This is a genomic window from Actinomycetospora lemnae, assembly GCF_028737315.1.
In the GTDB taxonomy this organism is placed as follows: Bacteria; Actinomycetota; Actinomycetes; order Mycobacteriales; family Pseudonocardiaceae; genus Actinomycetospora; species Actinomycetospora lemnae.
The window spans coordinates 1-55,491 of sequence record NZ_JAQZAO010000022.1 but is presented as its reverse complement, the minus strand read 5'-3'; the positions used below and the strand labels follow the sequence as shown (position 1 = coordinate 55,491).

Below are 55,491 nucleotides of genomic sequence, written 5' to 3'. Positions count from 1 at the left end.
CAGTGGATCGTCCGCTGCTGGCCGGGGAACTCCGGGCACACCTCGCGGGCCTTGTCGCACAGGGTGACGACCACGTCGAAGCGGCGGTCGGTGAGCGTGTCCAGGCCTCGGGGCCGCCGGCCGGACAGGTCGATGCCGAAGCCCCGCTGCAGGGCGCGGACGGCGTCGGGGTGCAGCTGGTCCTTGGGCCGGGTGCCGGCGCTGGTGGCCGACACCCCGGCGACGGCATGGCGGTCGAGCAGCGCCTCGGCGATGGGGGAGCGCGCGCTGTTGCCCGTGCAGACGAACAGCACCTCGATGCGCCGTGACGGCGCGGGTGACCCGCTGTCGTGTGGCCGTCGCAGTGCCGGGTGGAGGGCGACGCCGGCGTCGTCCAGGCCGTTAGCGCAGCGGTCCAGGTCGAGGTGGTAGTAGCTGTCGCGCCCGTCGAGGCTGCTGCGGGAGCTCGTCACCAACCCGCCGTCACGCAACTGCCGCAGGTGGTACGAGACCAGGTTCTGGGGTTCCCCGACCCGGGCGACCAGCTCGCGGACCCGCTGGTCGCTGACCGACAGCTCGGTCATCAGTCGCCACCGCAGGGGGTGTGCGGCCAGCCGCACGAAAGCCGGGAGCTCGACTTGACCCGCGGATGGCATGCCCGGGAGTATGCGCGCGCCGCCACCGATGCATCAAGTGCATTTGATGGATTGTGGCCGACGGGAGGCCGGGATGACGGATCACGCTGGACTCGCTCGCCGGCTCGGCCTCACCGACGCGGTGGTCATCGGGCTCGGCTCGATGATCGGGGCGGGCGTCTTCTCGGCGTTCGCGCCGGCCGCCGCGGCCGCCGGCGCCGGGCTGCTCCTCGGGCTGGCGATCGCCGCGGTCGTGGCCTACGCCAACGCCACCTCCTCGGCCCAGCTCGCCGCGCAGTACCCCACCTCGGGCGGGACCTACGTCTACGGCCGCGAGCGCCTCGGCGACTGGTGGGGGTTCCTCGCCGGCTGGGGCTTCGTCATCGGCAAGACGGCCAGCTGCGCGGCGATGGCCCTCACCGTCGCCGCCTACACCGTGCCGCCGGCCTGGCAGCGCCCGACGGCCGTCGCGGTGGTCGTGGTGCTGGCCGCCGTCAACTACCGCGGCATCACGCGCACCGCTCGCCTCACCCGGGTGATCGTGACCGTCGTGCTGCTCGCGCTGGCCGTGGCCGTCGCCGCCGCGCTCGCCGGGGGCGGGACGGACCCGGGTGACGCGCCGGTGTGGTCCCTCGGTGCGGCGGGGCCCTACGAGGTGCTGCAGTCCGCCGGCCTGCTGTTCTTCGCCTTCGCGGGCTACGCCCGCATCGCCACCCTCGGCGAGGAGGTCCGCGACCCCGGGCGCACCATCCCGCGCGCCATCGTGGTGGCCTTCGCGATCGCGGTCGCGGTCTACGCCGTCGTCGCGGTGACCGTCCTGCACGCCCTGGGCCCGGACCGGCTCGCCGCCTCGCGAGCGCCCCTCGCCGACGCGGTCGCCGCCGGGAACTGGGCCTGGGCGGAGCCCGTGGTGGTCGTGGGCGGGGCGGCCGCTGCTCTCGGGGCCCTGCTGGCGCTGATCGCCGGGGTCGGCCGGACGATGCTCGCCATGGCGCGGCAGGGCGACCTCCCACGCCGGCTCGCCGCCGTGCACCCCCGTCACCAGGTCCCGCACCGCGCCGAGATCGCCGTCGCCGTCGTCGTCTGCGTGCTCGTGCTCACCACCGACCTGCGCGGCGCGATCGGCTTCTCCTCGTTCGGCGTCCTGCTGTACTACCTGGTCGCGAACCTCTCCGCCTTCACCCAGGCCCCCGAGCAGCGGCGTTTCCCACGGTGGCTGCAGGTCCTCGGCGCCGCCGGCTGCCTCGTCCTCGTGGCGACCCTGCCGTGGCAGGCGGTGCTCGTCGGGTGCCTGGTCTACGCCCTCGGCATCGGCTACCGCATCGTCCGGCTGACGAAGGTGCAGACCTGAGGAGGAGGTCCAGGCCCCCGTGGTCGCGGTCCGCGATCAGGCGCTCCACGCTCATCGAGCCGACCGGGCGGCCTGCTCCCGCAGCTGGGGAAAGCGTCGGACCCATGCGCGTTGCCAGGGCGTCTGCACCGCGCGGTGGTGGAAGTGGTGCCGGGTCCAGCTCACGGCGTGGTCGGCCGGGAGGCCGTCGAGGATCGCCAGGCAGGCGATGACGGTGCCCGTGCGGCCCTTGCCCGCGCGGCACGCCGCCTCGACCCGTCGGCCCGCCCGGGCGTACCGGTACAGCCGCTCGATCGACCGGACCGCGTCGAGGGGGTCGGCCGGGACGCCGAAGTCCGGCCAGTCGAGCCACCCGTGCTGCCAGGCGGGGGCGTAGTCGACGCCCAGGTAGAGGCCGTACTCCGGAGCGCTCCCGCCCGGCAGCGTGTCCTGGACGCCCCGACCCCGCACGACGGTGGCACCGGGGAGGACGAGGGCCGCACGCCAGTCGTCGCGGGTCAGGTCCCGGGCCACCACGCCCTCACTCTGCCGCACGCGGGTCGTGGTGGACGAGCTCCGGGAAAATAGTTGCCGACCGCGGCGGGGTCGACCTGCCCGACGGACGGGACAGTGGGTGCGATGGGAGACGACGTCGTCGCACCACGCACCTCGTTCGGCGGAGCCGACCCCGCGAGTCTCGAGCACCTGGTGTGGCACCAGGACCTGATCTGCCCCGGGGAGCAGTGCCGAGGTCGGATCCGGAGCTTCCCGCCGGGTGAGCTGGTCGACGACGGCCACCACGAGCAGCGGCGGTGTCCGCAGTGCGGGACGACGACGACGGCGCCGGCGTTCTACATCGCCCGGCGCGCGGGGCGGCCCCGGAGCGGGCCGCTCCACGGCTAGCGCACGTGACGACGAGCGACTCCGGAGGACGAGGCAAATCCGTCGTGCACCACCTGATCGTGCACACTCGTACGGTGCCCCCGACCGAGGTCCGCGAGCGCGTGGCGACGTGAGCGCGCGCAGTGCACTGGTCGCGCTCATCGGCGAGGCCGACACCGCGCTGGCCGGACACCGGTGGCGGCTCGATCCGCGTGCGGCGGCGGGCCTGTCCGCGCACGTCACGGTGCTCGCGCCGTTCCTCCCCCCGACGGCCATCGACACCACGGTGATCAAGCGGCTGGACGCGGCTCTCGACGGTGCTCCCGCCTTCGGCTGCGTCTTCGACCAGACGCGGTGGTTCGACCTCGACTGCCTGTGGCTCGCGCCGGTGTCCGAGGCGCCGTTCCGGGCCATGACGGAGCGGGTGTGCGCGGAGTTCCCCGAGCTCCGGCCCTACGACGGGAGGCGCCCGGTCGTCCCGCACCTGACCGTGGGCTTCTCGCGGACGTCGTCGGTGGACGACCTGCGCATCGCCGCCGCCCGACTCGGCCGGGCCCTGCCGATCCGCGCGCAGGTGCGGCATCTCGACCTGCTCGTCCTCGAGGGCGCGAGGGCGCGCTGGCGCCCGCGGGCGCGGTTCGAGCTGGCCGAGCCCGAGGGACGGGCCCGTCGCTAGGTCTCCGCCTCGCGGACCAGGAGCGCGCGAGCAGGTCGTCCTCGACGGTGAACGGCTCGACGTGGACCACCCGGCCTCCCCCGTCCGCCGACGCCGCCCACTCTTCACCGTCGTCGGGAGATCGCAACCTCGTTCCGGTCCGGTGAGCACCGCGGCCCCGGACTACCCGCGCTCGCCCGATCGGCTCGACGACTCGCGGTCGTCCGTGTCGTGCCCGGAGCGGCCGCTGTCGGAGCTGTCGGAGCTGTCGGAGCTGTCGGAGCTGTCGGAGCCGTCGGACCGGTCGCGGTCGGAGTTGTCGGACCGGCCGCCGTCGGAGTGCCGGTCACGGTCTGCACGGTCGGAGCGGTCGCGCTCGGAGCCGTCCGACCGGTCGCTCTCCGACTCCGGGCTCTCCGACTCCGGGCTCTCCGACTCCGGGCTCTCCGACTCCGGGCTCTCCGACTCCGGGCTCTCCGACTCCGGGCTCTCCGACGAACCACGCTCGGCTCGGTCGTCCGCAGAGCGGTCGCGCGGCGATCCGTCGACATCCGCCGCGCGGCGGGGGTCCGCGCCCTCGTCGCGCTCGTGGCCCGAGCGCGTGCGGAGGGCTGACGTCGAGCTGCGGTCGGACGGCGTCCGGTCCTCCGACGCGGTGCGCGCCGACCCGTCGGTCGACGACCCGTCGTCGTCGGCCGTCCCCACACGTCGGGTCGAGTCGCGCGCGGACCCGTCGTGCCGTGAGGCCGACGTCGTCCGCGCCGCCGATGCGTCCGACGGCGCAGCGCGGTCGGCGCGCTCCGGTGGGTCCGTCGGCCGACGCTCCGGCGCGGGGGCCTGCGAGGCCTCGCCGCGGTCCGGGACCGGCGTGGCGCGGCCGTGCTCGAGCTGCCAGCTCCGGAACTGCACGGAGCTGGGCCGCGCGAGGAGTCGGTCCCGGTGCAGGCCGACCTTGAGGTAGCTCTGCTGGCCGGGGTAGAGGGTGCCGCCCCGCGGGTGGTCGTCGACGACGAGCCGGCCGTCCCGCCACACCTCGACACGGGCCTTGTCCGGGTTCGCAGAGAAGTCCACGCGCACGCGCAAGTCGGTCCACGCGCCGATGGGTGCCGGTCCGAGGGCGTGGCTGACGGTGCGCGGACCCGACGGATGACCCTCGCCGCCGTGCAGCACGAGCTCGCCGTCGCGCACCCGCAGATCGAGCGGCGCCGGCCCCGGACCGTCGTTCTCCCACCGGGCGATCACCTGCCGCGTCGCGGAGCCCGGGGCGAACTCGCCGTCCAGCCGCACCGAGAACGCCACGTCGTGGCGGTCGCCCTCCTGGGCGGCGGGCACGTCGGGCTCGACCTCGCTGCGCTGGCCGCGACCCGTCAGGAGCACGGTCACCTCGTCGTCGTCCACCCGGGGCGGCAGGGGACCCACGGTGTTCCACGGCGTCTGCCGGAACGCGGCCGGACCGTCGGCTCGCCACAGCGTCGGTGCCGGCGGCTCCGCCACGGGGGCCGGCGGCTCCGCCACGGGGGCCGGTGCGCCGGCCGGGACCGCGACCGTCCCGGGCGGCGACGGGGCGCGGGGCGGGGGGACCGGGGCCCCGGGTTCCCCGGCCGTCCCGGACGGGCCGTCGGGACGGGCCTGCGGCGGGTCCGGCGCGGCGTCGGGCGACCAGGGCCCCGCGGTGCTCGCGACCGCGATCCCGCCCGCGAGGGCGCCGACGGCCACGACGGCGGCGGCGCGGTCGCGGGTGACGCTCGCGGGTCGACGGTGTGAGCGGCTCCCGTCGGCGGGCAGCTCCGGGCGCGTGCCGGCGCCCGTGTCGCGATGGCGTCCCACCCTCATGGCGTTGCCGCACCACCGGGGCGAAAACGCCCTACCCGCGAGCTTGGTGCCGGCGATCCAACGGATTGCGACAGCCGCACCGCCGGTCCGGACCGGGATCGCACTGCCCCGACAGGCACTAGTCTCGGACGGATGCGGGTCGGGAGCTTCGCCGGGTTCGGCCCGCCCTCGGTGATGCGCGTCGAGCACCGCCGGGCCCCGGAGGACCCGCGCCGCGACGAGGTGCTGATCGAGGTCGAGGCCAGCAGCATCAACGGCACCGACCTGGGCCTGCGACGCGGCGACCTCCCGCCGGCGACGTGGGGCCGGATGCCCTTCGTCCCGGGCTTCGACGTCGCCGGTCGGGTCCTGTCGGTCGGGCCGACGGTCACCGCGTTCTCGCCCGGCGACCGCGTCGCCGCGCTCCTGCCGCACCGTGGTGGTGGGCTCGCCGAGCAGGTCGTGGTCGAGCAGCACCGGGCTGCGCGCGTCCCCGACGAGGTCTCCGGCACCGACGCCGCGGCCGTGACCCTGGCCGGGCTGACGGCGTTGCAGGCGCTGCACCACGTGGGGAGCCTGCGGGCACGTCGTGGTCCCGGGGGTGAGCCCCCACGGGTGCTCGTCAGCGGGGCGGCCGGGGGCATCGGGTCGTTCGCCGTGCAGCTCGCCGGCCTCGAGGGCGCGGAGGTCACCGGCACCGCCGGCGCCGCCAAGCTGGAGTGGGTGCGGGGGCTCGGCGCGCACCGCGTCCTCGACCGGCGCGCCCCGGGTCTCGCCGAGCGCCTCGCCGAGGCCGGTCCGTTCGCGCTGGTCCTCGACGCCGCCGGCCGGTCCCGTGCCCGCGGGCTGACGCCCCTCCTCGCCCCCGGCGGCATCGTGGTCTCGGTCCGTCCGCTGCACCCCGACGTCCTGCGGTCCCTGCGGCCGCGGCGCGACTTCGCCACCGTGCGGACCGCCCCGCGCAGCGCCGACCTCGCGCACCTCCTGCGGCTGATCGCGACGGGCCGGCTCCGGGCGCCCGTCGAGCACGTCGTCGCGCTCGACGACGTCGCGCACGCCCACCACCTCGCCGAGACCGAGGGACGGGGCAAGGTCGTGGTCGACCTGACCGCGGCGGCCCCGCCCGGTCGCTGACCGGTCACGGCGCCACGGAGGCCGTGCCGTCGGTGTCGCAGCACGCCGGAGCGGGCTCGGCCCTCCCGGAGAAATCCCCCGAAGATGCCGCGCGCGCCGTCGTCGATCGACTGCTCGGCGCGACGATCACCTCGCTGGCCGTCCACGACGAGGGGGAACCCACGGCCACACCGACCGACGCCGCCGCGCCTGCGACCGCCACGTCGCGGGAGGTGATCGACGCCGTCTACGAGGCCTTCGGGCGCGGTGCGGCGAGGACACCACCACCACGGCCTGACGGTCGGCGGGGGAGCGATCAGCGGTCCGCAGCTCCCGACGAGCGCGGGGCCACCCGGGCGCGCGCCCCGAGTCCGCTGAGCCAGCGGATCGGTGGGATCAGCAGGTGGTAGACCGGCCGGACCAGCCGGCCGGGGAGGCTGCCGTGGCGCTCCTCCTCCCAGACCCGCGCGCGGGGGTGCTCCTCGAGGAGCCGCTGGGCCGGTGACCGGGGGATGCCGCTCGGCGGTGCGGTGCGGACCTCGATGCGACTGAGGTGCTTGGTGCTGATGAAGCCGTACTGGCTGGGGCTGACGAGCCGGACCGGCGCGCCGTGGTCGCTGTCGAGGGGGCGGCCGTCGAGGTGCTCGGCGATCAGCACGTCGTCGTTCAGCGCGTCCTCGATCGTCGCGACCGAGCGGTGGCCGTCGAGCCCGCCGAACACGAGGTGGGTGACGACGGAGGCCGGGTCGAGCACCGGCTCGACGACCTCCCGGTAGAAGGTCGCGAAGGCCACCCCCTCCCACCGCAGGCCGACGGCCGACCAGCCGGCGACGCAGTGGAAGTCGGCGAGCTGCTCCCGGCGCGGGAGCCGCCCCAGCTCGGTCACCGGCAGCCGGACCACCCGGGTCACCGCCCCGCGGATCTCGATCGCGTGGTCGGCGGGGACCTCCGGGGCCGGGTGGTGGAGGTGGGTGCCGAAGCGCGGGAAACCGGCGACCGGCCGCTGCCCCGGAGGCAGCGCCAGCCCCGGGCGGCCCTCGTCGGTCGTGGTCCGGCCCTGCACGGTGCGGGTCATGGCGATCCCCCGTCTATACGGCGTCGTATACCGGAGTCCCGGAGGCTACCAGCATGTGTACGGTGCCGTACAGAAGTTGCCGGACGAAGGAGGGCGTGCATGGCGGTCGCCCGGACACCGCGCCACCGCTGGATCGGCGCGGGCCTGGACGCGCTGGCCACCGGCGGTCCCGACGCGGTGCAGATCGAGTCGCTCGCGCGGGCGCTGGGCGTCACCAAGGGTGGCTTCTACGGCTACTTCGCCGATCGGCGGGCGCTGCTGACCGAGGTGCTCGACACCTGGGAGGCCCGCAGCACGGGCGAGGTCGTCGCCCGGGTCGAGGACGAGGGTGGCGACGCCATGGCGAAGGCCCTGCGGGCGGCCGAGCTCACCTTCAGCGCGGAGCTGCGCCCGATCGACCTCGCCGTCCGCGAGTGGGCCCGCCGCGATGCCGGGGTCGCCGAACGCCTGCGTCGCGTCGACAACGCCCGGATGGCGTACCTGCGCGCGCTGCTCGGGCCGGTCAGCGCCGACGAGGAGGACCTCGAGGCCCGCTGCTTCGTGGCGTTCTCGGTGGCGGTGGCCGACCACCTCATCGCGGCCGACCACGGCGCCCTCGCGCGCGCCGACGTGCGCGCGGCGATCCGCCGGCAGCTGTTCACCCCGGTCGGCGGGGTCGCGGACCGTTCCGGGTCGGGCCCCGCGTCCGTACCGTCGGAGCGGTGACGCCGCTACGGACGGGGGCGCCGCCGCGCCACCGGCCGCTCGGTCAGCCGGCGTCGACCCGCCGCCGGTAGCGGATGTGCGTGGCGAGGGGGGAGTGGAGCACCTCGACGGGCTCGAAGTCGAAGGACGCGACGCCGTCGAACATGCGCTCGCCGTCGCCGAGCAGGGTGGGAGCGATGTCCAGCGTGAGCTCGTCGATCACGCCGGCGATCAGCGCCTGACGCACGGTGGAGGCCCCGCCGGCGATGTCGACGCCCTTGCCGTCGGCGGTCTCGACCGCCCGCGCGTAGGCCGCGTCGAAGCCCTCGGTGACGAAGTGGAAGGTCGTCCCGCCCTCCATCTCGATCGGCTCGTGGGCGTGGTGGGTCAGCACGAACACCGGCGCGTGGTACGGCGGCTCGAGGCCCCACCAGCCGCGCCAGTCCTCGTCCCAGGCCCCGCGGACCGGCCCGAACATGTTCCGGCCCATGACGTACGCCCCGCGCGGCCGCAGGAGCCAGCCGGCCGCGACCTCGTCGGCCTCGGTCGCCCGGGGGTCGCCGATGTGCCACCCGTGCACCTCGATGCCGCGCTTGCCGAGCGGGTCCTCGCGACTCTGGGCCGGGCCGGCGACGAAGCCGTCGATCGAGAGGGACATGTGGCAGGTGGTGTCCGACATCCGGCGCCCCCGGGGAGTTGCGAGTTGCAATCGGTCCGGCCACCGTAGCGCGCTCCCCCCGCGAGGCCCAGGAGAGGAGCCGGCTCCCCCCGGTGTCTCCCCGTCACGGGGGAGTCCGGACGGCGCGCCGGGACCTAGCGTCGAGGGGGCCAGTGGCGCCCGTCGGGAGGAGCGGCCGTGAAGATCGGAACGACCCACCTGTTCGTCCCCGGTCCCACCACCGTGCCGGAGGTGGTCCGGCGCGCGATGAACGTCGCGATGGAGGACCACCGGGCCCCCGACTTCCCGGACTTCGTCCTCGATCTCCTGGCCGACCTCAAGCGGGTGTTCCGGCTCCGGGAGGGTCGCGTCCTCCTCTTCCCCGGCTCCGCGACCGGGGCCTGGGAGGCCGCGATCAGCAACTGCCTCGACCGGGGCGACCGGGTCCTCATGGCCCGGCACGGCCACTTCTCCCACCTGTGGGTGGACATGGCGCGCCGGCTCGGTCTCGACGTCGTCTGCCACGACGTCGAGTGGGGCGAGGGCGTCCCGGTCGAGGCCTTCGAGCGGTCGCTGCGCGCCGACCCGACGATCAAGGCCGTCTTCGTGACCCACAACGAGACCGCCACCGGCGTGACCAGCGACGTCGCCACGGTGCGCCGGGCGATGGACGCGGCGGGCTCCGACGCCCTGCTCCTCGTCGACGGCGTCTCGTCGGTCGGGTCGCTGGACTTCCGGCAGGACGACTGGGGCGTCGACGTGGCGGTCGCCGGGAGCCAGAAGGGGTTCATGCTCCCCGCCGGCCTCGCCATGCTCGGGGTGAGCGAGAAGGCCCTGGCGGCGGCCGAGCGCTCGTCCACCGAGCGCTGCTACTTCGCGTTCCGCGACATGATCGCCGCGAACGACGTCGGCTACTTCCCCTACACCCCGCCCCTGCCGCTCCTGCACGGCCTGCGGGCGTCGCTCGACCGGATCCTCGACGAGGGGATGGACGACGTCGCCGCGCGCCACCACCGGCTGGGCGAGGGCGTCCGCCAGGGCGTCAAGGCCTGGGGCCTCGACCTGTGCGCGCTCTCGCCGCGCTGGTACTCCGACACCGTGACCGCCGTGCGGGTGCCGGCCGGGGTCGACGGGGCCGCGGTGTGCCGGACGGCGTACCACCGCTACCGGACGTCCTTCGGCGGCGGCCTCGGGAAGGTGGCCGGTCGGGTGTTCCGCATCGGGCACCTCGGCGACGTCAACGAGGTCTCGTGCCTGACCGCGCTCGCCGCGGCGGAGATGGCGCTGCTCGACGTGGGCGTCGACCTCGAGGCGGGCGCGGGCGTCGCGGCCGCGCAGGCGTACTACCGGCAGGCGCTCGCCGACGAGGAGGCCGCCGACGCACCGTGGCCGCCGGCGGGGACGCGGCTGACCGCGGTCCTCTGACGGGGCTCGGACGGGGCTCGCACCCCCGGGGCCGTGGCACCCGCTCGCGGCGTGGTGCAACGTGGAACGGGTGAGTCGCATGGTCCCCACCGTCCCCACCAGCGCCCGGTACGTCATCGTCGGCGCGGGCATCCACGGGCTGTCCACCGCCTGGCACCTCGCCACGGAACTGTGCGAGCGCGGGCTCGGCGACGGCAGCGAGGTGCTGGTGCTCGACAAGACGGCCGTCGGCGCGGGCGCCTCGGGGGTCGCGTGCGGGGTGATCCGCAACAACTACTTCCAGCCGGCGATGCGCAAGCTGATGGCGCACTCCGTGGCGGTGTGGGAGTCCGACCCGGAGGCGTTGTCGTACCACGGCGTGGGCTACGTCCAGGCCGCGCCCGAGGCGATGCACGAGGACGTCGTGCAGATCCACGCCGAGCAGCAGGCGATCGGCTACGAGTCGGTGCTCGTCGAGGGCGTGGACGCCTGCCACGCCTACATGCGGGAGATGTTCTCGGACTGGCAGGCGCCGGGCATCTCGGTGATCCTCCACGAGAAGCGCGGCGGGTACGCCAACAACGTCGCCTCGCTGCACGGGCTCGCGGAGAAGGTGCGGCAGGCGGGCGCGACCGTCCTGACCGGCGTCGCGGTCACCGGGCTGCAGTGCGCCGACGACCGCGTCAGCGCTGTCGAGACCGACGCCGGGACCATCGCGTGCGAGCACCTCGTCGCCGCCGTCGGCCCGTGGATCCGCGATCTGTGGCGCATGCTCGGGCAGCCCCCGACCATCACGGTCCGGACGCCCGAGGGCCGCGTCGTCCCGGACGCCCCGATGTGGACCTACTGGGCGCTCCAGGAGGGGACCCTCGGCATCGACCCGCACGAGTTCACCGACAACCGCGGCGAGCTCCCGCCGGTGATCCACGTCGACTCGGACGCCCCGCTGTACGACGACGTGGACGGCACGTTGATCACCGACGAGATCTGGGGCATCTACTACAAGCCCGACTTCCACTTCGGCGGCGTCCAGGGCGGGGCCTCGCCGGAGCCCGTCGGGCGGCCCGCGGACACGGTCGCCGTCGACCCCTACGGCACCGCGAGCCCGGAGTTCGTCGTCGGCGACGACTTCGTGCGGATGTGGACCTCGGCGCTCGCCGCGTGCCACAAGCGCTTCGAGGGCCGCCGCGACGTCTACCGCAAGGAGCCCTCGGGTGGCCTCGGCGCGTTCACCCCGGACAGCTTCCCGGTGTTCGACACGGTCCGGGGCAACGCCTACGTGATCGCCGACTCGAACCACGGCTACAAGATGATCGGGGTCGGCGCCCTCGTGGCCCGCGAGCTGCTCGGGGAGCCCCAGGAGCTGCTCGAGCCCTTCCGCCTCGCGCGCTACGGGCGCGGCGAGCTGCACCCGACCAGCAACTCGCCGTTCCCGTGGAGCTGACCGTGGCACCGAGAGGAGGGACGGACCCCGAGGTGACGTGGCACTGCCAGGACCGCGTGCTGCGCGACGGGAACACCACCGTCGTGTTCTAGCGCCGTCGGGCGCGCGTGGTCAGGGCCCCGCGCGGCGAATGACGAGGACGTGGTCGGTGACGGTGGCGGTCTCGCCGTGCGGCCCGGTGGCCTCGCGGCGGGGCGCGTCGGCGCGGACGACGGGCCAGCGCGCCGGGTCGAGGTCGAGCTCGGCGGCAGCCTCGGCCGGGGTGGGGAAACGGGTGTCGGGGTCCTGGTTCCAGGACCACGGCGCGATCGAGCCGTGGTCGACGACGAGTAGCAGGCCCCCGGACCGCAGGGCGCGGGCGGCGGTGCGCAGGACCTCGGCGCGGGTGAACGCGAACGGCGAGTGGAAGTACTGCGCCGAGACGAGGTCGTAGGCGCCGCCGGGGAAGGAGCGGGCCAGGTCGTGCTGCTCGGCGGTGACGCGGTCGGCGAGCCCGGTCTCCGCGGCGTGGCCGCGCACCCCGGCGACGGCCGCCGCCGCGATGTCGACGGCGGTGACGTGCCAGCCCCGGCGGGCGAGCCACGCCGTGTCGCCCCCGGCGCCGCAGCCCAGGTCCAGGGCGTCGCCGGGCGGGAGGGGCCCGGCGACCTCGACGAGCAGCGGGTTGACGCGCACGCCCCACGGGATCTCCGGCCGCCGGTAGTGGGTGTCCCAGAACCGCGCCGGGTCGGTGTCGTGCTCGGCGGACGTCATCGTTGCTCCCTGGTCTCGGTGAACAACCTCCACCGTGGACGTCGCGCGCCGGCTCGTCGCGCGTTCTTGCCGGAACGGCAACCGGGTACAGAACGCCCATGACCCGACCGGGTGCCGTCCGCGTCCGCCCGCCGTACCGCACGGCGCCGCGGTGACCCCGCGACGGAGCACGCGGGGCCGCCGCCCGCGCGCGGGCAACCCGGGCCAGATCATCGTCGCCGCTTTCGCCCTCGGCGTCGCCGCCGGCACGGGCCTGTTGCTGCTGCCGGTGTCGTCGGCCGACGGCGAGGGCGCGAGCCTGCTGGAGAGCGTGTTCACGGCGACGTCGGCGGTGTGCGTCACCGGACTGGTGACCGTCGACACGGCCACGGCCTGGTCGCCGGTCGGTCACGTCGTGATCCTCGCGCTGATGCAGGTCGGCGGGCTGGGCATCATGACCGTCGCCTCGCTGCTGGTCGTGCTGGTGTCGCGCCGTCTCGGCCTGCGGGCGCGTCTGGTGGCCCAGGCCCAGTCCGGCAGCCTCGACCTCAGCGACGTGCGCCGGGTGCTGCGCAACGTCGTGCTCTTCAGCGTCGTGGGGGAGGCCGTGACGGCGCTGGCCCTGGGGCTGCGGCTCGCCACCGCGTACGACGTCGACCCGGCCACCGCGGCCTGGGAGGGCGTCTTCCACGCGGTCTCGGCGTTCAACAACGCGGGCTTCGTGCTGTGGTCCGACAACATGATGGGGTTCGCGGGCGACCCGTGGATGCTGCTGCCGGTCGCGCTGGCGGTCGTCGTCGGGGGCCTGGGCTTCCCGGTGATCTTCGAACTGCTGCGGTCGTGGCGGCCGCGGACGTGGTCGGTGACGGTGCGGCTGACCGTCGTCACCTCCGCGGTGCTGCTGGTCGTCGGCACCGTGCTGCTGATCGTCCTGGAGTACGGCAACCCGGCGACGCTCGGGCCGATGAGTGTCGCCGGCAAGGTGCTGGCCGGCTTCTTCTCGGCGGTGATGCCGCGCAGCGGCGGGTTCAACGTCGTCGACATCGGGGCGATGACCCCGGAGAGCTGGCTGGCCACCGACGTCCTCATGTTCATCGGCGGCGGCAGCGCCAGCACCGCGGGCGGCATCAAGGTCACGACCTTCGGGCTCCTGGCCGCCGTGCTGTGGGCCGAGATGAGCGGGGAGCGCGACGTGGACGTCGGACGCCGCCGCATCCCCATCGCCAACCAGCGCCAGGCGCTGGCGGTGGCACTGCTCGGGGTCGGGCTGGCGATGGTGTCGACGTTCGTCCTGCTCGGGGTCAGCGACGAGGACCTCGACCGTGTGCTCTTCGAGGTGCTGTCCGCGCTGGGTACGGTCGGACTCTCGACGGGCATCACGGCGGAGCTGCCGGCCGCCGGACAGGTGGTGCTCGTCGTGCTGATGTTCGTGGGCCGGCTCGGCCCGTTGGCGCTGGCCTCGGCCCTGGCCCTGCGCGAGCGTCCTCGGCACTACCAGCGCCCCGAGGAGAGGACGATCATTGGCTGAGACGAGGCACGAGCCGGTGGTGGTCATCGGGCTGGGTCGGTTCGGGTCGGCGATCGCCCTCGAGCTCGAGCGCCAGGGCACCGAGGTGCTCGCGATCGACAACGTCGACCGTCGGGTGCAGGATCTGTCCTCGCAGCTCACGCACGCGGTCACGGCGGACTGCACCGACGTGGAGGCCCTGCAGCAGCTGGGGGTCGGCGAGTTCCACCGGGCCGTGGTCGCGATCGGCGACCACCTCGAGGACAGCATCCTCGTGACCTCGATGCTGGTGGACCTCGAGGTCGCCGACATCTGGGCCAAGGCCACGAGCGCCCACCACGGTCGGATCCTCGAGCGGGTCGGCGCGCACCACGTGGTGTTCCCCGAGCAGGACATGGGCCAGCGGGTCGCTCACCTCGTCTCGGGGAACGTCCTCGACTACCTCAAGATCGACGCCGACTTCGCCCTGGCGAAGCTCCGCCCACCGCGCGAGATCGTCGACGTCCCGCTCGCCGAGTCGACGATCCGCAGCGAGCACGGCATCACCGTCGTCGCGGTCAAGAAGGACGGCGGGTCGTTCACCTACGCCACCAACGAGACCGTCGTGTCCCGGGACGACATCGTCCTGGCCGTGGGCCACAACGACGACCTCGAGCGCCTCGTCGACGGGGGCTGACCGTGGCTGGCGTCGGCGTCGGAGGTGCGCCGTGGACGTCGTGATCTCGGGGGCGAGCGTGGCCGGCCCGGTGACGGCTTTCTGGCTGCGGCGGGCGGGCCACGCGGTCACGGTCGTGGAACGGTCGCCGCACCTGCGCCGGACCGGGGGTCACGCCGTCGACCTGTTCACCCCCGCGATGGAGGTCGTCGAGCGGATGGGCCTGCGGGACGCGGTCCGCGACCGCGCGACGGGTACCGAGCGGATGACCGTCCGGCGCGAGGGCTCGACCCGCGAGGTCACGATCGACATGACCCGTCTGATGGGCGCGCTGTCGGACCGCCACGTCGAGATCATGCGGGACGATCTCGGCGAGATCCTCCACGACGCCACCCGTCACGACGTGGAGTACGTGTTCGGCGACCGGATCACCGGGATCGCCGACGACGGTGTCGTCACCTTCGAGCAGGCACCGGCGCGCCGCTTCGACGCCGTGATCGGCGCCGACGGCCTGCACTCCGGGGTGCGCCGGCTCGTGTTCGGCCCGGAGGCCGGGTACTCGCGGTGGCTCGGCGGCTACATCGCCGTCGCGACGATCCCCGCCGATCGGCGACCCCCGGGTCTGATGACCACGGTGCTCGGCGTCGACCGGATGGTGGGGGTCTACGGCGCGCGCCACACCCCGGATGCCCGCGCGTTCTTCCTGTTCCGCCCGCCGACGGAGCTCGCCGTCGAGCACCACGACGTCGGGCGCCAGAAGCAGCTGCTGCGCGAGGCGTTCGGCGACCTCGGCGACCCGGTGCCGGACCTCCTCGACGAGGTCGACCGCAGCGCGGCGTTCTACTTCGACGCGATCACGCAGCTCGAGCTGGACACCTGGTCCCGCGGCCGCGTCGCGCTCGTCGGGGACGCCGGCTACTGCCCCGGACCCGCGGTCGGGGGCAGCACCAGCCTCGCCGTCGTCGGTGCCCACACCCTCGCCGGTGAGCTCGCCGAGGCGGGCGGCGACACCGCGGTCGCGTACCCCGCCTACGAGGCCGCGATGGCCGACTACGTCCGCCGGAGCCGGGAGTTCGCCACCACGATGGCCCGCCGGCTCGTCCCGGGTACGAAGGCCGGCGTGTGGGCCCTCACCACCGGCACCGCGCTCGTCACGCGCCTGCCGCGGGCGGTGGGCCGCCGGCTGGTCGCCCTCGGCGGGGACCTCGGGCTGCACGAGTCGATCGCGGTCGGTCGCTACCCGGCGCTGGGCGAGGCGTGAGCGGGGCGACCGCCGGGTGTCCACAGCCGAACGCCGGGGCCTCGTTCGCGCGACCGCCGTAATGGTTCCGTGATCTGTCGAAAATAGTCCCGGAATTCCTCGTCGGGCCTTCCCCGCGACGACGGGCGACGGGAGGGTGGCCCCCGCTGGGCGATCAGGGGAGGTCCGTCGAGGGCATGCCGAGTCACCAGGGTCGACACGAGATGCCGGGCTGGCGCGGCTACCTGCCCGACAGCATCGACCGGGCCGCCCGTCGACGGTCCCGTCCCCGGGAACATCCGCGCCCGGTGCCGAACCGCGTCGTGGCCGCCGGTGCCCTCGCCGTCGCGGCCCTGGCCGGTGGGGTCGTCGTGCAGACGCGATCGGCCGGGCCGCCGGAGGCCCTGCCCGGCTCGACGGGTGACGCCGACGCGGTGCACGCCCGGAGCTCGGCGTGGGCGCAGGAGGCCACGCCCGTCCTCACCGCGCTCGACACCGAGCTGCGCCGGGTGGACGACGTCCGACGCCGGTGGGACGCGTCCCCGCCGGCGCGGCGCGTCGGGTCGCCGCCCGACGCGGTCGTCGCTCTGCTCGAGCGCCGGACCGAGCTGCTGCGCCACCGCGACGCACTGCGCGCCACCATGACCGTGCTGCGCTCGACGCCCGACGCCGAGTCCGCGCTGGCGAACGCCTGGCCGCAGCTGCGGGCCGCGCAGGAGATGCTGCGGGCGCTGGACTCCGGGCGCGGCGTCCTCGGCGACCCGGTGGAGGCGAGGGTGCTGCGCCTCGCCCTCGAGCAGGGCACCGCCACACCGGACGACGGTCCGCGACGGGAGGACCTGGCTGCTCGGGGACCGGGCGAGGTCGAGACCCCGACCGTCGCCCTCGCGGCGTCGGTCTCGGAGGTGGCCGGCACGCGAGGCGCTGACGCCCCGTCGTCATCGCCCGCGGCGGCCGATGCAGCCGACACGGCCGACACGGCCGACACGGAGGTCGAGCCCGAGGCCGTGGCGGCGCCCGCCGTGGTCGCGGCTCCGTCCGCCGCTCCCACGGCCGAGGCGGCTGCTCCCGACACCGTCGACGTCGACCAGACGACCACGACCCCGGAGACCAGCGATCAGATGAGAGTCGACAGCCCGGTGGCCGAGGAACCGAACACGTCCGTCGCGGCTGCGGAGGCGGATCCCGACCCGACGATCCTCACCTTCGACCGTCCGGCACTCGATGACACGACCGCCGACCCGAGCACCGACCCGACCGCCGAGCCGGACGCGGAACCGGACGAGGGACTCGCGACCGCGCTCGCCGGCCCGGCCGAGGTCCCCGACGCCGAGGTCCCCGACGCCGAGACCCCCGACGCGCCGGAGGAGCCCGCCCCCTGAGCCTCGGGCGTCAGAGGTCGAGCACGAGCCGCCCGGAGCAGGCGCGCGACACGCAGATCATCATCGTGTCGTTCGCCGCGCGCTCCTCCGCGGTGAGCAGCGAGTCGCGGTGGTCGGGGACGCCGTCGAGCACCGTCGTCTCGCAGGTGCCGCAGGTGCCCTCCTGGCAGGACGACAGCACCGGCACCCCGGACTCCTCGACGACCTCGAGCACCGAGCGGTCGGCCGGCACCGTGAGCACGGTCCCGGACGCGGCGAGCTCCACCTCGAACGACGTGCGCGGCCCGTCGTCGGCGCCCTCCTTCGGGGCGAAGCGCTCGACGTGCAGAGCCCCCGCGGGCCACCGGAGGCACTCCTGCTCGACGGCCGCGAGCAGCGGCTCCGGCCCGCAGCAGTAGACCGCGACCTGCTCGGCGGTCTCCCCGGGCTCGCCGAGGGCCTCGGGCAGGTCGAGCAGCCCGACCTCGTCCATCGGCCGGATCGCGACGCGGTCGGGGTGGCGCTCCTCGAGGCGGTCGAGGAAGGCCATCGACCCGCGGGTGCGCCCGCCGTAGACGAGGCGCCAGTCGGCACCTCCGGCGGCGACCTGCTCGATCATGGGCAGGAGCGGGGTGATCCCGATGCCGCCGGCGACGAACACGTAGCGCTCCGCGGGCACGAGCGGGAAGTGGTTGCGCGGGCCCCGCGCGGCCACGACGTCGCCCTCGCGGAGGGTGTCGTGGACGTGCGCGGACCCGCCGCGCCCGTCCTGCTCGCGCAGCACCGCGACCTGCAGGACCGAGCGCTCCGCCGGGTCGCCGCACAGCGAGTACTGGCGGGTGAGCTCGTCGGTGAGGACGAGGTCGAGGTGTGCGCCCGGCTCCCACGGCGGGAGCTCGGCGCCGTCGGCGCTGCGCAGCGTCAGCGCGACGACGCCGTCGGCGAGCGTCTCCTTCTTGTCCAGCACCAGCGTGAGCTGCTGGTCGGTCGTCGTCATCGCGGTACCTCGGGCGTCATCGGGCCGACGCGACGGCCGGCTCGCGGGGGGTGCGGGGCAGGGGAGCGGTGGGTCCGGGCGGTCCGGGCGGGGGCCTGTGGTCGTCCGGGTGGCCGAGCAGCCACTCCCACAGCTCGATCGGGTCGTCGAAGAGCCGCTCGGCGCCGCAGTGGCAGACGGCGCGCAGCTGGTCGGTGCCCAGCACCCAGTGCACGCGCTGGACCCGCTCGCCGCGCAGCACCGGCGGCGCTTCCGGGATGCTCATCGGGCCGGTGCCGCGGGCGCGTTGCGCGGCGCCTCGCCGGCCATGCGCGCGAGCATCCGGCGCGCGGCGAGGCCGCCGGTGTCGATGTTGATCGACAGCTCCTGGTAGCCCGCGGGCTCGCTCGCGATGACCCGCTCGAGCACGTCGAGCGCCTCGACGTCCTGCAGCACGACGGTGCGGTTGTTCTCGGCGAGGAAGTCGGAGACCCGCTGGTCGTCGAGGGCGAAGTCGCGGGCGACCATCCAGAAGTCGTGCGTCGAGTGCTCGGTCTCCGGGGTGATCGCGTAGACGACCTCGACGTGGAACGCGTCCGGGTCGGAGCCGTCCGGGTCCGGCACCGAGCCGACGGGCGCGATCCGCGAGTGCAGCTTGTACAGGCACGGCGGGGTGTACTCGATGTCCTGCCAGCGTGCGATCCGCCCCTGCAGGCCCGTCGACTCCCGGTAGAAGGGCGGGCACTCGGCGTCGTCCATGTGCCGGGAGACGTAGACGACGCCGGCGTCGTCGTCGACCTCGGTCGTGATCGGCGTCGAGGCGACCTCGGGGGTGCCGATGTAGCCGCCGTGCAGGTAGGTCTCGTGGGACAGGTCGAGCAGGTTGTCGACGAGCAGGGAGAACCGCGCCGCCAGCGGCTCCATCCCGCGCACGGTGGTCCAGCCGGGTGCGTCGAGGTAGGACGCCCGCGGGATGCGGGTCTCGTCGGCCAGCGCCGGGTCGCCGATCCAGACCCAGATCAGCGAGTCGACCTCGACCACGGGGTACGGCGCGAGCCGGGCGGTGCGCGGGACCTTCGTCTGCCCGGGCACGGCGACGCAGCGCCCGTCCGGGCCGTAGGTGAAGCCGTGGTAGCCGCAGACGACCTTGTCGTCGACCAGCCGCGACGGCGCCTGCGAGAGCGGGAAGCGGCGGTGGACGCAGCGGTCGGAGTGGGCGACGACCGCGCCCTGCGCGGTCCGCCAGAACAGGATCGGCTCGTCGCAGATCGTGCGGGCGAACAGCTCGTTCCCGATCTCCGACCCGTACGCCGCGACGTACCACTGGTTGCGCGGGATGGTGGTGCTCACGAGGACGCTCCCTCGACTCGGACGGTGGTGGGCAGCTCCGCGGACGGGCGCGCGGGGTCGTGGCGGAGGCGGAGGACGAAGAGCATCGCGGCGGCGAGGACGAAGACCCCGCCGAAGAGGACGTACAGGTACTGCGGGGTCCAGCCGCCGTCGAGCAGGGTGCCGGCGAGCGTCGGCGCGAGGATGGCGCCCGCGCGGCCGATGGCCAGGCCGGTGCCGACGCCCGTGGTGCGCACCGCCGCCTCGTAGACGGTCGGCGTCAGGGCGTAGAGGCCGGCGACGCACCCGTTGACGAAGACGCCGATCACGGCGGCGACGACGAAGGCGAGCGTGAGGCTCGACGTCGCGCCGATGAAGACCGCCAGGAGGACGCCGGTGGCGACGAGGTAGGTCGCGAGGACGTTGCGCAGCGCGAAGCGGGCGGCCAGGAGCCCGAGCAGGGCGGCCCCGAAGATCCCGCCGACGTTCAGCAGCGTGCCGCCCGCGATGCCGGCGGTCGGGGAGAGCCCGGCCTCGGTGAGCAGGGCCGGCGTCCAGCTCGTCACGAAGTAGAAGCCGGCCATGATGCAGAAGAAGACGACCCAGAGCACGAGCGTCGTCCGGCGCAGGCGCGGCGTCAGCAGCTCGCGGTACCCGGCGCCGATGCCCTGCGGCGCGACGGAGCGCTCGGGCAGGGCGTCCAGGGCGGGGTGGCCCATCCGCCGCACCAGCGCGTTGATCCGCTCGAGCGCGCCGTCGGGGCGGCGGGTGACGAGGAAGTCGAGCGACTCGGGCAGCCGCCACCACACGAGCGGGAGGGCGGCGGCGGTGGCGAGGCCGCCGACGAGGAACACCGAGCGCCACCCGAACCCGCCGATGAGCAGCGTGGCGAGCAGGCCGCCGAGGGTCGCGCCGAGGGCGTAGCCGGTCGAGTTGAGGCTGACGGCCAGGCCGCGCCAGCGGTGCGAGGCGTACTCCGCGGCGATGACGTTGCTGGTGGCGAGGATGCCGCCGATCCCGAGGCCGGTGAGGGCGCGCAGCAGGCCGAGCTGCAGCGGGCCCTGGCTGACCGAGGAGAGGATCATCGCGGCGCTCGCCACCGCGAGGCACCCGAGCACCATCGGCCGGCGGCCGATCCGGTCGGCCCACGGCGCGACGAACATCGACCCGGCGGCCATGCCGACGAGGCCCGCCGAGAGCAGCAGGCCGAGCTGGGCGCCGGAGAGGCCCCACTCGGCGGACACCGACTTGCCGGTGAAGGCCATGACCAGCACGTCGAAGCCGTCGAGGACGTTGAGCAGGACGCAGATGGTGACCGCGCCCCACTGGAAGCGGGACATCGGGCGGTCGTCGATGAGGTCCTTGATCGGCGCACTCATCGGCGGCCGATCCGGTGCTCGGGGCGGGCGGGAACGCGCACGGCAGCACTCCGTTGTCTGCAGGGGTGGTCGGCGGCCCGGACGAGGTGGTGGTGGGCCGCTGCCGGGGGAGGACGTCGTCCCGGCGGGGTGGGAGAAGGATGCGGGCCGCGCGCGGGGTGCTGAACGAGACTTCCGTGATATGGAAGCTCAGCGTCGCCGGGCGAGGGCGTGGCTGATCGCCCGGGCGCTGGTCCGGACCAGCGGCGCGAGGGTGTGCGGGGACGCCGTGCCGTGGCGGACGACGAGCGAGACCGCGGCCACGACCTGGCCGAGGTGGTCGTGGATCGGGGCACCGACGGACAGCGAGTCCGTGGTGACCTGCCGGTCGCTGATGGAGAAGCCGTTGGTGCGGACGTCCGCGAGCATCCGGCGCAGCCGGGCGGGGTCGGTGACGGTCCGCTCGGTGTAGCGCTCGATCCGCCCGCCGAGGACGTCGTCCTGGATCTCGGTGGGCGCGTGGGCGAGCAGCACGAGGCCCACGCCCGTCGCCGTCAGTGCGAACCGGCCGCCGACGCGCGTGAACACAGGGACGGCGCCGGTGCCGGCGATGCGCTCGACGAACACCAGCTCCGCGCCCTCACGGACGGCGAGCTGCACGTTCTCCCGGCTGATCTGGGAGAGGTCCTCGAGGAACGGCAGGGCGATCTCGCGCAGGCCCTGCCCGCGGGGTGCCAGCGCGCCGAGCTCCCAGAGCCGCAGGCCGATGTGGTAGCTGCCGTCCGGGTCGCGCTCGAGGGCGCCCCAGCGCACGAGCTCGGCGACCAGCCGGTGGGCGGTGGAGAGCGGCACGCCGCCGTGACGCGCGAGCTGGCTCAGCGTCAGGCGGGGCCGCGCCGTGGTGAACAGGTCGAGCAGGTCGAACGCGCGCCGGATCGCCGGGCCGGTCGGGCCGGCGGGGTGTCCCCGTGCCATGCGTCCTCCCCGCGTCGTGGAGTGCCCATCGTCGCGGACCCGGGGCCGCCGATCACCCCGCGCGGATGACGGCCCGACGGGCGGGCCGGGACACGCTGGCCGGACGGGCACGTCGAGGCAGGGGAGGGATGACCGTGGCGACCACGGCGACACCGGACGGGTCGGCGCACCCGCTCGCCGAGCAGGCCGAGGTCGTCCGCGCCCGGCTCCAGGAGCTGCACCGGCGCCACCTCGCCCGGCCCGCCGGCGTCGTCTCCCGCCCCGGCCACGACCGTCGCGACGCCTTCGGTCTGTCGGGCGTGCACGTCTCGGGGGTGCGGGTCGCGGTGGGGGACAGCGACGAGCGCTTCCCGCTGCAGTCGATCTCCAAGGTGTTCACCTACGCGCTCGCCCTCGAGGACAACGGGCGTGCCGGGACGCAGGCCCGCATCGGTGTCGAGCCCTCGGGCGACCCCTACAACTCGATCACCTTCGACGAGGTGCGCCACCGGCCCCACAACCCGATGATCAACTCCGGCGCGCTCGTCGCCGCCGCGCTCGTCGGCGGGCGCCACCGGGCCGAACGGGTCGCACGCCTCGTCGACCGCCTCCGGGCCTTCGCCGGCAGTCCCTCCCTCGACGTGGACCGCACGATCCTCGCGGAGCAGCTGCGGTCCACCGACCGCAACCTCGGCCTCGCCTACCTCATGCGCTCGATGGGCATGCTCACCGGCGACGTCGAGGACACCCTCGAGGTCTACCTCTCGGCGTGCTCGGTCACCGTCACCACCGACGAGCTCGCGCTCATGGGTGCGACCCTGGCCAACGGCGGGGTCAACCCGGTCACCGGCGAGCGGGCGATGCCGGCCGGCTACGTCCGCGACGTCATCAGCGTGATGCTGACCTGCGGGATGTACGACGGCGCGGGCCAGTGGTTCCACGACGTCGGCATCCCCGCGAAGAGCGGGGTCAGCGGCGGCATCGTCGCGGCGATCCCGGGACGCATCGGCATCGCGGTCTTCTCGCCGGGGCTCGACGCGCACGGCAACTCCGCCCGCGGCGTGGCCATCTGCCGCGACCTGTCCGACCACTTCGGCCTGCACGTGTTCGGCAGTCCCGAGCACCGCGCCTTCTCCTGACCCGGCCGCGCCCGGCGGATGGTGCGCGCACCGCCCCGGACGGGCCATGCTCGTCGCACCCTGATCTCGGAGGAGTCGCGCATGTCCGTCCTGACCGCCGTCGCCGACGCGATGCGCTCCGGCGCCGTCGAGGTCGTCGACCTCACCACGCCGCTGCAGGAGTCGACCCCGATCCTGGAGCTGCCGCCGCCGTTCGCGAACACGTCGCGGTTCCGGCTCGAGGAGCTCTCGCGGTACGACGACCGCGGCCCGGCCTGGTACTGGAACGACATCCGCACCGGCGAGCACACCGGCACCCACGTCGACGCCCCCAACCACTGGGTCACCGGACGCGACGGCGCCGACGTCTCGCAGATCCCGCCGACGACCATGGTCGCGCCGGCCGCGGTGATCGACATGACCGCCGAGGTCGAGAAGGACCCGGACTTCCTGCTGGAGATCGCGCACATCGAGGCGTGGCAGGCCGAGCACGGACCCCTGCCCGAGGGCGGCTGGCTGCTCTACCGCACGGGGTGGGAGGCCCGGGGCGGCACGCAGGAGGAGTTCGTCAACGCCGACGACGCGGGCCCGCACACGCCCGGGGTGTCGGCGGAGTGCGCGCGCTGGATCGCGGAGTCGTCGCCGGTGGCCGGGTTCGGGGTGGAGACGGTCGGGACCGACGCCGGAGCGGCGGGCGGGTTCGACCCGCCGTTCTCCTGCCACCACTTCCTCATGGGCGCCCACAAGTGGGGCCTGACCAGCCTGCGCAACCTCGGCCGTCTCCCGGCGACCGGCGCGGTGGCCGTGGTCTGCCCGCTGCCGATCGTCGGCGGGTCCGGCTCGCCGGCGCGCGTGCTGGCACTGGTGGAGAAGTGACCAGGCCGGTCACCGTCGCCGAGCAGGTCGGCACCCTGCTGGCGGAGCTCGGGGTCGGCCACGCCTTCGGCGTCGTCGGCAGCGGCAACTTCCACGTCACCAACGCCCTGCGGGCCGCCGGGGTCGCCTACACGGCGGCCCGGCACGAGGGCGGGGCCGCGACGATGGCCGACGCCTACGCCCGCACGTCCGGCGAGGTCGGGGTGCTGACGGTGCACCAGGGCTGCGGGCTGACGAACGCGGTCACCGGGATCGGGGAGGCCGCGAAGTCGCGGACCCCCCTGCTGGTGCTCGCCGCCGACACCCCGGGCCCGCAGGTCCGGAACAACTTCCGCATCGACCAGGACGCGCTGGTCCGCGCGGTCGGCGCGATCCCCGAGCGGGTCCACTCGCCGGCCTCGGCGGCCGCCGACGTCGTCCGGGCCCACGGCCTGTGCCGCGACCAGCGCCGGACCGTGGTGCTGAGCCTGCCGCTCGACGTGCAGGCCGCGCCCGCGGTGGACGGTCCGGTGCCGGCGCGGACCACGTGGCGTGCGCCCCGGCCCGACGCGGCCTCCGTCGCGGAGCTCGCGGCCCTGCTCGACGGCGCCCAGCGCCCGGTCTTCGTCGCCGGCCGCGGGGCTCGCGGCGCCCGGGCCGAGCTGGAGGCGCTGGCCGACCGGTGCGGCGCCCTGCTCGCGACCAGCGCCGTCGCCCACGGCCTGTTCACCGGCTCGCCCTGGTCGCTGGGCATCTCCGGCGGCTTCTCCACCCCGCTGGCCGCCGAGCTGATCAGCGGCGCCGACCTGGTCGTCGCGTGGGGCGCCTCGCTGACGATGTGGACGACCCGGCACGGGGAGCTCACCGCCGGCGCGACCCTGGTCCAGGTCGACGACACCGCCGCGGCGCTCGGCGCGAACCGGCCGGTCGCGCTCGGGGTGCTCGGCGACGTCGCGGCCACGGCCGCGGACGTCCTCGACGCCTGCGGGAAGTCGGCCGGCTACCGGACGCCCGAGGTCGGCGAGCGGGTCCGCACCGACGCGCGACACGCCGCCCCGCCGGAGGAGCCCGGGACCGAGCGGATCGACCCGGCCGTCCTCTCGGCCGCCCTCGACGAGCTGCTGCCGCTCGAGCGCACCGTCGCCGTCGACTCCGGCAACTTCATGGGCCACCCCGCCGCCTACCTGCGGGTCCCCGACGAGGCCGGGTTCTGCTTCACCCAGGGGTTCCAGTCGATCGGCCTCGGCCTCGCCACCGGGATCGGCGCGGCGCTCGCCCGCCCCGACCGCCTCCCGGTCGCGGCGTGCGGTGACGGCGGGTTCCTCATGGGCATCAGCGAGCTGGAGACCGCGGCGCGGCTCGGGCTCGGGATGGTGATCGTGGTGTACGACGACGCCGGGTACGGCGCGGAGTTCCACCACTTCGTCGACGGCGACCACGCCACCGTCCGGTTCCCCGACACCGACATCGCCGCGATCGCCCGCGGCCACGGGTGCGACGCGGCCGTCGTCCGCTCGACCGCCGACCTCGCGGTCGTGCGCACCTGGCTCGACGGCCCGCGGGACCGGCCGCTGCTGCTGGACGCGAAGGTCACCTCCGACGGCCCGTCCTGGTGGCTGGCCGAGGCGTTCAAGGGGCACTAGACGATCACGGCGTCTGCGCCCGCCGGCGCGCCGAGAGCCCGGAGCGGTACTGCTTCGGCACCGGCGCGCCGCGGAAGTCCTGGTCGAGCGCCGCGTTCCACGTCCAGTACGGGTCGACCAGGTGCGGGCGCGCGATCGCGCACAGGTCCGCGCGGCCGGAGGCGATGATCGTGTTGGCGTCCTCCACCGAGGCGACCGCCCCGACGGTGATGGTCGGGACGCCGGTCTCCTGACGGATCCGGTCGGCGAACGGGGTCTGGTAGAGCCGCCCGTACTTCGGGGCGGCGTCGGTGGAGGTCTGGCCGGTGGAGACGTCGACGATGTCCGCGCCGTGCGCGGCGAGCATCGGGGCGAGGGCGACGGCGTCGTCGCCCGAGAAACCCGGCCCCACTCCTTCCAGGCCGTCGACCCAGTCGGTCGCGGAGATCCGGACGCTGATCGGCCGGTCCTGCGGCCACACCGCCCGGACCGCGTCGAGGATCTCCAGTCCCAGCCGCGCGCGGTTCTCCGGCGACCCGCCGTACTCGTCGGTGCGCCGGTTGGACAGCGGCGAGAGGAAGGACGACACGAGGTAGCCGTGGGCGTAGTGCAGCTCGAGCAGGTCGAAGCCGGCCTCCGCAGCACGGCACGCGCTGTCGACGTGGGCGGCGACCACGGCGTCCAGGTCGTCGCGCGTCATCTCCCGCGGCACCGGCGAGTCCGACCGGTACGGGATCGGCGAGGGAGCGATGACCTCCCACGCCTCGTCGTCGGGCAGCGGGTCGTCCATGCCCTCCCACATGACCTTCGTCGAGCCCTTGCGCCCGGAGTGGCCGATCTGGGCGCCGATGAGCGCCGGGGTCTCGCGGTGGACGAAGTCGACGATGCGGCGCCACGCCTGCGTCTGCTCGTCGTTCCACAGCCCCGGGCAGCCGAGCGTGATGCGGCCCTGCGGGGTCACGCACGTCATCTCGGTCATCACGAGTCCGGCGCCGCCGACCGCGCGGGAGCCGAGGTGGACCAGGTGCCAGTCTCCTGGCACGCCGTCGACCGCGGAGTACTGGGCCATGGGGGAGACGACGATGCGGTTGGGGAAGGTGCGCCCGCGCAGGCGGAACGGGTGGAACATCGGCGGGGTGCCGTCCGCGACCTCGAGGCCCTGCGCCCGGGTCTGCTCGGCGAGCCACCGGTCCAGGCGCCCGACGTACGCGGCGTCGCGCAGCTGCAGGTTGTCGTAGGTGACGCGCTGCGAGCGGGTGAGCAGCTGGAACACGAACTGCGGCGGCGCCAGGTGGCGGTAGCGGGCGAGGCCCTCGAACCACTCCAAGCTGGTCTGCGCCGAGCGCTGCAGCGAGGCCACCAGCGGCTTGCGCTCCTCGGCGTAGGCCTTGAGGGCGGCGTCGACGTCGTTCTCCCGGTCCAGCGCGCCGGCCAGCGCGATCGCGTCCTCCAGGGCGAGCTTGGTGCCCGAGCCGATGGAGAAGTGCGCCGTGTGCGCGGCGTCGCCCACGAGCACGACGTTCCCCCACCGATGGGTCGAGCTCCGCTGCGCTGCGTCTCCCACCCACCAGTGCTCGTTGCGCAGCACCGTGAACGACAGCCAGCCCGAGTTGTTGCCGATGAGGCCGTACCCCTGCAGGTGCTCCGCGAAGATCTCCTCGCAGAACCGCATCGAGGCCTCGTCGTTCTCCCCGGGCCGGCGCTCCACCGCGGCGTGCTCGTCGAGCCCCGCCCGGCGCCACGTCCCCTCGTCGGTCTCGACGATGAACGTGGAGCGCTGCTCGTCGAAGGGGTAGATGTGCGCCCAGAACAGGCCGAACCGGGTCTCCACGATGAGGAACGTGAAGCAGTCGAACGGCCGCTCGGTGGCGAACCAGGCGTACCGGGCGGTCCGGCCCTCCCGCGAGGGCACGAACTCGTCGGCGAGCGCCTCGCGGGTGCGGCTGTTCAGGCCGTCGGCGGCGAGGACGACGTCGAACTCCCGGCGCAGCTCGTCGAGCGGCGGCGCCTCGGTGGCGTACCGGACGTCGACGCCGAGCTCGGCGGCCCGCTCGCCGAGGATCTGCAGCAGCCGCTTGCGCTCGAGCGCGGCGAAGGCGTGGCCGTCGGAGCGCTCGAGGGTGCCGAGGAAGTCGACGTCGATCGCCGACCAGTGCCGGAACTCCGCCTGGATGCGCTCGATCGAGGTCGGGTCGGCGTCGGCGATGTTCTGCAGGGTCTCCTCGGAGAACACGACGCCGAAGCCGAAGGTGTCGTCGGCGGCGTTGCGCTCGTAGACCGTGATCTCGCGCTCGGGATGCGACCGCTTGGCGAGGATCGCGGTGAACAACCCGCCCGGCCCACCCCCGATGCTGGCGATGCGGTGTGCGGTGCTCACCTCAGACCCCGTCGTCGAGGAGGTGCTCGTAGCGCAGGCCGAGGTCGGTGACGACGACGGCCAGCGGCGCCAGCGCGGCCCGGACGCCGGCGGCCACGCAGGGGGCGAGGTCGTCGTCGGCGGCGAGGGCGCGCAGGGTGTCGTAGGCGGCCAGCAGCCGGGTCTCGGTGGCCGTGAGCTCGCGGCCGAGCAGGTCGGTGCTCATGCCATCTCCTTGATCGCGAGGGCGGCGCGCTGCTGCTCGGCGCGCAGGTCGGTGAGGCGCTTGGCCTTGAGCTCGAAGCGCGGCAGCTCGTCGGTGGCGGCGCGGCGCACGAGGAACCGCAGGCCTTCGTGGGCGTCGGCGAGTTCGCGGACGAGGTCGGCGCACAGGCGCTGCCACCCGTCGTCGTCGACCGTCGGGGAGCACTCGACGAGCAGGATGACCTCGTCGCGGCCGTCGATGTGCTCGAGCCGGACCTGGAACTCCTCGATGCCCGCGAACCCGCAGATGATCGCCTCGATGGCGCCCGGGTAGACGTTCGTGCCGCGGACGAGCTTCATGTCGTCGACCCGCCCGATGATCCCGCCCCGGTAGAGGTCGAAGGTGCGCCCGTTGCCCGCCGTCGCCGCCGGCACCTTCACGACGAGGTCGGCGGTCCGGTAGCGCAGCAGCGGCGTGGTCGACCGGCCGAACGAGGTGCACACCCGCTCGCCGCGCTCGCCGTAGGGCACCTCGCGGCCGGTGCTCGGGTCGACGACCTCCTCGATGAAGTGGTCCTCGATGACGTGGCAGCCGCCGGGCTGGTCACGGGGCTCGAACATGACGATGGTCGAGATCTCGGTCATGCCGGCGGTGTCGATCGCCTTCGCGCCCCACGACCGCTCGATGAGGGCCTTGGTCTCCGGGATCGACCCGGCCGGCTCGCCGGAGAGGACCAGGGTGTGGACCGGCCCGGACGGCAGGTCGATCCCCAGCGCCTCGGCCTCCTGGGCCAGGCGCAGGGCGTAGGTCGGGGTGGAGGCGACGACCGTCGCGCCGAAGTCGACGATCTGCCGCACGCGGTTCGGCGTCGTCTGCGCGCCGCCGGGCACGGTCAGCGCGCCGAGCTTCTCCAGGGCGTTGTGCAGACCCCAGAAGCCGATGAAGCTGCCGTAGCCGAACGCGACGTAGCCGATGTCGTGCGGCCGGACGCCCGCGCCCCACAGCGCGTAGCACCACATCTCCGCCGCCCACGACCAGTCCTTGCGCGAGTCCAGGGCGCGCAGCGGTGTGCTGCCCGACGTGCCGCTGGTGGTGTGCACGCGGATGGCGCGTTCCGGGCCGGTCACCGGCAGGTCACCGTAGGGCGGGGTCGCGTCCTGGCCCGCCATCCACTCCTCGCGGGTGAGGAACGGGATGCGCTGCAGGTCGTCCCAGGTGCGCAGCCGCTCGGGGTCGACCCCCGCGAGCGTCCGCGCGTAGTGCGGGCTGCGGGCCCGGGCCCAGGCGACCGTGCGGCGCAGCTTGACCATCTGGAGCTCGCGCAGCTGCTCCCGCGGCAGGGTCTCGGTCTTCGGGTTCCAGAAGGGGCGGTCGCTCACGGCAGGCCTCCGTGCATCGTCGGCGACCACCAAAGTGTGTTGCGTTCTCGGTACGGTCGTCAACGATCCACACCAGCTGACTCCAGGAGGGCCTCGTGACCATCTCCCTCGTCAACCCGGCGTCCCTCGCCCGGCCCAGCGGGTTCACCCACGCCGTGCGCCACGGCGACACCGTCTGGCTGTCGGGGCAGACGGCCCTCGACCGCGACGGGCGGATCGTCCCGGGCGGCATCGTCGAGCAGTTCCGCCAGGCGCTGTCGAACCTGGTCACGGCGCTGCGCGAGGCCGGGGGAGACCCGACGAGGTTCCTCTCGGTGACGATCTACCTGACCGACATCCCCGACTACCAGGCGCACGGCAAGGAGATCGGCGCGGTCTGGAAGGAGCTCGTCGGGCGCGACTACCCGGCGATGACGGGCGTCGGTGTCACGGGCCTGTGGCAGCCGGAGGCGCTGGTGGAGATCCAGGCCGTCGCGGCGGTCTGACGGTCAGCCCCGCACGACCGCCCGGACGTGTGCGGCGGCCGGCGCGGCCAGGTGCTCGCGGAACCGCGCGAACAGCACCTCCGCGCGCAAGCCGATCCAGTCCTCGGGCAGCGCGTCCAGCGGCAGCCCGGGGTCGAGGTAGGGCAGGCGGCGCCAGGCGGTGACGGCCGGGACGTAGTCGGCGAAGGCCCGGGCCTCGTCGGGGACGTCGGGCTCGTCGGGCCAGCGATCGGCGACGGCGGAGAAGCGGCCCAGGTAGTCGGCGTAGGTCGTCTGCAGGGCGTCGAGGTCCCACCAGGCCGCGATCGTGTCGCGTGGCGGCGCCGACGACAGGTGGTCGGCCCGGAAGACGTCGGTGAACTGGCGCAGCCCGCCCCGGTCGAGCGCGCCGAGCACCGCCTCGTCGAGGTGGCCGGGGGCCACCCACGTGCCGGGGCCGACCGTGCCCAGCCCGAGCCGGGCCAGGGTCGAGCGCAGCCGGTGGCGCTTGTCCCGCTCGGACTCGGGCACCGAGAAGACCACGAGCAGCCAGCCGTCGTCGGCGGTCGCCCGCCGGCGCCCGAAGATCCGCTCGTCGCCCTCCGCGAGGATCGCCAGGGCCTCGGGGGAGGCGCGGTAGCCGGCGCTCCGGCCGTCCTTCTCGGCGTCCAGCCAGCCGCGCTTCTTGAGACGGAAGACCGCGGACCGGGTGGCCTGCTCGTCCACCCCGAGGTCGGCCATGAGGCGCACGATCGTCGCGACGGACAGCCAGCCGCCCAGCTCGCGGGCGTAGAGCCCGAACAGCGAGACGATCAGGGCGCGAGGGGTGGCGGACGGGGTCTCGACCTCGCGCACCGCCGTCGTGCTCACCGGTCCACCGTAGGTCGCCGACCACCCGCCGCCCACGCGACCCGTCAGCCCGCCCGCTGCAGGCCCTCCAGCGCCGCCCGCCGCGCACCCTCGATGGGCACCGTCTTCTCCGTCTCCCGGTCGATGAACGCGTGCACGAAGTCGCCGGTGAAGAACAGCTCGCCGTCGCCGCGGTACATGCCGACCTCGAACCGCACGCTGGAGTTGCCGAGCTCGCCGACCCGCAGGCCGACCGACACGACGTCGGGGAACCCGGCCTGCGCCTTGTACTCGCAGCGCACCTCCATGACCAGGCCGACGGTGTCGCCCCCGTGCGGGTCGAGGCAGTCGTTCTCGATCAGCCAGCGGTTCACGACCGTGTCCATGATCGCGTGGTGCACCACGTTGTTGAGGTGCCCGTACTGGTCGTTGTCGTTCCAGCGGGTGGTGACGTCCTGCCAGTGCCCGTAGTCGTCGGCCATGGGGCGTGGTCGCCCACCGCGCGGGGCGCGCAAACCCGCCGTGGACGGACGGCCGGTGGACACGCGGTGGGCGTCGCGCTTCGATGCCGGAGGTATGGGAGCGACCTCGGCGCCCGCCGTGCTCGGTGGTCGGCCAGGCCGCCCACGACCTCTACTGCGACACCGAGGCCAAGCGCCGGCTCCTGCTGCAGGGCGGCGGCTTCGCGCGCATCTTCGGGCCGGAGGGCACGCCCCTCGGCGAGGACCTGGCCGAGACCGAGGAGGGCCTGGTCGTCGCCGACCTCGACCTCTCCCTCATCTCGATCGCCAAGTCGGCGGCCGACCCGGTGGGCCACTACTCGCGGCCCGACGTCATGCGCCTGCTGATCAACCGTGCGCCGAACAGCGTCGTCGTCGAGCAGTCGGCCCCGGCGGCGCCGCTGTTCGTCGACGCCGAGGAGCTCGGCCGGGAGACGGTGCCGGCCGAGACCCCCTGACGGTCAGTCGAGCGCGCCGGCCCGCTCGACGAGCTGCTTGATCGCGGCCAGCGTCTCGTCGACGCCGCCCTGGATGCTGCCGTCGGTGTCCTCGGTGACCCGCTCGGTGTGGATGTGCACCTCGACCTCGGAGCGGTCGTCGCCGACCGCTCGCACGTCGAGGTAGCCGTGGTAGCCGTTCTCGCCCTCGGAGCCCCAGGCGAGGTGGCGGCTGTCGTCGGTGACCTCGAACCACGCACGGCCCTCGACCTGCGAGCCGTCGGGCAGCGCCGCGGTGGTGCGGACCTCGTTGCCCTCCCCGGGCTCGGCGGAGGTCATGCGCGCGAAGTACTTCGGGAGGTTGTGCACGTCGGAGAGGAAGGCGAACAGGACGTCGTCGGCCGCGCCGACGGTGGTGGTGCCCGTGAAATCGGCCATGGACGCGGGTAGCCCCGCGACACCCCCGTCACCGGGTCGTGCGCCGAGCGGTCGCACTGCCCGAACGGCTAGCCCGCGACCGCTCCCGCGGCCGTGCACTCATGGCCACGTGACGACCTCTCCCGCTGCTTCACTCGCCGCGTCGGCGGAGCGACGAGGGGAGCAGGTCGTGGCGGACGGACAGGCGGGCCCGAGCCGCGCGTCGTACGTGCTGCCAGGTCTGACGGGACCGGCAGAGATCATCGTCGACCGGTGGGGCGTGCCCCACATGTACGCGGCGAGCACCTACGACGCCTTCCGGGTGCAGGGCTTCAACGCCGCCCGCGACCGGCTGTGGCAGATCGACTTCTGGCGCCGCCGGGGTCTCGGGCGGCTGGCCGAGGTGTTCGGCGCCGAGCACGTGGAGCGCGACCGGGCGGCGCGGCTGTTCCTCTACCGCGGCGACATGCGGGGGGAGTGGCTCGCCTACGGATCGGACACCAAGCGCGCCTCGACGGCGTTCGTCGAGGGGGTCAACGCCTACGTCGCGCTGACGCGCGAGGACCCCGGCCTGCTGCCCGAGGAGTTCCGCGCGCTCGACTACGAGCCCGCGTTCTGGGATCCCGAGGACGTGGCCCGGATCCGCAGCCACGGCCTCTTCTACAACGTGCGCGACGAGGTGGCCCGCGCCCGCACCCTGCGGGACCTGCCCGCCGAGGCCGAGGAACTGCGGCGGCGCCGCGAGCCGTGGCGTCCGCTCGAGGTCCCCGAGGGCCTCGACGTCGGCGCGATCCCCGACGACGTGCTGAAGGTCTACGACCTCGCCACCTCGGCCCCGGTCTTCGGGCCCCCGTCGCCGGTCGACGACGCGCAGGGGGACGTCCTGCCCGAGGGCAGCAACAACTGGGTGCTCGCCGGCTCGCGGACCCGGTCGGGACGCCCGCTGCTCGCGAACGACCCGCACCGCGCGGCGGCCGCCCTGCCCGGCCTGCGCTACATCGCGCACCTGTCTGCGCCCGGCTTCGACGTCATCGGCGGCGGCGAGCCCGCCCTTCCCGGCATCTCCATCGGCCACAACGGACGCATCGCCTTCGGCTTGACGATCTTCGCGATCGACCAGGAGGACCTCTACGTCTACGAGACCGCCCCGGACGACCCGCAGCGCTACCGCTACGGCGACGGCTGGGAGGCGATGCGCCGGGTGGAGGAGACGATCGCGGTCCGCGACGGCGACGCGGTCACCGTGGAGCTGCTGTTCACCCGCCACGGCCCGGTGATCCACCACGACCACGAGCGGGGGCTCGCCTACGCGGTGCGCGCGGCCTGGCTCGAGCCGGGGATGGCGCCCTACCTCGGGAGCATGGACTACATGCGGGCGGAGAACTGGGACGAGTTCGCCGCCGCGATGAACCGCTGGGGCGCCCCGCCGGAGAACCAGGTCTACGCCGACCCGTCGGGCACCATCGCCTGGCAGACCGGCGGCCTCACGCCCGTCCGCCCCAACTGGGACGGGACGCTGCCGGTGCCAGGCGACGGACGCTACGAGTGGGCCGGGTTCTACGACGCCGACCAGCTGCCCGGAGCCGTGGACCCGGAGCAGGGCTTCCTGGCCACGGCCAACGAGTGCAACCTGCCCGACGACCACCCGGCCGACCGCCACATCACCTACGACTGGTACGCGCCCTACCGGCGTCACCGGCTCGACGAGGTGCTCGCCGCGACCACCGACGCGACGCCGGAGAGCATGGTCGCGCTGCAGAGCGACTTCCTGTCGATCCCGGCGCGGCGCATCCTCGCGCGGGTCGCGAAGGCCTCCGTCCCGGGCGACGTCGACGGGCTCGACCTGCTCACGGAGTGGGACGGGGTGCTCGCGCCGGACTCGGGGGCCGCCGCGCTGTTCGAGGTCTGGTTCCGTCGTCACCTGCGTCCGGCACTGCTGCGCCGCGCCCTGGAGGGCGTCGTCGGGACCGACGACGCCGTGGCCGTCGCGACCCGCATCAGTCCGGCCGAGGACCTGCTGGCCGACGCCCGCGTCGACATCGAGCAGGTGGAGGGCATGCCCGACGCCGACCTGGCGGAGATCGTCGCCGCGACGCTGCCGGCGGCCGTCGGGGAGGTCGAGGAGCTGCTCGGCGCCGACCGCGCCGCGTGGGCCTGGGGTTCGCTGCACGTCGCCCACGCCCACCACCCGCTGCGCCACCTGCTCGCCGGGGTGCCCGCCGACCAGCTCTCCGCCGGCCCCGCGCCGCGCGGGGGCAGCGGCGACACCGTCGGCAACACCGCGTACGGCCCGAACTTCGTGCAGAGCGCCGGCGCCACGTTCCGGCTCGTCGTCGACGTCGGCGCGTGGGACTCGTCGCTGGCGATGAACGCCCCCGGCCAGTCGGGCCGGATCGGCGATCCGCACCTGACCGACCTGTTCGACCCCTGGAGCCGCGGGGAGGCGTTCCCGCTGCTCTACACCCGGTCCCGCATCGAGGCCGAGGCCGACACCGTCATCGAGCTCACGCCAGAGAAGTCGTGACGCCCTGACCGAGGAGATCTGATGGGACACCTGCAACTGCCGCCCGGCAAGAAGATCGCCGTCAACCTGGGGACCGACTTCGACGCCCAGGCCCTGTGGCTCGGCGCGTTCAACCGTCCGTCGCCGTCGGCCATGTCGCGGGGCCAGTTCGGCGCCGAGGTCGGTGTGCCGCGGCTGCTCGAGCTCTACCGGCGCTACGACGTCACGACGACCTGGTTCACGCCCGGCCACTCGGTCGACACGTTCCCCGAGCAGTGCCGCGCGGTGCTCGAGGACGGCCACGAGTTCGGCCACCACGGCTACTACCACGAGGTCCCGCCGGGTCTGGAGCGCGACACCGAGCGCCGCCTGGTCGACCTCGCGTTCGAGAGCTTCAAGAACGTGCTGGGGCTGCGCCCGACGGGCTATCGCTCCCCGTACTGGGACTACAGCGAGAACACCCTCGACATCATCGAGGAGTCCGGCTTCACCTACGACACGAGCCTCATGGCCCGCGACCTCGTGCCCTACCGGCCGCAGCGCTGGCAGGTGAACTGGGAGAAGGCGAACGTGGCCGGCAAGGCGAGCCACGTCCTCGAGATCCCGGTGAACTGGTACCTCGACGACTTCCCGCCGCTGGCCTACACGGGCCCGCAGGCCGGGATGCAGGACACCGAGACGATCCTGCGGCGCTGGCAGGACATCTTCGACTACGCCTACCAGAACGTGGAGAACCCCGTGTACGCCACGTGCGTGCACCCGCAGATCATCGGTCAGGCGCACCACATGATGTGGTACGAGAAGCTGATCCAGCACATCGTCTCGCACGACGGCGTGTGGTTCGCGACCTGCGACGAGATCGCCCGCGCGTGGGTCGACGACGAGGAGGACGAGCGCAAGATGGCCCTGCCCGACGTGCGTGGGGTCGAGCCGGCGCCGCCGGACTCCAGCTGGGCGCGGCAGGCCTGAGTCGGCGCCCGCTCCGGGACGGTGACGGGCCGCCACTCCTGTGCAACTCTCGGAGGGACGCGGGAGGAGACGGTGCCGTGGAGTACCTGGTCGACGGCGGTGGCTCGCGGGCGATCCACGACGCCGTGGGCCCGGTCCTCGACGAGCTCGTGGCGCTGCTCGGCGCCGAGTTCGGGGTCGTCGTCTACGAGGCCCGCGCCGCCGGGCCCGCGGTGGTCCTCGCCGCCGTGGCGTCGGGCGGGATCGAGGGCTTCCTGCCCAACGAGCCGGTCCTCGTCGATCCCGTGCTCCCGCGCCGGCTGCCCGCGGTCCGGGACCGGCTGGAGATCCGCTCCCGGCTGCGTGGCCACGGCCTGCGGCTGCGCTCGAGCGTCGTCGTGCCCTGGCGGGACCGCCACGGGCACGGCGCGGTCGTCCTCGGCAACCTCGCGACGCCGTTGGGCAACCCCGACGCCGTCCTCGACGACGACGTGCGCCGCCACTACCGGCAGTCCATCGGGCGGGCGCTGCGCCGGGGCCGGCAGGCCGGGGCACTGCAGCTCGGGCGCGACCTGCGCGCCGCGACGCGGACGATGGCCGAGGCGGCGGTGGCCAGCGACGACGAGCCCGCCGTCCTGACCGCCATCCTCGGCTCGGCCCGCGAGCTGTTCCGCGCCGAGGTCGCCTACCTCGGCGTCCCCGTCGACGCGTCCGGGACCTACGTCTTCGACGAGGCGCTCGGCATCCGCACGGCGCCGTTCCGTCGGCTGCGGGTGCAGCACGGCCAGGGGCTGGGCGGTCTCGCCCGGCGTCTCGGCCGTCCGGTGTGCTCGGCCAACTACGCGTCCGACGGGCGGCTCGAGGCGGCGCCGGTCGACGAGACCCGGGGGGAGGGGATCGTGTCGGCGATGGCGGCGCCGGTGTCGGTGGACAGTCGGATCGCGGCCGTCCTCTACATCGGGGACCGGCGGATGCGGCCGTTCACGGCCGTCGACGAGGAGCTCCTCGAGGACGTCGCCGGGCACGCCGCGCCCGGGGTGCGGCGCCGCTACGCCGAGGCCGACCAGGCCCGGGCCCTCGAGCAGGCCGTGCGCGAGCAGGTGGCCTTCGACCTGCACGACTCGGTGGTCCGCGGCCTCGTCGCGATCGGCTTCGAGGCCGAGCAGGCCCGCCACGGCGTCACCGACGACGAGCACGCGACCCGTCTCGACACCATCGCCCGGGCCGCCGAGGCCGCCATGGCCCGGCTGCGCGGCGAGCTCGGGCTGCTCGTCTCGGCGCCGCGGACGGGCTCGGCGCCGGCGTCGGAGGTCCTCGACCGCATCGCCCTGGTGCCCGAGCGGGACGTGGAGCGCACCCTCGAGCTCGACGGGCCCGACCTCGAGCTGGACCCGGCGGTCGCCGACGCGCTCGCCCGGATCGGACAGGAGGCGCTGACGAACGCCGAGCAGCACTCGGGCTGTCGTCACCTCACCGTGCGCCTGCAGACCTCGCCGCTCGTGGTGGTCCTGCGCGTCACCGACGACGGCGTCTTCGACGCGGCGAGCAGCGCGGGCGGGACGGGCGCGCACTTCGGGATGCGGGCGATGCACGCCGCCGTCGCCCAGGTCGGCGGGACGCTCCACGTCGAGCCCGCGGCCCCGACCGGCACGCACGTGCGGGCGGTGGTGGCGCCGTGGCCCCGGCGCGGGACGGGGGCGCCGTGATCGGGTTCTGCGTGGTCGACGACCACGAGGTCGTCCACGACGGGCTGCGGGCCCTGGCCGGACGCGAGCCGGACCTGGAGTTCCTCGGCGCGGCGGCCACCGTCGAGGAGGGGGAGGGGCTGGTGGCCCGCGCCCGCCCGGACGTCGCCATGGTCGACCTGCGCATCGGCGAGCGCGACGGCGGCAACGGCATCGAGCTCTGCCGGGCCCTGACTCGTCGGTCCCGCCCGCCGGCCGTGGTCATCTTCAGTGCCTACGGCAACCGGGAGCTGCTGGCCCAGGCGGTCGAGGCGGGGGCGTCGGGCTACCTGCTCAAGGAGACCTCGGTGCGCCGCGTGCCGGACATCCTGCGGGAGGTCGTCACGGCGGGCAGCTGGTTCGAGCCGCGCATCGCCGGGGAGCTCCTGCAGCGACGCCTCGGCGCGGCCCCCTCACCGGCTGGCTTCACCGCGCGCGAGCTCGCCGTCGTCCGGGGGATCAGCCGCGGTGAGAGCAACCACGAGATCGGCGAGCGCCTGCACCTCAGCTCCCACACGATCAAGTACCACGTCGCGTCGATGCTGCGCCGCCACGGCTGCAGCCGCCGCGCCGAGCTCGTGCGCGTCGCCCACGAGCTCCACCTGCTCGACGACGCCACGCCGTCCTGACGCCCGGACCGACCCGTCGAACCCGCCCGGCTGGCACCGGCATCGCCGACGTCGGCGTCGACCGCATCGCGTTCTGGGTCGACCCGGGCCCCCAGCGCGAGGTGCTGACCCGGCTCGACGCGCTCGCCGCGAGGTGGCTGCGGTGAGGCGGCCTTCTCTATGTTCAGCGTGTTCAGCGAGGAACCCCGGTGCGACCGAGGCGGTGGCGATGACGCAGACGACCGAGACGCTCTGGCGCCCCACCCCGGAGCGCATCGCGAGCTCTCCGCTGCGCGCCTACCTCGACTGGCTCGAGGAGCGCGAGGGCCGGTCGTTCCCCGATCACGACGCCCTGTGGCGGTGGTCGGTCGAGGACCTCGACCGGTTCTGGCTCTCGGTCGTCGAGTACTACGGGGTCGAGTTCTCCACGCCGTGGACGCAGGTGCGCACCGACGACCCGATGCCGCACACCCGCTGGTTCACCGGCGCGCGGCTGAACTGGGCGCAGCACATGCTGCGCCGCGGGGGCGACGACGACGTCGCGCTGGTGTGCGTCCAGGAGGGCGGGACGCCCGCCCGCGAGATGACGTGGGGCGAGCTGCGCCGGGCGGTGGCCGCGGCCGCCGGGTGGCTGCGCCGGGCGGGGGTGCGGCCGGGCGACCGGGTCGGCGCCTACCTGCCGAACACCGAGCACGCCGTCATCGCCTGCCTGGCGACCGCCGCCGTGGGCGCGGTGTGGGCCTGCTGTTCCCCGGACTTCGGCGCCGAGGGCACCACCGGGCGTCTCGCGCAGCTCGAGCCGACCGTCCTCGTCGCCGCCGACGGCTACCACTGGAACGGCAAGGTCGTCGACCGCGGCGAGGTCGTCGCCCGGCTGCGCGCGAACCTGCCGACGGTGCGGCACGTCGTCCACGTCCCCTACGTGTTCGACCGGCCGGACCCCGAGGGCACGACACCGTGGGACGACCTCCTCGCGCGCGACGAGCCGCTGGAGTTCGAGCAGGTCGAGTTCTCCCACCCGCTGTGGGTGCTGTTCACCTCCGGCACCACCGGCCTGCCCAAGGGGCTGGTGCACGGCCACGGCGGCATCACCCTGCAGGGCCTGCTGTGGTCCGGGCTCTACGGCGGGTTCCGCGAGGGCGAGCGGATGTTCACCTACACCTCGACGGGCTGGGCGCTGTGGAACATCGAGCTCGGCGCCATGACCCAGGGCGCGGGCATCGTGCTCTACGAGGGCGCGCCCAACCACCCGCCGGGCGCGGTGTGGGAGGTCGCGGCCCGCACCGGCGCCGACGTCGTGCTCATGGGCGCCGGGGTCGTCACCGCGACGGCGAACACCGGGGTCTCGCCGGGCCGGGAGCACGACCTGGGCCGACTGCGGCACGTCATGCTCAGCGGCTCGGCGCTGCCCCCGGACGGCTACCACTGGCTGATGGAGCACGTCGGCCCCCACATCCGCATCGACTCCACCAGCGGCGGCACCGACATCTCCGGCTCGTTCGTCGGGGCCAACGAGTACGCGCCGGTGCAGGTGGGGCGCATCGGCGGACCGATCGCCGGCGTCGACTGCGCGGCGTGGGACGACGACGGGCACCCCGTCGTCGACGAGGTGGGCGAGCTCGTCATCACCCAGCCCATGCCGTCGATGCCGGTGTACCTGTGGAACGACCCCGACGCCGTCCGCTACACCGAGTCCTACTTCGACACCTGGCCCGGCGTTTGGCGCCACGGCGACTGGGTGACGATGCACGGCGACGGCAGCGTCTCCATCCACGGCCGGTCGGACTCCACGCTCAACCGCGGCGGCGTGCGGCTGGGCAGCAGCGACTTCTACGACGTGCTCGAGACGATGGAGGAGATCGTCGAGACGCTGGTCATCGGGGTCGACCTGCCCGACGGCGGCTACTGGCTGGGCCTGTTCGTCGTGCCGGCGCCGGGGCACCGGGTGGACGAGGCGCTGGAGGAGAAGATCGTGTCGACGCTGCGGTCGCGGCTGACGCCCCGGCACGTGCCGGACGACATCCTCGAGGCGCCCGCCGTGCCGCACACGCTGACCGGCAAGCGGCTCGAGGTCCCGATCAAGAAGTTGCTCTCGGGGCGGTCGTTGGAGAAGGCCGCGAACCTCTCGTCGGTCGACGACCCGGAGGCGCTGCGCTGGTACGCGCGGTTCGCCGAGGAGCGCGCGTCGGGCTGAGGAGCCCGCGCCGTGCGTCGGTCACCGGCGGGAGGGGAACCTCGTGACGGCCATGACCCCGACCCTCACCCCGGGTGCCGCCTCCACCGCCGCCCTCGTGCTCGACCTCGCCGGGACGTTCGCGTTCGCGCTCAACGGCGCGCTGACCGCCGTGCGCGCGGCGCGGCTCGACATCGTCGGCGTCGTGACCCTCGGCATGATCACCGCGCTCGGGGGCGGCATCCTGCGCGACATCCTGCTCGGCGCGCTGCCGCCCGCGACCTTCAGCGACTGGCGTTACCTCCTCGTCGCGACCGCCGGCGGACTGATCGCCTTCGCCCTGAGCCGGCAGCTCGACCGCATCACGCTGTCGATCACGGTCTTCGACGCCCTCGGCCTGGGCCTGTTCGCGGTGACCGGCGCGGCGCGGGCCCTCGACCTCGGCGCCGGCGCGGGGCAGGCGGTCCTCCTCGGCGGCATCACCGCGGTCGGCGGCGGCACCCTGCGCGACGTCCTCGTGCGCCGGATCCCGTCGGTGCTCTCGAGCGAGCTCTACGCGGTCCCCGCGCTGCTCGGGGCCCTGGTCGTCGTGGTCGCCGACCGCCTGGGCAGCACCGCGGTCGCGTGGTCGCTGGCGGGCGCCGCCCTGGCGTTCACCGTGCGGATGCTCGGCGTCGGGTTCCGGATCAACGCCCCGACCCCGCCGGGGTGGCGCGGCGCCCCGGACGACTGATCAGGCCGCCGGCGCCAGGCCCTGGGTCGCCGCCGCGCGGGCGAAGGCGTCGACCGTGGCCCGCACGCTCGGTCGCTCGACGGCGTGGGGGAGGTGCGCGAGGACGACCGTGCGCACCAGGGGGCGCTCGAACGGGACGATGGCGATCCCGGTCGGCGGGCAGAACACCCGGCCGAGGTCGCTGGCGAGCGTGACGCCCAACCCGTTGGCGACCATCGCGAGCGCCGTCGCCAGGCCGTCGACCCGGTGCCGGACCTGCGGCTCGAACCCCGCGCGGCGGCAGGCGGTCCGCACCGCACGGCCGTAGTACGTGTGCGGGCCGGAGATGATCCAGGTCTCGTCGGCGAGCTCGGCGAGGTCGGTGCCGTCGCGGTACGGCGCGCCGGTCGGGGCCGCGAGGTGGATGCGGTCCTGGCCGAGCGGGACGACGGTCAGTCCGGGCGCCCAGGGCTCCGGGGCGTCGGGGTAGTCGAGGAGCAGGGCGAGGTCGAGGTGCCCGTGCCGGACGTCGAGGACGGCCTGCTCCTGGTCGGTCTCGGAGCTCTCGAGGGTGATGCCGGCGTGCGTGGCGGCGAGGTCGGTGATGACGGCGGGCAGCAGGCCGGCCGCGGCGGCGGCGAAGATGCCCACCGACAGCCGGGCCGACAGGTGCTGCCGCGCGCCCTCGACGGCGGCGACGGCGCGGTGCTCGGCCGCGAGCAGCAGCTCGGCCTGCTCGACGAGGACGCGCCCGACCTCGGTGAGCCGCACGCCGCGCCCCACCCGCTCGAGCACCGGCGCCCCGACCTCGACGCCGAGCGCGTCGAGCTGCTGGCTGACCGCGGAGGGCGAGTAGTGCAGCGCGGCCGCGGCCGCGTTGACCCCGCCGCGGCGCGCGACCTCACGCAGCGTGCGGAGACGGCGCAGCGAGAGGTCCATGCAGCACATCACAACAGTTCCGTGCGCCGTTGTCCGCTGGCGCCGAACGATCGGGGTGGGAGACTGGCCGTTCGTGACACGCTCCCCCCGAGGCCAGGTCCCGATCGCCGGCGGCGCGTTCGCCATGGGGGACCACCACGGCGACGGTGATCCCGCGGACGGCGAGCGCCCGGTGCACCGCGTCGTCCTGCGCCCCTTCGCGATCGACGCCACCACCGTCACCAACGCCGCGTTCGGCCGCTTCGTCAAGGACACCGGCCACGTCACCGACGCCGAGCGCTGGGGCTCGTCGGCGGTGTTCCACCTCGCGTTCACCGGCGACCGCTCCGACGTCCTGACCAGCGTCGACGGCGCCCCGTGGTGGCTGGCCGTGCGGGGCGCGTGCTGGCGGCAGCCGGAGGGGCCGGGGTCGTCGGTCGGCGACCGCGCCCAGCACCCCGTCGTCCACGTCTCGTGGCACGACGCGACGGCCTACGCCGCGTGGGCGGGCAAGCGGCTGCCGACCGAGGCGGAGTGGGAGTACGCCGCCCGCGGCGGGCTCGAGGGCGCGCGGTTCCCGTGGGGCGACGAACTCGGCCGGCGCTGGAACCTCAACACGTGGCAGGGGCGGTTCCCCACCGAGAACACGCGCGAGGACGGCTACCTGACCACCGCGCCCGTCAAGACCTACCGGCCCAACGGCTACGGGCTGTGGCAGACGGTCGGCAACGTCTGGGAGTGGTGCGCCGACCGCTTCGCCGCCGACTGGTACACCCGCTCCCCGGAGCACGACCCGGTCGGGCCGGACGAGGGGAGCGCCCGCGTGATGCGCGGGGGCTCCTACCTCTGCCACGACTCGTACTGCAACCGCTACCGGGTCGCGGCCCGGACCTCGAACACCCCGGAGTCGAGCTCGGGCAACCTGGGCTTCCGCTGCGCGGGGCCGGCGTGAGTCAGTGCGACGCCATGACCCGCCGGTGCCGGCCCTCCGGCTCCGGGCCCGGCTCGGGATCCGGGGCGGTGAGCTCCACGCGTACGGAGTGGACGGTGCCGGTGAAGGCGTTGTCGCCGGCCGCGTAGTCATCGGTGACCGGGGTGCCGAGGTCGACGCCGACGTCGAAGGTCTCGTCGAACGAGAAGTAGTACGGGACCGTCGCGTCGACCCGCACCGCGCCCACGACGAGCCCGTCCACCCGCAGCGTCGCGGTCCCGCCCCGGCCGTCGCCCCCGCCGTCGTAGGCGAAGTCCACCCGCACCTCGTGCCGCCCGGCGGCGAGCACGTGGTCGGCGCGGACGGTGTGCCGGCGCAGGCCGAAGAAGTTGTAGACGTAGCAGGCCCGCCCGCCGGACACGTAGAGCGCCCAGCCGCCGAACCGCCCGCCCTGGGCCACGAGGACGCCGTCGCCCGGCGCCTCGACGTCGGCGACCACCGCGTGCGACCGGTTCTTGACGTTCGGGACCGTCTCCTCGATGAGGCGCCGGGTCGAGCCCCGGAAGGTCACCGAGGTGCGGTCGCCGACCAGGTCGAGCCGGCCCGCGAGCCGCGGGTTCTCCCGCTCGGTGACCCGGTCGTCGAGGGGGAAGACCTGGTACTTCGCCGCCTCGACGAGGAACAGCTCGCGCAGCCGGGCGAGGAGCTCGGGGTGCTCCCCGGCGACGTCGTGCGCCTGGCTCGGGTCGGTGGTCGTGTCGTAGAGCTCCCAGACGTCGTCGCGGAAGCCGCCGCTGTCCGTGGGCACCATCTCCCACGGCGTGCCGTGGCGGGTCACCGCCGTCCAGCCGTCGTGGTAGACGCCGCGGTTGCCGCACATCTCGAAGTACTGGGTGCGCCGGCGGTCGGGCGCGTCCGCGTCGGCGAACGTGTAGCGCATGCTCGTGCCGTCGATCGGCTGCTGGGGCGTGCCGTCGACGCTGGTGGGCTGCGGGATCCCCGCGCACTCGAGGACGGTGGGCAGCACGTCGATGACGTGGTGGAACTGGTGGCGCAGCCCGCCGCGGTCGGCGATCCCGGCGGGCCAGTGCACGACCAGCCCGTCGCGGGTGCCGCCGAAGTGCGAGGCCACCTGCTTGGTCCACTGGTACGGCGTGTTCATCGCCAGCGCCCAGCCGACCGGCGCGATCGGGTAGCTCGCCGGGCCGCCGATCTCGTCGAGGTGGGTGAGCATCTCCGCCGGGTCGTCGACCATGCCGTGCCCGAGACGGTGCTCGACGTGCGTGCCCTCGATCCCGCCCTCGCCCGAGGCGCCGTTGTCGCCGAGCAGGTAGAGGAACAGCGTGTTCTCCATCGCGCCGAGCTCCTCGAGCGCGGCCACGAAGCGCCCGAGCTGGGCGTCGGCGTGCTCGGTGAAGCCCGCGAACGTCTCCATGAACCGCGCGCCGAGCGCCCGCCGGGTGTCGTCGAGCTCGTCCCAGTGCGGGACGCCGTCGGGCCACGGGGCGAGCTCGGTGGCCTCGGGGACCACGCCCAGCGCCTTCTGCCGCGCGAGCGTGGTCTCGCGCAGCCGGTCCCACCCGTCGTCGAACGCGCCGTCGTAGCGCTCGCGCCACTCCGGGGCGACGTGCAGCGGGGCGTGCGACGCGCCGAAGGCGAGGTAGGTGAAGAACGGCCGGTCCGGCGTCAGCGAGCGCTGGGTGTGCACCCAGTCGACGGCGCGGTCGACGAGGTCCTCGGACAGGTGGTAGCCGTCCTCGGGCCGCCGGCTCGGCTCGACGGGCGTCGTGCCCTCGTAGAGCAGCGGGTACCAGTGGTTCATCTCGCAGGCCATGAACCCGTAGAAGTGGTCGAACCCCTCGCCGGTGGGCCAGCGGTCGAACGGCCCGACGGGGCTGATCTCCGCCGGCGGGGTCTGGTGCCACTTCCCGAACGCGGCGGTGCTGTAGCCGTTGCCCTGCAGGACGCGGGCGAGCGTCGCGGCGCTGCGCGGGCGGTAGCCGGTGTAACCCGGCGCCGAGGTCGCCATCTCGGTGGTCGCGCCCATGCCGACGGCGTGGTGGTTGCGCCCGGTCATCAGCGCCTGGCGGGTGGGGGAGCACAGGGCCGTGACGTGGAAGCGGGTGTAGCGCAGCCCGTCGTCGGCGAGGCGGTCCGCGGTCGGCATCCGGCAGGGCCCACCGAACGCGCTGGAGCTGCCGAAGCCGAGGTCGTCGAGCACGACGAGCACGACGTTCGGTGCCCCGGCGGGCGGTTCGGTCGGCCGCACCGGGTCGAACGGTCGCGGCGCCCCGTCGGGCCCGCACGTCGTGATCGCCCGGCGCGGCACGTCGGGCTCCGGCAGGACACGTCGGCCTCCGGTGGGCACACCCATGCTTCCTCCCCTTCGTCGGCGCGCGCGTCGGCTCGACGCGTCGGCGCGGGATGTGGTCTCGACGAGGGCAACGCTGCCGCCACGGAGACCTCGATCAGCATCTCGCGTGACGATCGTTCACGTCCAGCGAGTGATCGAGGACGACGTCGTTCAGCACTGGTGCACGGTCGGGAGCCACACCGACCGGGGGCGCCCGAGCGAACCGGTCGGCCCCGCGCCGCGAAGGACGGGCAGCCGGCCGTGCGGTTCACCAGCGCAGCCGCGCGGCCGGCCCCGACGTGCGGCGCGTCCACCTCCCCCGGGGTGGGCCGTCCTACACCGCGAGCCTGTCCGTGCCGGTGGGCCGAGCACGCGTGGACGTCAGGGCGCGGCCCAGGAACCCGCGGACGTACCCGGCGACCAGGTCCAGGTGGCTCTCGAGCAGGAAGTGACCGCCGCCCTCGACGAGGTGGATCTCGGCGTCGGGCAGGTCGCGGGCGAAGGCACGAGCGCCGTCGGGACCGAAGATCTCGTCCTCGGCGCCCCACACCGCGAGCAGGGGGACCCCGCTCGCGCGGAAGTACGCGTGCAGGGCCGGGTAGAGCGGCGGGTTGGTGCGGTAGTCGGCGAACAGGGCGAGCTGGAGACGCTCCTGCCCGGGACGGCTGATCTCGGCGTGGTCCTGCGCCCAGGTGTCGGGGTCGACGAGCTCGGGGTCGGCCACGCCGTGGAGGTACTGCCAGCGGATCGCCTCGAGGCGGAGCGCGCCGCGCACCGGGCCCTCGGTGTCGGGTCCGGGGGCCGCGCCGTAGGCCCGGACCGGCGCCCAGAAGTCGGGGACGAAGCCGTCGTCGTAGGCGTTGCCGTTCTGGCTGATGATCGCGGTGATCGCCGACGGGTCGCGCAGGGCGAGGCGCCAGCCGATCGGGGCGCCGTAGTCCTGGACGTAGATCGCGTAGCGGGTCACGCCGAGCTGCGCGAGCAGGCCCCGCGTGAGGTCGGCGAGGGCGTCGAAGGTGTAGGTGAACTCCTCCACCGGGGGCGCGTCGGACCGTCCGAACCCGAGGTGGTCGGGCGCGACGACGTGGTAGCGGTCGGCCAGCGCCGGGATCAGGTGGCGGAACATGCGCGAGCTCGTGGGGTAGCCGTGCAGCAGCACCAGCACCGGGGCGTCGGCGGGACCGGCCTCCCGGTAGGCGAGACGGTGGCCGTCGACGACGGTGGTGCGGTGGCGGACATCGACCATGGTGTAACTCCTTCGGCGACACATGGTGGTTAGTGGGGACGAGGGTCAGTGAACGCACCGGGCCCTAACCTGTCAAGCGCGGTGATATGGTTAGTCGCGGCAGGAGGTGGTGCCCGGTGCTCGACGAGCAGGCGCTGATCGAGGCCCTCAACAGCACCCCGGTCGTGGACGGGCGCCCGACCGACCGGTGGGGCGACGACGACGAGCTGCGGTCCTGGGTGCGCGCCCACGGTGGTCTCGGCGAGGACGCCGAGCTCGCTGTGCTGCGCGACGCCCGCGGCCGCCTGCAGGAGGTCGTGGCGGGGCAGGCCGGGCCCGGGGTGCTGGCCGACCTGCTCGGCGGCGCCCGTCAGCTCCCCGAGGTCGGCGACGACGGCGTGGCGTGGCGGCTCGAGGCCGCGCCCGAGCGGCGGATCGCGGTCGAGCTGGTCCTGGCGTGGAGCGCGGTCGCGCAGCGCTTCCCGGGGCGGCTGCGGCCGTGCGCCAACCCCGAGTGCCGGCTGTTCCTGCTGGACCGGAGCCGGGCGAACTCCGCGCGCTGGTGCTCGATGAAGACCTGTGGCAACCGGCTCAAGGTCCGCCGGCACCACCAGCGCCACCGCGAGGACTGAGCGCCGTGGACTGGCGGCATGGGCTACGCCGAGGAGTACGGGATCTCCCGAACGTCCTCGGGCTGCCGAGGTCCTACTGAGCACCCGGGGGCTGCGGGGCCCGGTACGCCCGCACGGCGTGGCCGAACCACTGGTCGCGGAACGCCACGGCCTCGCGGGTGGCGCGCGCGCTCGACGCGATCACGTCGAAGCCGTGGAACGCGCCCTCGACCACCCGGAACTCGACGGGCACGCCCGCCGCGCGCAGCGCCTCGACGTAGCGGGTGGTCTCCTCGTGGAAGGGGTCGACGTCGCCGACGAAGGTCATCGTCGGCGGGAGGCCGGTGTGGTCGGTGCAGCGTGCCGGCGCGGCGTAGGCGGGGACGTCGTCGGTGCCGTCGCGGTCGCCGAGGTACATCGACCAGGCGTTCCGGTTGGTGACCGCGTCCCACACGGGGGCGTCGTCGAGGACGTCGACGGGGGTGCGGTCGTCGATCATGGGGTAGAGCGGCATCTGGAACGCCACCGACACCTCGCCGCGGTCGCGCGCGTAGAGCGTCGTCGCGGCCGTCAGCCCGCCGCCCGCGCTGTTGCCGCCGACGGCGAGCTGGTCGCGGCGCACCCCGAGCTCGTCGGCGTGGTCGCGCAGCCACAGCAGCGCCGCGTAGGCGTCGTCGCGGGCCGCCGGGTAGGGCGCGTCGACGCTGAGGCGGTAGGCGGGGGCGACGACGACGCAGCCGCTGCCCTCGACGAACGACCGCACGATCCCGATGCCCTGCTCCGGCTCGCCGGTGAGGTAGCCGCCGCCGTGCAGCCAGAGCAGGCCCGGGACGTCGCGCCGCGGCCGCCGGGGCCGGATGACGAGCAGCCGCAGCCGCGACCCGTCGGCGCGGGGAACGCTCTCCTCGTGGACGCGGAGCGTCTTCGGCACGCGCCGGCGGGCGACCTCGGAGATCACCCGGTTGACCGCACCGGGCGGGCGCCGGAGGTCCTCCACGCTGCGCTGCCGCCCGAGCGCGGCCGACATGAGGCGCGCGGGCAGGCGGAGATCGGGCTGCAGCCGGTCGAGGGTGTCGGACACGCGTGGGCTCCTTCCGGGGACGACCGCGGGGACGGCCGGTGGGCCGTCCGCGAGGTCGGCCAGGCTCAGGTCGTCTCGGGACTCGGACGTGCATGCTGCGCGACCGGGGCAGCGGGCGCGCACCGTCCACCCTGTCCGTGCGGAAGCGGATCCCCGTGAGCTCCTCCGAGAGCGACCACGCGCGGGCGGCGTCCTCGGTGCTCTGCTCCCTGCTGCACCCCGTTCGTGACGGCGAGCACGGAAAGTAGCGCCTGACGTACGATGACGGACCTGTTGGCCCATCGGAGGGCGATCACGCATACTCTCGGTGACATCATCGCTGGGGGCCGAGCCAGGACCAGGTCACCCGTGACCCAGGAGACGCCACCCATGAGCACCGAGGCCCCGGGCCACACGCCGCCGAGCGACCCGTCGGGCGGGCCCGCGGAGATGTTCGGGCCGTACCGCCTGGAGGAGCGCATCGGGCGGGGCGGGATGGGCGAGGTCTTCCGCGCCTACGACACCAGCCGCCAGCGCACCGTCGCGCTCAAGCGGCTGCACGGCGGCCTGGCCGATGACGGGGAGTACCAGGAGCGCTTCCGCCGCGAGTCGCGCACCGCGGCCCGGCTGTCGTCGCCGCACGTCATCCCGATCCACGACTTCGGCACCATCGACGGGCACCTGTTCATCGACATGCGCCTGGTGTCGGGCGTCGACCTCGCCGAGGAGATCGAGCGCCACGGACGCCTCGAGCCGGCGCGGGCGGTGGAGATCGTGCACCAGGTCGCGGAGGCCCTCGACGCCGCGCACGACGACGGCCTCGTCCACCGGGACGTCAAGCCGTCCAACGTGCTCATCACCCAGCACCGCGGGCGCGACTTCGTCTACCTCGTCGACTTCGGCATCGTGCGGGCGGTCGGCGCGGGCGCGCAGTCGCTCACCGGCACGGGGACGGCGATCGGGACCCTCGCCTACATGGCGCCCGAGCTCTTCCTGAACCGCGACCTGGACCGCCGGGTCGACGTCTACGCGCTGGGCTGCCTGCTGTTCGAGGCCATCGCCGGGCGCCCGCCGTTCGTGTCCGAGGGCCCGGCGCTGATGTACGACCACCTCAACGAGACCCCGCCGCGCCTGTCCGAGGTCGCGCCGGGCTCGCCGCCGGCGCTCGACGCCGTGCTCGCGACCGCGATGGCCAAGGACCCGGCCCGCCGCTACGCCACCGCCGGCGACCTGGCCGTCGACGCGGCCGCGGCGCTCCGGGGAGAGCGGGTGGGCGGCGAGCAGCCGACCACGACGAGCCCGGCGCCCGGCCCGGCACCGCGGGCCTCCGGGCCGCAGGGCGCGACGCCGACGGTGGTCCCCGGTCCGCGCCCCGCGTCGGGGCCCGAGCCGTGGCGCCCGTCCCAGGGGCCGGCCCCGTACCGGACGGCGGGCACCGGCATGCCCATGGGCGGCCCCGGGCCGTTCCCCCCGCCGCCTCCCGCGCCCGGCACCGTCCGGTACACCGAGCCCGGCGGCCGGTCCCCGGAGCAGGGCGGGCGGGACAACGGGAGGACGGCCGCGATCGTGGCGGGCGTCGTGGTCGTCCTGCTGCTCGTGGTCGTCGGGGCGGTCGCGCTGCTCGTGCAGCGCAACGCCGGGACGACGACCACGGCCGCCCCGCCGTCGGCGTCGACCCCGTCGGCACCGGCCGGCCCCTCGTCCCCGTCGGCACCGTCCGCACCCTCCTCGGGCACCGCCCAGCTCTCGGTCACCGAGGTCTTCCCCGACGCCGCCGGCGCCGACTGCCGCCCGTCGGGCCCGCAGGACCGGCTCACCACCAGCACCGGGGTCGACCCCGCCGAGGCGGTCATCTGCCGCTACCCGGGCGTCGCCCCGGACGCGCGGGTGATCTTCGCCCGCTGGCCCGACACGGCAGGGGCCCAGGCCTTCTACCGCGACACCGAGACGCTCGGGCCGCGCGTCGACCAGTACCAGACCTGGTCGCTGCCCGGTGGCGCGTCCCAGGGCCCGCTCTACACCGCGGAGCGCGACGGGACGATCTACTCGACCGGCCTCTACGACGGCCTCCCGTACAGCTGGGAGATCCGCACGGCGACGATGGACCAGTCGTGGGCGGTGTGGAACCAGCTGCACTTCCGGCCCCGGGCGGAGATCGGCGGCTGATCCTCGCGGAGGATGGTCGCCGTGTACTTCGCGATCGGGGACAGCTTCACCGAGGGCGTGGGTGACGAGGTCGGCGACGGGGCGACCCGCGGGTGGGCCGACCTCGTCGCGGCCGGTCTGGCCGCGTCGCGCGGCGAGCCGATCGGGTACGCGAACCTCGCGGTGCGCGGCCGGCTGCTCGGCCCGATCGTCACCGAGCAGCTCGACGCCGCCCTCGCGCTGGAGCCGCGCCCGACGCTGCTCACGCTCAACGGCGGCGGCAACGACATGCTGCGCCGGCACATCGCCGTCGACGACCTCGTCGCCCTGACCGAGCGGGCCGTGCGCCGCGCGACCGGGGCCGGTGTACGGGTGGTGCTCATCTCGGGCGCCGACCCGTCGCAGCGGCTCCCGTTCGGCAACGTGGTGCGACGCCGCGGAGAACTGCTCACCGCCGGCATCGCCGAGCTCGCCGCCACGCACGGCACCGCGTTCGTCGACGTCTTCCACGACGCCGAGATCCGGCGGCCCGGCTACTGGTCGCCCGACCGGCTCCACCTCGGGCCCGCTGGCCACCGCCGTGCCGCCGACCTCGTGCTCGCCGGGATCGGGGAGGGGCCGGCGCCCGCCGCGGGACCCGCCGGCGCGCCGAGCACGCGGGGCGTCGTCACCGAGCTGCGGTACTACCGCGAGCACGTCCTGCCGTGGGTCGGGCGGCGGCTGCGCGGGCGGTCGTCCGGCGACGACCGGCACGGCAAGCACCTCACCTGGGTGTCGGTGCCGCCGCCCGAGCGCCGGCGGGCGTGAGCCGGGCCGTCAGAGCGGCGCGTCGCGCAGCTGCAGCACCACGCGCACGACCCGCTCGACGGCCGCGTCGAACAGGGCGCCGCGCAGCTCGCCCCGGTCGGCGAGGTTCTGCGACGCGAACGCGAGCATCTGCTCCGGGCCCACCCGGCGCACGAGCAGCGCGGCGGTCTCCTCCAGGTCGAGCCCGGGGTGGTCGAGCCGCGTCAGCGCGAACTCGACGATCAGTTCCTCGTCCCGCACGGCGTCCCCCTCCCGCACCCAGCCTAGGAGGTCAGCGGGCGGCCCTGCGACCGGATGAGCGCGTCGAACTTCGCCGGTCCCACGATCGTCAGCGCTCGGGCGGGGCGGTCGCCGACCACCTCGAAGCCGTGCTCGACGTCGCGGGGCAGGAAGAGGAACGAGCCCTCCGACGCGGTGAACCGCTCGTCGCCGCAGAACCCGCGCAGCTCGCCGGAGAGCACGTAGAACATCTCGTCCTCGCCGTCGTGGGTGTGCGGCGGCACCGTCAGCCCGGGCGGGCCGGACTGCTCCATCACGCCGACCCGGCCCTCGGTGTCGTCGCCGTCGGCCTTCACCGTGAACGTCGCGCCGCCGAACTCGTAGCGGTCGCCCTCGCCCGCCGGGCGCACGAAGAAGCTCATGGTGCCCACCGTGTCAGCCCAGGGCGTCGAGCGGCGGGCGCAGCACCGCCGCGAACCGCTCGGGCTCGCCGAGCAGGGGCGCGCCAGGAGCAGGACGAGCACCAGCAGCGTCACGCCGACCCGGCGCCCCACCGCCTCGTCCGGCTCACGGGAGCCAGCGCGCGAAGCGGGGGAGGGCCGGGCGGTCGTCGGCGCCGACGAGCAGGTCGGCGAACGCCGCGGCCGCGGGCGAGACGCCCTCCCCGCGCACGAGGGCCATCCGGCGCACGACGACGGGGGCGTCGAGCGGGACGGCGACGAGGTCGGCGAAGCCGGTCAGCGGCACGACCAGGCCCGGGACCGCGCTGACGCCGAGCCCCGCGGCGACCAGCCCCGCGACCGCCGCGACGTTGCGCGCCGCGACGACCCGGCGGGGTCGGACGTCGGCGGCGACCAGGGCGTGGTCGACGTGGTGGCGGATGGCGAGCGACGGCAGCGTCGCCACCCGGACCCGCTCCTGCTGCCCGGGGTCGTCGCGGCCTAAGAGGCCGGCGCCCAGGCGGCGCTCCACCTCGGCGACGGTGCGGCTCAGCGACGGCTGCGCGACCCGCAGGGACTCGGCAGCCGCCGTGAAGCCGCCCGCCTCGTGCACGGCGACGATCACCCGCAGCTGCTGCAGCGTGACGTCCATGCTCTGCCTGCATCAATCCATCGCCGATCGGTCTTTGACGAGCATAGGTACGCCTGGCCATCGTCACGGCACCGGGCGTGACCCGGACCACCTCCTGCAGCGGGCCGACGGTCCGGTGCAGCCGTGCTGACCCGGAGGTCGACGATGCTCGCCGCGGCCGGTTTCCTCACCATCGCCGTCTTCCTGGCGGCCGTGCTCTCGCGCCGGGTCTCGGTCCTGTTCGCGCTGACCGTCATCCCGGCCCTGGCCGCGGTGGCCGTCGGCGCCGGGGGCGAGCTCGGCGACCTGGTGCTCGACGGCCTCGAGCAGGTCGCACCGGTCGCCATCATGATCACGTTCGCGGTCCTCTACTTCTGCCTGATGATCGACGCGGGCCTGTTCGACCCCGCCATCCGCCGCGTCGTCCGCTGGGCAGGCGGCGACCCGCTGAAGATCTGCGTCGGGACCGCTGTGCTCACCGTCCTCGTCGCCCTCGACGGCGACGGCGCCTCGACGTTCCTGATCATGGTCACGGCGATGCTGCCCATCTACGAACGGCTGGGGATGCGCCGGATCGTCCTGGCCGCCCTGGTCTGTCTCGGGGCGGGCGTGATGAACATGGTCCCGTGGGGCGGGCCGACCGCCCGGGCCATGGCCGCGCTCGACCTCCCCGCCAGCGAGATCTTCGTGCCGCTGCTCCCGGCGATGGCGGCCGGCATCGCGTGGGTCGTGCTCGCGTCGTGGGTGATCGGACGCGCGGAGCGCAAGCGGCTGGGTGTGATCACGCTGGACGAGCCGCTCGCCGTGGGCGCGTCGGCACGGACGGGCGAGGGGGAGACCCCTCCGCCGTCCGGCGGTGGGGACGGCTCCGACGGTGCGACCGGCCGGGACAGCGGGGACGACGGGCACAGCGGGGACGACGGGGACAGCGGGGACGGCGCCGTCGGGACCCTGACGCGGACGACGCGCCGCACCCGCGCCGACCAGGTGCGCTTCTGGCTCAACGCCGTGGTCACGCTCGCGCTGCTCGTGGTCCTGCTCCTGCAGCTCGCCGAGCTGCCGGTGGTCTTCCTCGCCGCCTTCGTGGTCGCGCTCCTGATCAACGCGCCGCGGTGGACCCAGCAGCAGGAGCTCCTCGAGCGCCACGGCCGCAGCGTCGTCCTCGTCGTCACGATGATCTTCGCGGCCGGCGTCTTCACCGGCATCCTCGGCGGCACGGGCATGATCGAGGCGATGGCGCGGGCGCTGGTGTCGGTGATCCCCGACGCGGCCGGCGGCCTGCTGCCCACCCTCGTCGCGGTGACCGGCATGCCACTGTCGCTGGTCTTCACCCCCGACGCCTACTACTTCGGGGTGCTGCCGGTGCTCGCCGAGACGGCCGGCGCCCTCGGCGGCGCGCCGGCCGAGGTGGCCCGGGCGGCGATCCTCGGGCAGATGACCACCGGCTTCCCGCTCAGCCCGCTGACCGCGTCGACCTTCATCCTCGTCGGCCTGACCCGCGTCGACTTCGGCGCCCACCAGCGCTTCGTCTTCGGCTGGGCGTTCGGCAGCACGCTCGTCATGACCGCCGTCGCCCTCCTCACCGGGGTGATCTGATGACGCCGACGACCGTGCGGATCGGCAGCGGCGCGGGCTTCGCCGGCGACCGCTTCGACCCCGCCGTCGACCTGGCCGCGCGCGGCGACCTGGACGACCTCGTCCTGGAGTGCCTCGCCGAGCGCACCATCGCCCTCGGCCAGCAACGGCGTCTCGCCGACCCCGACGCCGGCCACGACCCGCGCCTGCACGCCCGGCTCGCGCCCCTGCTCCCGGTCGCGCTCGAGCGGGGGACCCGGGTGCTCACCAACATGGGCGCGGCGAACCCGGTCGCGGCCGGCCGCGCGGTGCGGGCGTTGCTCGACGACCTCGGGGCGCGGGCGAGCGTCGGCGTCGTGACCGGCGACGACGTGCTCGACGTGCTCGACCTCGGCGCTCCCGCGCTGGAGGACGGCCGCCCGCTGCGCGAGCACGGGGAGATCGTGTCGGCCAACGCCTACCTCGGCGCCGACGCGATCACGCCCGCGCTCGAGGCCGGCGCGCAGGTCGTCGTCACCGGCCGCGTCGCCGACCCGTCGTTGTTCCTCGCGCCGCTGGCCCAGCGCCTCGGGTGGGCGCCCGACGACGTCGACGTCACGGCAGCCGGAACGCTCGTCGGCCACCTGCTCGAGTGCGCCGGCCAGCTGACCGGCGGGTACGCCGCCGACCCGGGGAGGTTCGACGTGCCCGACCTCGCCCACCTCGGCTTCCCCTTCGCGGACGTCGCCGCCGACGGGTCGGCCACCTACGGCAAGCTCGACGGCACCGGCGGGCGCCTCGACCGGCACACCGTCCGCGAGCAGCTGCTCTACGAGGTCACCGACCCGTCGGGCTACGTCACCCCCGACGTCCTGCTCGACCTGCGCGGCGTGCGGGTGGACGACGCCGGTCCCGACCGGGTGCGTGTCCACGGCGCCCGCGGGCGGCCGCGCCCGGACCGGCTCAAGGTCAGTGTGGGCCACCGTGCCGGCACGCGGGTCGAGGCCGAGATCTCCTACGTCGGTCCGGGGGCGGACGCCCGGGGCCGCCTGGCCGCCGACGTCGTCGCCACCCGGCTGGCGGGGCTGCCGGTCGCGCCCCGGATCGAGGTGCGCGGTGGCCCCGAGGACGCCCGGCTGCGGGTCGCGGCGCGCGGCGACGACCCGGCCGTGCTCGACGCCGTCGGCCACGAGGTCGAGGCGCTCTACACCAACGGGCCAGCCGGCGGCGGGGGCGTGCGCGTGCACCGGACGCCCGTCCTCGGGGTGGTCTCGACGCTCGTACCGCGCAGCGCCGTGCACCCGCGGACCACGATCCTGGAGGCCGTCGGTGCGGCTGCATGACCTCGCGCACTGCCGGGCGGGCGACAAGGGCACGGTCGCGACGCTGACGGTCGTGCCGTACGACGACGCCGCGTACCCCGAGCTGGTGCGGTCGCTGTCGGTCGAGCGGGTCCGTGCCCACCTCGAGCCGTGGGTCGCCGGCGACGTCGTGCGCCACGAGCTGCCGCTGGTGTACGCGCTGCAGTTCGTCTGCTCCGGGGTGCGCGGGGGCGGCGTGACGGTGTCGACGGCGCTGGACACGCACGGCAAGTCGTTGAGCTCCCGGCTGCTCGCGATGGAGCTCTGAGAGCCCCTGTCCTCCGGGCCGCCGGCGTGTGTTCCTGTCCGCGGCGCGGTGTTCGACGGCCACTCCCAACGGTCCAGGTCGAGATGACCGCGGCCGCCTCATCGCCGTGACGCGCTCCCGGTTGCCGCCTGTGCGGTCCGGAGAACGGAGCGCCGTTCGCTGAGGGTGTCTCAGCTTCCCCGAGCAGCAGTGTCGGGGGTCGGGGCTAGGTTCGAACACGTGAGCGAACGGGTGGGTGTGGCCGGGCGGGTGCTGCTCGAGCGTGCCCGGGCGCGGATGGTCGCGCTGCGCGCCGAGCAGTTCCGGTTGTTGGAG

The 55,491-nt window shown here is 74.6% G+C and carries 53 protein-coding genes (1 of these 53 only partly in view); 29 read left to right on the top strand and 24 right to left on the bottom strand.

Features of this window, described 5'->3' with window-relative positions; all coding sequences use genetic code 11:
* Positions 1 to 635, bottom strand: the 5' portion of a protein-coding gene (locus tag PGB27_RS28805; RefSeq protein ID WP_274203893.1) for an arsenate reductase/protein-tyrosine-phosphatase family protein. It extends 130 nt beyond the left edge of the window; 635 of the gene's 765 nt are visible here — the first part of the coding sequence; it begins with the start codon at positions 633 to 635; its stop codon lies off the left edge, out of view.
* Between the two features lie 73 nt (positions 636 to 708).
* Between PGB27_RS28805 and PGB27_RS28800 the strand changes: the two genes are divergently transcribed.
* Positions 709 to 1,965, top strand: coding sequence for an APC family permease (locus PGB27_RS28800; RefSeq protein WP_274203892.1), 1,257 nt, complete (start codon positions 709 to 711; stop codon positions 1,963 to 1,965).
* A 51-nt stretch (positions 1,966 to 2,016) separates the two neighbouring features.
* Here the strand turns inward: PGB27_RS28800 and PGB27_RS28795 are convergent, their stop codons facing one another.
* Entirely contained in the window at positions 2,017 to 2,499 is a 483-nt protein-coding gene (locus PGB27_RS28795) for a protein-tyrosine phosphatase family protein (RefSeq protein ID WP_274203891.1), read from the bottom strand.
* A gap of 84 nt (positions 2,500 to 2,583) precedes the next feature.
* Between PGB27_RS28795 and PGB27_RS28790 the strand changes: the two genes are divergently transcribed.
* On the top strand, positions 2,584 to 2,847 hold the full coding sequence (locus PGB27_RS28790) for a hypothetical protein (RefSeq protein ID WP_274203890.1): 264 nt from the start codon (positions 2,584 to 2,586) through the stop codon (positions 2,845 to 2,847).
* Between the two features lie 109 nt (positions 2,848 to 2,956).
* Positions 2,957 to 3,502, top strand: a complete 546-nt coding sequence (locus PGB27_RS28785) for a 2'-5' RNA ligase family protein (RefSeq protein ID WP_274203889.1) — start codon at positions 2,957 to 2,959, stop codon at positions 3,500 to 3,502.
* A 162-nt stretch (positions 3,503 to 3,664) separates the two neighbouring features.
* Here PGB27_RS28785 and PGB27_RS28780 read toward each other — a convergent pair whose 3' ends face one another.
* Complete coding sequence (locus tag PGB27_RS28780; RefSeq protein ID WP_274203888.1) at positions 3,665 to 5,314, bottom strand: heparin lyase I family protein; 1,650 nt, start codon at positions 5,312 to 5,314, stop codon at positions 3,665 to 3,667.
* A 132-nt stretch (positions 5,315 to 5,446) separates the two neighbouring features.
* Here PGB27_RS28780 and PGB27_RS28775 point away from each other — a divergent pair, with 132 nt between their 5' ends.
* Positions 5,447 to 6,427 carry an NADP-dependent oxidoreductase gene (locus tag PGB27_RS28775; RefSeq protein ID WP_274203887.1) on the top strand — a complete coding sequence of 327 codons (981 nt, stop codon included), beginning with the start codon at positions 5,447 to 5,449 and terminating at the stop codon, positions 6,425 to 6,427.
* Between the two features lie 295 nt (positions 6,428 to 6,722).
* Here the strand turns inward: PGB27_RS28775 and PGB27_RS28770 are convergent, their stop codons facing one another.
* The gene (locus tag PGB27_RS28770; protein ID WP_274203886.1) at positions 6,723 to 7,481 is read right to left on the bottom strand and encodes a molybdopterin-dependent oxidoreductase; all 759 of its coding nucleotides are present in this window, start codon (positions 7,479 to 7,481) and stop codon (positions 6,723 to 6,725) included.
* 99 nt (positions 7,482 to 7,580) lie between these two features.
* Between PGB27_RS28770 and PGB27_RS28765 the strand changes: the two genes are divergently transcribed.
* Positions 7,581 to 8,186, top strand: coding sequence for a TetR/AcrR family transcriptional regulator (locus PGB27_RS28765; RefSeq protein ID WP_274203885.1), 606 nt, complete (start codon positions 7,581 to 7,583; stop codon positions 8,184 to 8,186).
* Positions 8,187 to 8,229: 43 nt separating this feature from the next.
* Here PGB27_RS28765 and PGB27_RS28760 read toward each other — a convergent pair whose 3' ends face one another.
* Positions 8,230 to 8,823, bottom strand: a complete 594-nt coding sequence (locus tag PGB27_RS28760) for a dihydrofolate reductase family protein (protein WP_274203884.1) — start codon at positions 8,821 to 8,823, stop codon at positions 8,230 to 8,232.
* A gap of 198 nt (positions 8,824 to 9,021) precedes the next feature.
* Between PGB27_RS28760 and PGB27_RS28755 the strand changes: the two genes are divergently transcribed.
* A complete protein-coding gene (locus tag PGB27_RS28755) occupies positions 9,022 to 10,248 on the top strand; it encodes a pyridoxal-phosphate-dependent aminotransferase family protein (protein WP_274203883.1) in 1,227 nt (408 codons plus the stop codon).
* Positions 10,249 to 10,327: 79 nt separating this feature from the next.
* Positions 10,328 to 11,671, top strand: coding sequence for an NAD(P)/FAD-dependent oxidoreductase (locus PGB27_RS28750; RefSeq protein ID WP_274203882.1), 1,344 nt, complete (start codon positions 10,328 to 10,330; stop codon positions 11,669 to 11,671).
* A 111-nt stretch (positions 11,672 to 11,782) separates the two neighbouring features.
* Here PGB27_RS28750 and PGB27_RS28745 read toward each other — a convergent pair whose 3' ends face one another.
* Positions 11,783 to 12,424, bottom strand: a complete 642-nt coding sequence (locus tag PGB27_RS28745; protein WP_274203881.1) for an SAM-dependent methyltransferase — start codon at positions 12,422 to 12,424, stop codon at positions 11,783 to 11,785.
* 151 nt (positions 12,425 to 12,575) lie between these two features.
* Between PGB27_RS28745 and PGB27_RS28740 the strand changes: the two genes are divergently transcribed.
* The 4 genes from PGB27_RS28740 (at position 12,576) to PGB27_RS28725 (ending at position 17,187) form a co-directional block, all read left to right on the top strand.
* The gene (locus PGB27_RS28740) at positions 12,576 to 13,931 is read left to right on the top strand and encodes a TrkH family potassium uptake protein (RefSeq protein ID WP_274203880.1); all 1,356 of its coding nucleotides are present in this window, start codon (positions 12,576 to 12,578) and stop codon (positions 13,929 to 13,931) included.
* Positions 13,924 to 14,586 (top strand): potassium channel family protein, encoded by a 663-nt coding sequence (locus tag PGB27_RS28735; protein ID WP_274203879.1) that lies wholly within the window; start codon positions 13,924 to 13,926, stop codon positions 14,584 to 14,586. The genes PGB27_RS28740 and PGB27_RS28735 overlap by 8 nt, the downstream gene beginning before the upstream one ends.
* A gap of 31 nt (positions 14,587 to 14,617) precedes the next feature.
* Complete coding sequence (locus PGB27_RS28730) at positions 14,618 to 15,826, top strand: FAD-dependent monooxygenase (RefSeq protein ID WP_274203878.1); 1,209 nt, start codon at positions 14,618 to 14,620, stop codon at positions 15,824 to 15,826.
* Positions 15,827 to 16,002: 176 nt separating this feature from the next.
* Positions 16,003 to 17,187 (top strand): hypothetical protein, encoded by a 1,185-nt coding sequence (locus PGB27_RS28725; RefSeq protein ID WP_274203877.1) that lies wholly within the window; start codon positions 16,003 to 16,005, stop codon positions 17,185 to 17,187.
* A gap of 10 nt (positions 17,188 to 17,197) precedes the next feature.
* Here PGB27_RS28725 and PGB27_RS28720 read toward each other — a convergent pair whose 3' ends face one another.
* The 5 genes from PGB27_RS28720 to PGB27_RS28700 form a co-directional block, all read right to left on the bottom strand.
* On the bottom strand, positions 17,198 to 18,163 hold the full coding sequence (locus PGB27_RS28720; RefSeq protein ID WP_274203876.1) for a PDR/VanB family oxidoreductase: 966 nt from the start codon (positions 18,161 to 18,163) through the stop codon (positions 17,198 to 17,200).
* 16 nt (positions 18,164 to 18,179) lie between these two features.
* Positions 18,180 to 18,428 (bottom strand): hypothetical protein, encoded by a 249-nt coding sequence (locus PGB27_RS28715; protein ID WP_274203875.1) that lies wholly within the window; start codon positions 18,426 to 18,428, stop codon positions 18,180 to 18,182.
* Positions 18,425 to 19,492: an aromatic ring-hydroxylating dioxygenase subunit alpha gene (locus tag PGB27_RS28710; RefSeq protein ID WP_274203874.1), complete on the bottom strand. Its 1,068-nt coding sequence runs from the start codon at positions 19,490 to 19,492 to the stop codon at positions 18,425 to 18,427. The genes PGB27_RS28715 and PGB27_RS28710 overlap by 4 nt, the downstream gene beginning before the upstream one ends.
* A complete protein-coding gene (locus PGB27_RS28705; protein WP_274203873.1) occupies positions 19,489 to 20,850 on the bottom strand; it encodes an MFS transporter in 1,362 nt (453 codons plus the stop codon). The genes PGB27_RS28710 and PGB27_RS28705 overlap by 4 nt, the downstream gene beginning before the upstream one ends.
* A gap of 189 nt (positions 20,851 to 21,039) precedes the next feature.
* Positions 21,040 to 21,804 carry an IclR family transcriptional regulator gene (locus tag PGB27_RS28700; protein ID WP_274203872.1) on the bottom strand — a complete coding sequence of 255 codons (765 nt, stop codon included), beginning with the start codon at positions 21,802 to 21,804 and terminating at the stop codon, positions 21,040 to 21,042.
* Positions 21,805 to 21,932: 128 nt separating this feature from the next.
* Here PGB27_RS28700 and glsA point away from each other — a divergent pair, with 128 nt between their 5' ends.
* From glsA to PGB27_RS28685, 3 genes are all read left to right on the top strand, one after another.
* Positions 21,933 to 22,922, top strand: a complete 990-nt coding sequence (glsA, locus tag PGB27_RS28695) for a glutaminase A (protein WP_274203871.1) — start codon at positions 21,933 to 21,935, stop codon at positions 22,920 to 22,922.
* 81 nt (positions 22,923 to 23,003) lie between these two features.
* On the top strand, positions 23,004 to 23,777 hold the full coding sequence (locus PGB27_RS28690) for a cyclase family protein (protein WP_274203870.1): 774 nt from the start codon (positions 23,004 to 23,006) through the stop codon (positions 23,775 to 23,777).
* A complete protein-coding gene (locus tag PGB27_RS28685; protein ID WP_274203869.1) occupies positions 23,774 to 25,399 on the top strand; it encodes a thiamine pyrophosphate-binding protein in 1,626 nt (541 codons plus the stop codon). Before PGB27_RS28690 ends, PGB27_RS28685 begins: the two co-directional genes overlap by 4 nt.
* Before the next feature lie 4 nt (positions 25,400 to 25,403).
* On the opposite strand, the gene PGB27_RS28680 is transcribed toward PGB27_RS28685, so the two are convergent.
* Genes PGB27_RS28680 through PGB27_RS28670 form a run of 3 tightly spaced genes read right to left on the bottom strand, consistent with a single transcriptional unit; the run spans position 25,404 to position 29,318 of the window.
* Positions 25,404 to 27,755, bottom strand: a complete 2,352-nt coding sequence (locus tag PGB27_RS28680) for a bifunctional salicylyl-CoA 5-hydroxylase/oxidoreductase (protein WP_274203868.1) — start codon at positions 27,753 to 27,755, stop codon at positions 25,404 to 25,406.
* A 1-nt stretch (position 27,756) separates the two neighbouring features.
* Entirely contained in the window at positions 27,757 to 27,960 is a 204-nt protein-coding gene (locus PGB27_RS28675) for a hypothetical protein (RefSeq protein WP_274203867.1), read from the bottom strand.
* Complete coding sequence (locus PGB27_RS28670; protein WP_274203866.1) at positions 27,957 to 29,318, bottom strand: phenylacetate--CoA ligase family protein; 1,362 nt, start codon at positions 29,316 to 29,318, stop codon at positions 27,957 to 27,959. The genes PGB27_RS28675 and PGB27_RS28670 overlap by 4 nt, the downstream gene beginning before the upstream one ends.
* Positions 29,319 to 29,413: 95 nt before the next feature.
* Between PGB27_RS28670 and PGB27_RS28665 the strand changes: the two genes are divergently transcribed.
* Positions 29,414 to 29,803 (top strand): RidA family protein, encoded by a 390-nt coding sequence (locus PGB27_RS28665; RefSeq protein WP_408630137.1) that lies wholly within the window; start codon positions 29,414 to 29,416, stop codon positions 29,801 to 29,803.
* 3 nt (positions 29,804 to 29,806) lie between these two features.
* On the opposite strand, the gene PGB27_RS28660 is transcribed toward PGB27_RS28665, so the two are convergent.
* Both PGB27_RS28660 and PGB27_RS28655 read right to left on the bottom strand, forming a co-directional pair.
* The gene (locus tag PGB27_RS28660; protein WP_274203865.1) at positions 29,807 to 30,652 is read right to left on the bottom strand and encodes a PaaX family transcriptional regulator; all 846 of its coding nucleotides are present in this window, start codon (positions 30,650 to 30,652) and stop codon (positions 29,807 to 29,809) included.
* A gap of 44 nt (positions 30,653 to 30,696) precedes the next feature.
* Positions 30,697 to 31,113: an acyl-CoA thioesterase gene (locus PGB27_RS28655; RefSeq protein ID WP_274203864.1), complete on the bottom strand. Its 417-nt coding sequence runs from the start codon at positions 31,111 to 31,113 to the stop codon at positions 30,697 to 30,699.
* A gap of 83 nt (positions 31,114 to 31,196) precedes the next feature.
* Here PGB27_RS28655 and PGB27_RS28650 point away from each other — a divergent pair, with 83 nt between their 5' ends.
* On the top strand, positions 31,197 to 31,589 hold the full coding sequence (locus PGB27_RS28650) for a carbon-nitrogen hydrolase family protein (RefSeq protein WP_274203863.1): 393 nt from the start codon (positions 31,197 to 31,199) through the stop codon (positions 31,587 to 31,589).
* Positions 31,590 to 31,592: 3 nt separating this feature from the next.
* On the opposite strand, the gene PGB27_RS28645 is transcribed toward PGB27_RS28650, so the two are convergent.
* On the bottom strand, positions 31,593 to 32,006 hold the full coding sequence (locus PGB27_RS28645; RefSeq protein WP_274203862.1) for an SRPBCC family protein: 414 nt from the start codon (positions 32,004 to 32,006) through the stop codon (positions 31,593 to 31,595).
* A 169-nt stretch (positions 32,007 to 32,175) separates the two neighbouring features.
* On the opposite strand from PGB27_RS28645, the gene PGB27_RS28640 reads away from it, so the two are divergent.
* The 6 genes from PGB27_RS28640 (at position 32,176) to PGB27_RS28615 (ending at position 40,674) form a co-directional block, all read left to right on the top strand.
* Complete coding sequence (locus PGB27_RS28640) at positions 32,176 to 34,509, top strand: penicillin acylase family protein (RefSeq protein WP_274203861.1); 2,334 nt, start codon at positions 32,176 to 32,178, stop codon at positions 34,507 to 34,509.
* Between the two features lie 21 nt (positions 34,510 to 34,530).
* Positions 34,531 to 35,457 (top strand): polysaccharide deacetylase family protein, encoded by a 927-nt coding sequence (locus PGB27_RS28635; protein WP_274203860.1) that lies wholly within the window; start codon positions 34,531 to 34,533, stop codon positions 35,455 to 35,457.
* A 77-nt stretch (positions 35,458 to 35,534) separates the two neighbouring features.
* Positions 35,535 to 37,142 (top strand): GAF domain-containing sensor histidine kinase, encoded by a 1,608-nt coding sequence (locus PGB27_RS28630; protein WP_274203859.1) that lies wholly within the window; start codon positions 35,535 to 35,537, stop codon positions 37,140 to 37,142.
* Positions 37,112 to 37,789 carry a response regulator transcription factor gene (locus tag PGB27_RS28625; RefSeq protein WP_274203858.1) on the top strand — a complete coding sequence of 226 codons (678 nt, stop codon included), beginning with the start codon at positions 37,112 to 37,114 and terminating at the stop codon, positions 37,787 to 37,789. The genes PGB27_RS28630 and PGB27_RS28625 overlap by 31 nt, the downstream gene beginning before the upstream one ends.
* A gap of 208 nt (positions 37,790 to 37,997) precedes the next feature.
* Positions 37,998 to 39,962, top strand: coding sequence for an acetoacetate--CoA ligase (locus PGB27_RS28620; protein ID WP_274203857.1), 1,965 nt, complete (start codon positions 37,998 to 38,000; stop codon positions 39,960 to 39,962).
* Between the two features lie 52 nt (positions 39,963 to 40,014).
* Positions 40,015 to 40,674 (top strand): trimeric intracellular cation channel family protein, encoded by a 660-nt coding sequence (locus tag PGB27_RS28615; RefSeq protein WP_274203856.1) that lies wholly within the window; start codon positions 40,015 to 40,017, stop codon positions 40,672 to 40,674.
* On the opposite strand, the gene PGB27_RS28610 is transcribed toward PGB27_RS28615, so the two are convergent.
* A complete protein-coding gene (locus PGB27_RS28610) occupies positions 40,675 to 41,592 on the bottom strand; it encodes a LysR family transcriptional regulator (RefSeq protein ID WP_274203855.1) in 918 nt (305 codons plus the stop codon).
* 73 nt (positions 41,593 to 41,665) lie between these two features.
* Here PGB27_RS28610 and PGB27_RS28605 point away from each other — a divergent pair, with 73 nt between their 5' ends.
* A complete protein-coding gene (locus PGB27_RS28605; protein WP_274203854.1) occupies positions 41,666 to 42,523 on the top strand; it encodes a formylglycine-generating enzyme family protein in 858 nt (285 codons plus the stop codon).
* A gap of 1 nt (position 42,524) precedes the next feature.
* Here the strand turns inward: PGB27_RS28605 and PGB27_RS28600 are convergent, their stop codons facing one another.
* Together PGB27_RS28600 and PGB27_RS28595 are read right to left on the bottom strand one after the other, a co-directional pair.
* Positions 42,525 to 44,876: a sulfatase-like hydrolase/transferase gene (locus PGB27_RS28600; RefSeq protein ID WP_274203853.1), complete on the bottom strand. Its 2,352-nt coding sequence runs from the start codon at positions 44,874 to 44,876 to the stop codon at positions 42,525 to 42,527.
* Positions 44,877 to 45,189: 313 nt separating this feature from the next.
* Positions 45,190 to 46,101, bottom strand: a complete 912-nt coding sequence (locus tag PGB27_RS28595) for an alpha/beta fold hydrolase (protein ID WP_274203852.1) — start codon at positions 46,099 to 46,101, stop codon at positions 45,190 to 45,192.
* A gap of 116 nt (positions 46,102 to 46,217) precedes the next feature.
* On the opposite strand from PGB27_RS28595, the gene PGB27_RS28590 reads away from it, so the two are divergent.
* Positions 46,218 to 46,712 carry a CGNR zinc finger domain-containing protein gene (locus tag PGB27_RS28590; RefSeq protein ID WP_274203851.1) on the top strand — a complete coding sequence of 165 codons (495 nt, stop codon included), beginning with the start codon at positions 46,218 to 46,220 and terminating at the stop codon, positions 46,710 to 46,712.
* A gap of 73 nt (positions 46,713 to 46,785) precedes the next feature.
* Here the strand turns inward: PGB27_RS28590 and PGB27_RS28585 are convergent, their stop codons facing one another.
* Complete coding sequence (locus tag PGB27_RS28585) at positions 46,786 to 47,772, bottom strand: alpha/beta hydrolase (protein WP_274203850.1); 987 nt, start codon at positions 47,770 to 47,772, stop codon at positions 46,786 to 46,788.
* A 369-nt stretch (positions 47,773 to 48,141) separates the two neighbouring features.
* Here PGB27_RS28585 and PGB27_RS28580 point away from each other — a divergent pair, with 369 nt between their 5' ends.
* Both PGB27_RS28580 and PGB27_RS28575 read left to right on the top strand, forming a co-directional pair.
* A complete protein-coding gene (locus tag PGB27_RS28580) occupies positions 48,142 to 49,917 on the top strand; it encodes a serine/threonine-protein kinase (protein WP_274203849.1) in 1,776 nt (591 codons plus the stop codon).
* Between the two features lie 12 nt (positions 49,918 to 49,929).
* Positions 49,930 to 50,703, top strand: a complete 774-nt coding sequence (locus PGB27_RS28575; protein WP_274203848.1) for an SGNH/GDSL hydrolase family protein — start codon at positions 49,930 to 49,932, stop codon at positions 50,701 to 50,703.
* Between the two features lie 9 nt (positions 50,704 to 50,712).
* Here PGB27_RS28575 and PGB27_RS28570 read toward each other — a convergent pair whose 3' ends face one another.
* From PGB27_RS28570 to PGB27_RS28560, 3 genes are read right to left on the bottom strand one after another with little or no spacing between them, the layout of a single operon-like run.
* Complete coding sequence (locus PGB27_RS28570) at positions 50,713 to 50,943, bottom strand: hypothetical protein (protein ID WP_274203847.1); 231 nt, start codon at positions 50,941 to 50,943, stop codon at positions 50,713 to 50,715.
* Positions 50,944 to 50,966: 23 nt separating this feature from the next.
* The gene (locus PGB27_RS28565) at positions 50,967 to 51,476 is read right to left on the bottom strand and encodes a cupin domain-containing protein (RefSeq protein ID WP_274203846.1); all 510 of its coding nucleotides are present in this window, start codon (positions 51,474 to 51,476) and stop codon (positions 50,967 to 50,969) included.
* A 13-nt stretch (positions 51,477 to 51,489) separates the two neighbouring features.
* Positions 51,490 to 52,014 carry a LysR family transcriptional regulator gene (locus PGB27_RS28560; RefSeq protein ID WP_274203845.1) on the bottom strand — a complete coding sequence of 175 codons (525 nt, stop codon included), beginning with the start codon at positions 52,012 to 52,014 and terminating at the stop codon, positions 51,490 to 51,492.
* 144 nt (positions 52,015 to 52,158) lie between these two features.
* Here PGB27_RS28560 and PGB27_RS28555 point away from each other — a divergent pair, with 144 nt between their 5' ends.
* From PGB27_RS28555 to PGB27_RS28545, 3 genes are read left to right on the top strand one after another with little or no spacing between them, the layout of a single operon-like run.
* Complete coding sequence (locus tag PGB27_RS28555) at positions 52,159 to 53,589, top strand: CitMHS family transporter (RefSeq protein WP_274203902.1); 1,431 nt, start codon at positions 52,159 to 52,161, stop codon at positions 53,587 to 53,589.
* Positions 53,589 to 54,890, top strand: a complete 1,302-nt coding sequence (locus PGB27_RS28550) for an acyclic terpene utilization AtuA family protein (protein ID WP_274203844.1) — start codon at positions 53,589 to 53,591, stop codon at positions 54,888 to 54,890. Before PGB27_RS28555 ends, PGB27_RS28550 begins: the two co-directional genes overlap by 1 nt.
* Positions 54,877 to 55,176 (top strand): AtuA-related protein, encoded by a 300-nt coding sequence (locus PGB27_RS28545; RefSeq protein WP_274203843.1) that lies wholly within the window; start codon positions 54,877 to 54,879, stop codon positions 55,174 to 55,176. The genes PGB27_RS28550 and PGB27_RS28545 overlap by 14 nt, the downstream gene beginning before the upstream one ends.
* Positions 55,177 to 55,491: the final 315 nt, after the last annotated feature.

Bases quoted from the DNA above. Each gene is read 5' to 3' on its own strand.
- PGB27_RS28800 (WP_274203892.1), top strand. From the start codon at position 709: ATGACGGATCACGCTGGACTCGCTCGCCGGCTCGGCCTCACCGACGCG.
- PGB27_RS28790 (WP_274203890.1), top strand. From the start codon at position 2,584: ATGGGAGACGACGTCGTCGCACCACGCACCTCGTTCGGCGGAGCCGAC.
- PGB27_RS28780 (WP_274203888.1), bottom strand. From the start codon at position 5,314: ATGAGGGTGGGACGCCATCGCGACACGGGCGCCGGCACGCGCCCGGAG.
- PGB27_RS28775 (WP_274203887.1), top strand. From the start codon at position 5,447: ATGCGGGTCGGGAGCTTCGCCGGGTTCGGCCCGCCCTCGGTGATGCGC.
- PGB27_RS28770 (WP_274203886.1), bottom strand. From the start codon at position 7,481: ATGACCCGCACCGTGCAGGGCCGGACCACGACCGACGAGGGCCGCCCG.
- PGB27_RS28765 (WP_274203885.1), top strand. From the start codon at position 7,581: ATGGCGGTCGCCCGGACACCGCGCCACCGCTGGATCGGCGCGGGCCTG.
- PGB27_RS28760 (WP_274203884.1), bottom strand. From the start codon at position 8,823: ATGTCCCTCTCGATCGACGGCTTCGTCGCCGGCCCGGCCCAGAGTCGC.
- PGB27_RS28750 (WP_274203882.1), top strand. From the start codon at position 10,328: ATGGTCCCCACCGTCCCCACCAGCGCCCGGTACGTCATCGTCGGCGCG.
- PGB27_RS28745 (WP_274203881.1), bottom strand. From the start codon at position 12,424: ATGACGTCCGCCGAGCACGACACCGACCCGGCGCGGTTCTGGGACACC.
- PGB27_RS28725 (WP_274203877.1), top strand. From the start codon at position 16,003: ATGCCGAGTCACCAGGGTCGACACGAGATGCCGGGCTGGCGCGGCTAC.
- PGB27_RS28720 (WP_274203876.1), bottom strand. From the start codon at position 18,163: ATGACGACGACCGACCAGCAGCTCACGCTGGTGCTGGACAAGAAGGAG.
- PGB27_RS28715 (WP_274203875.1), bottom strand. From the start codon at position 18,428: ATGAGCATCCCGGAAGCGCCGCCGGTGCTGCGCGGCGAGCGGGTCCAG.
- PGB27_RS28705 (WP_274203873.1), bottom strand. From the start codon at position 20,850: ATGAGTGCGCCGATCAAGGACCTCATCGACGACCGCCCGATGTCCCGC.
- PGB27_RS28700 (WP_274203872.1), bottom strand. From the start codon at position 21,804: ATGGCACGGGGACACCCCGCCGGCCCGACCGGCCCGGCGATCCGGCGC.
- glsA (WP_274203871.1), top strand. From the start codon at position 21,933: ATGACCGTGGCGACCACGGCGACACCGGACGGGTCGGCGCACCCGCTC.
- PGB27_RS28690 (WP_274203870.1), top strand. From the start codon at position 23,004: ATGTCCGTCCTGACCGCCGTCGCCGACGCGATGCGCTCCGGCGCCGTC.
- PGB27_RS28675 (WP_274203867.1), bottom strand. From the start codon at position 27,960: ATGAGCACCGACCTGCTCGGCCGCGAGCTCACGGCCACCGAGACCCGG.
- PGB27_RS28655 (WP_274203864.1), bottom strand. From the start codon at position 31,113: ATGGCCGACGACTACGGGCACTGGCAGGACGTCACCACCCGCTGGAAC.
- PGB27_RS28650 (WP_274203863.1), top strand. From the start codon at position 31,197: ATGCCGGAGGTATGGGAGCGACCTCGGCGCCCGCCGTGCTCGGTGGTC.
- PGB27_RS28645 (WP_274203862.1), bottom strand. From the start codon at position 32,006: ATGGCCGATTTCACGGGCACCACCACCGTCGGCGCGGCCGACGACGTC.
- PGB27_RS28635 (WP_274203860.1), top strand. From the start codon at position 34,531: ATGGGACACCTGCAACTGCCGCCCGGCAAGAAGATCGCCGTCAACCTG.
- PGB27_RS28620 (WP_274203857.1), top strand. From the start codon at position 37,998: ATGACGCAGACGACCGAGACGCTCTGGCGCCCCACCCCGGAGCGCATC.
- PGB27_RS28615 (WP_274203856.1), top strand. From the start codon at position 40,015: ATGACCCCGACCCTCACCCCGGGTGCCGCCTCCACCGCCGCCCTCGTG.
- PGB27_RS28610 (WP_274203855.1), bottom strand. From the start codon at position 41,592: ATGGACCTCTCGCTGCGCCGTCTCCGCACGCTGCGTGAGGTCGCGCGC.
- PGB27_RS28600 (WP_274203853.1), bottom strand. From the start codon at position 44,876: ATGGGTGTGCCCACCGGAGGCCGACGTGTCCTGCCGGAGCCCGACGTG.
- PGB27_RS28595 (WP_274203852.1), bottom strand. From the start codon at position 46,101: ATGGTCGATGTCCGCCACCGCACCACCGTCGTCGACGGCCACCGTCTC.
- PGB27_RS28580 (WP_274203849.1), top strand. From the start codon at position 48,142: ATGAGCACCGAGGCCCCGGGCCACACGCCGCCGAGCGACCCGTCGGGC.
- PGB27_RS28575 (WP_274203848.1), top strand. From the start codon at position 49,930: ATGGTCGCCGTGTACTTCGCGATCGGGGACAGCTTCACCGAGGGCGTG.
- PGB27_RS28560 (WP_274203845.1), bottom strand. From the start codon at position 52,014: ATGGACGTCACGCTGCAGCAGCTGCGGGTGATCGTCGCCGTGCACGAG.
- PGB27_RS28555 (WP_274203902.1), top strand. From the start codon at position 52,159: ATGCTCGCCGCGGCCGGTTTCCTCACCATCGCCGTCTTCCTGGCGGCC.
- PGB27_RS28550 (WP_274203844.1), top strand. From the start codon at position 53,589: ATGACGCCGACGACCGTGCGGATCGGCAGCGGCGCGGGCTTCGCCGGC.